The sequence below is a fragment of the Gardnerella sp. KA00127 genome (assembly GCF_049244125.1).
In the GTDB taxonomy this organism is placed as follows: domain Bacteria; phylum Actinomycetota; class Actinomycetes; order Actinomycetales; family Bifidobacteriaceae; genus Bifidobacterium; species Bifidobacterium swidsinskii.
In genome coordinates this window covers 519,043-576,713 of record NZ_CP058377.1, presented here as the reverse complement: position 1 = coordinate 576,713, position 57,671 = coordinate 519,043, and the positions used below count along the sequence as shown (strand labels likewise).

Annotated in this window: 42 protein-coding genes, 2 tRNA genes and 1 pseudogene (2 of these 45 only partly in view); 22 read left to right on the top strand and 23 right to left on the bottom strand. The window is 40.5% G+C overall.

The annotated features are described in order from the left end of the window. Positions 1-578 carry the end of a threonine synthase gene (gene thrC / locus HXT48_RS02105; RefSeq protein ID WP_421793132.1) on the top strand. It extends 949 nt beyond the left edge of the window, so the window shows 578 of its 1,527 coding nt (coding positions 950-1,527); its start codon lies off the left edge, out of view; the stop codon is at positions 576-578. Positions 579-637: 59 nt separating this feature from the next. Here the strand turns inward: thrC and HXT48_RS02100 are convergent, their stop codons facing one another. The 6 genes from HXT48_RS02100 to HXT48_RS02075 all read right to left on the bottom strand — a co-directional run bounded on the left by HXT48_RS02100 (position 638) and on the right by HXT48_RS02075 (position 7,168). Then, complete coding sequence (locus HXT48_RS02100) at positions 638-1,306, bottom strand: regulatory protein RecX (protein WP_064621599.1); 669 nt, start codon at positions 1,304-1,306, stop codon at positions 638-640. 31 nt (positions 1,307-1,337) lie between these two features. Further along, positions 1,338-2,477 (bottom strand): recombinase RecA, encoded by a 1,140-nt coding sequence (gene recA, locus HXT48_RS02095; protein ID WP_064621600.1) that lies wholly within the window; start codon positions 2,475-2,477, stop codon positions 1,338-1,340. A 205-nt stretch (positions 2,478-2,682) separates the two neighbouring features. Further along, entirely contained in the window at positions 2,683-3,372 is a 690-nt protein-coding gene (locus HXT48_RS02090) for a CinA family protein (protein WP_421793131.1), read from the bottom strand. A 111-nt stretch (positions 3,373-3,483) separates the two neighbouring features. Beyond that, the gene (pgsA, locus tag HXT48_RS02085) at positions 3,484-4,164 is read right to left on the bottom strand and encodes a CDP-diacylglycerol--glycerol-3-phosphate 3-phosphatidyltransferase (protein ID WP_004108344.1); all 681 of its coding nucleotides are present in this window, start codon (positions 4,162-4,164) and stop codon (positions 3,484-3,486) included. A gap of 81 nt (positions 4,165-4,245) precedes the next feature. Beyond that, positions 4,246-6,945, bottom strand: coding sequence for an FtsK/SpoIIIE family DNA translocase (locus HXT48_RS02080; protein WP_012914352.1), 2,700 nt, complete (start codon positions 6,943-6,945; stop codon positions 4,246-4,248). Between the two features lie 147 nt (positions 6,946-7,092). Beyond that, positions 7,093-7,168: transfer RNA gene (locus tag HXT48_RS02075), tRNA-His, on the bottom strand. Positions 7,169-7,308: 140 nt separating this feature from the next. Here HXT48_RS02075 and purT point away from each other — a divergent pair. The 6 genes from purT to purD all read left to right on the top strand — a co-directional run bounded on the left by purT (position 7,309) and on the right by purD (position 17,485). Next, the gene (gene purT / locus HXT48_RS02070) at positions 7,309-8,592 is read left to right on the top strand and encodes a formate-dependent phosphoribosylglycinamide formyltransferase (protein WP_004108351.1); all 1,284 of its coding nucleotides are present in this window, start codon (positions 7,309-7,311) and stop codon (positions 8,590-8,592) included. Positions 8,593-8,767: 175 nt separating this feature from the next. Then, positions 8,768-9,550, top strand: coding sequence for a phosphoribosylaminoimidazolesuccinocarboxamide synthase (gene purC, locus HXT48_RS02065; RefSeq protein WP_004108354.1), 783 nt, complete (start codon positions 8,768-8,770; stop codon positions 9,548-9,550). Positions 9,551-9,692: 142 nt separating this feature from the next. Further along, a complete protein-coding gene (locus HXT48_RS02060) occupies positions 9,693-13,448 on the top strand; it encodes a phosphoribosylformylglycinamidine synthase (RefSeq protein ID WP_421793130.1) in 3,756 nt (1,251 codons plus the stop codon). A gap of 83 nt (positions 13,449-13,531) precedes the next feature. After that, on the top strand, positions 13,532-15,019 hold the full coding sequence (purF, locus tag HXT48_RS02055; protein ID WP_004108359.1) for an amidophosphoribosyltransferase: 1,488 nt from the start codon (positions 13,532-13,534) through the stop codon (positions 15,017-15,019). Between the two features lie 80 nt (positions 15,020-15,099). Next, a complete protein-coding gene (purM, locus tag HXT48_RS02050) occupies positions 15,100-16,134 on the top strand; it encodes a phosphoribosylformylglycinamidine cyclo-ligase (protein ID WP_004108361.1) in 1,035 nt (344 codons plus the stop codon). A 79-nt stretch (positions 16,135-16,213) separates the two neighbouring features. Next, entirely contained in the window at positions 16,214-17,485 is a 1,272-nt protein-coding gene (purD, locus tag HXT48_RS02045) for a phosphoribosylamine--glycine ligase (RefSeq protein WP_004108363.1), read from the top strand. A gap of 116 nt (positions 17,486-17,601) precedes the next feature. Here purD and HXT48_RS02040 read toward each other — a convergent pair whose 3' ends face one another. Beyond that, entirely contained in the window at positions 17,602-19,671 is a 2,070-nt protein-coding gene (locus HXT48_RS02040; RefSeq protein ID WP_004108366.1) for an LTA synthase family protein, read from the bottom strand. A gap of 310 nt (positions 19,672-19,981) precedes the next feature. On the opposite strand from HXT48_RS02040, the gene HXT48_RS02035 reads away from it, so the two are divergent. The 5 genes from HXT48_RS02035 to HXT48_RS02015 all read left to right on the top strand — a co-directional run bounded on the left by HXT48_RS02035 (position 19,982) and on the right by HXT48_RS02015 (position 26,185). Then, positions 19,982-21,361 (top strand): alpha/beta hydrolase, encoded by a 1,380-nt coding sequence (locus HXT48_RS02035; protein WP_012914357.1) that lies wholly within the window; start codon positions 19,982-19,984, stop codon positions 21,359-21,361. 1 nt (position 21,362) lies between these two features. Next, positions 21,363-24,026: a bifunctional lysylphosphatidylglycerol flippase/synthetase MprF gene (locus HXT48_RS02030; RefSeq protein WP_421793129.1), complete on the top strand. Its 2,664-nt coding sequence runs from the start codon at positions 21,363-21,365 to the stop codon at positions 24,024-24,026. 113 nt (positions 24,027-24,139) lie between these two features. Beyond that, positions 24,140-24,604: a 5-(carboxyamino)imidazole ribonucleotide mutase gene (purE, locus tag HXT48_RS02025; protein WP_004108375.1), complete on the top strand. Its 465-nt coding sequence runs from the start codon at positions 24,140-24,142 to the stop codon at positions 24,602-24,604. Next, positions 24,588-25,760, top strand: a complete 1,173-nt coding sequence (purK, locus tag HXT48_RS02020) for a 5-(carboxyamino)imidazole ribonucleotide synthase (RefSeq protein WP_004108378.1) — start codon at positions 24,588-24,590, stop codon at positions 25,758-25,760. The genes purE and purK overlap by 17 nt, the downstream gene beginning before the upstream one ends. Before the next feature lie 20 nt (positions 25,761-25,780). Further along, positions 25,781-26,185 carry a Fur family transcriptional regulator gene (locus HXT48_RS02015; protein WP_004106002.1) on the top strand — a complete coding sequence of 135 codons (405 nt, stop codon included), beginning with the start codon at positions 25,781-25,783 and terminating at the stop codon, positions 26,183-26,185. A gap of 287 nt (positions 26,186-26,472) precedes the next feature. On the opposite strand, the gene HXT48_RS02010 is transcribed toward HXT48_RS02015, so the two are convergent. Together HXT48_RS02010 and HXT48_RS02005 are read right to left on the bottom strand one after the other, a co-directional pair. Continuing rightward, positions 26,473-26,545 (bottom strand) — tRNA-Arg (locus HXT48_RS02010). 79 nt (positions 26,546-26,624) lie between these two features. Continuing rightward, on the bottom strand, positions 26,625-27,818 hold the full coding sequence (locus HXT48_RS02005; RefSeq protein ID WP_421793128.1) for an SLC13 family permease: 1,194 nt from the start codon (positions 27,816-27,818) through the stop codon (positions 26,625-26,627). A 255-nt stretch (positions 27,819-28,073) separates the two neighbouring features. Between HXT48_RS02005 and HXT48_RS02000 the strand changes: the two genes are divergently transcribed. After that, positions 28,074-29,825 (top strand): acetolactate synthase large subunit, encoded by a 1,752-nt coding sequence (locus HXT48_RS02000; protein ID WP_421793127.1) that lies wholly within the window; start codon positions 28,074-28,076, stop codon positions 29,823-29,825. Positions 29,826-29,958: 133 nt separating this feature from the next. Here HXT48_RS02000 and HXT48_RS01995 read toward each other — a convergent pair whose 3' ends face one another. Further along, complete coding sequence (locus HXT48_RS01995; RefSeq protein ID WP_012914360.1) at positions 29,959-30,924, bottom strand: nucleoside hydrolase; 966 nt, start codon at positions 30,922-30,924, stop codon at positions 29,959-29,961. Positions 30,925-31,182: 258 nt separating this feature from the next. Between HXT48_RS01995 and HXT48_RS01990 the strand changes: the two genes are divergently transcribed. From HXT48_RS01990 to HXT48_RS01975, 4 genes are read left to right on the top strand one after another with little or no spacing between them, the layout of a single operon-like run. Beyond that, positions 31,183-31,794 (top strand): ECF transporter S component, encoded by a 612-nt coding sequence (locus HXT48_RS01990; RefSeq protein ID WP_012914361.1) that lies wholly within the window; start codon positions 31,183-31,185, stop codon positions 31,792-31,794. Between the two features lie 54 nt (positions 31,795-31,848). Further along, positions 31,849-32,655 carry an energy-coupling factor transporter transmembrane component T gene (locus HXT48_RS01985; RefSeq protein WP_415685145.1) on the top strand — a complete coding sequence of 269 codons (807 nt, stop codon included), beginning with the start codon at positions 31,849-31,851 and terminating at the stop codon, positions 32,653-32,655. Next, positions 32,639-33,493, top strand: a complete 855-nt coding sequence (locus tag HXT48_RS01980) for an energy-coupling factor ABC transporter ATP-binding protein (protein WP_415685144.1) — start codon at positions 32,639-32,641, stop codon at positions 33,491-33,493. The genes HXT48_RS01985 and HXT48_RS01980 overlap by 17 nt, the downstream gene beginning before the upstream one ends. Beyond that, positions 33,477-34,322, top strand: a complete 846-nt coding sequence (locus HXT48_RS01975) for an energy-coupling factor ABC transporter ATP-binding protein (protein ID WP_415685143.1) — start codon at positions 33,477-33,479, stop codon at positions 34,320-34,322. Before HXT48_RS01980 ends, HXT48_RS01975 begins: the two co-directional genes overlap by 17 nt. 46 nt (positions 34,323-34,368) lie before the next feature. Here the strand turns inward: HXT48_RS01975 and HXT48_RS01970 are convergent, their stop codons facing one another. The 10 genes from HXT48_RS01970 to HXT48_RS01925 form a co-directional block, all read right to left on the bottom strand. Then, positions 34,369-37,503 carry an alpha-mannosidase gene (locus tag HXT48_RS01970; RefSeq protein ID WP_076002957.1) on the bottom strand — a complete coding sequence of 1,045 codons (3,135 nt, stop codon included), beginning with the start codon at positions 37,501-37,503 and terminating at the stop codon, positions 34,369-34,371. A gap of 90 nt (positions 37,504-37,593) precedes the next feature. Then, positions 37,594-39,750 carry a DNA primase gene (gene dnaG / locus HXT48_RS01965; protein WP_012914365.1) on the bottom strand — a complete coding sequence of 719 codons (2,157 nt, stop codon included), beginning with the start codon at positions 39,748-39,750 and terminating at the stop codon, positions 37,594-37,596. After that, positions 39,744-41,027, bottom strand: a complete 1,284-nt coding sequence (locus HXT48_RS01960) for a deoxyguanosinetriphosphate triphosphohydrolase (RefSeq protein ID WP_076002958.1) — start codon at positions 41,025-41,027, stop codon at positions 39,744-39,746. The genes dnaG and HXT48_RS01960 overlap by 7 nt, the downstream gene beginning before the upstream one ends. Positions 41,028-41,089: 62 nt before the next feature. Continuing rightward, positions 41,090-42,469 carry an alanine racemase gene (alr, locus tag HXT48_RS01955; protein WP_076002959.1) on the bottom strand — a complete coding sequence of 460 codons (1,380 nt, stop codon included), beginning with the start codon at positions 42,467-42,469 and terminating at the stop codon, positions 41,090-41,092. Positions 42,470-42,554: 85 nt separating this feature from the next. After that, positions 42,555-43,094 carry a histone acetyltransferase gene (locus HXT48_RS01950; protein WP_012914367.1) on the bottom strand — a complete coding sequence of 180 codons (540 nt, stop codon included), beginning with the start codon at positions 43,092-43,094 and terminating at the stop codon, positions 42,555-42,557. A 54-nt stretch (positions 43,095-43,148) separates the two neighbouring features. Further along, positions 43,149-43,643 (bottom strand): S-ribosylhomocysteine lyase, encoded by a 495-nt coding sequence (locus tag HXT48_RS01945; RefSeq protein ID WP_004106032.1) that lies wholly within the window; start codon positions 43,641-43,643, stop codon positions 43,149-43,151. A 116-nt stretch (positions 43,644-43,759) separates the two neighbouring features. Further along, the gene (locus HXT48_RS01940; RefSeq protein ID WP_012914368.1) at positions 43,760-45,442 is read right to left on the bottom strand and encodes an ABC transporter ATP-binding protein; all 1,683 of its coding nucleotides are present in this window, start codon (positions 45,440-45,442) and stop codon (positions 43,760-43,762) included. Continuing rightward, complete coding sequence (locus HXT48_RS01935) at positions 45,439-46,314, bottom strand: ABC transporter permease (RefSeq protein ID WP_415707501.1); 876 nt, start codon at positions 46,312-46,314, stop codon at positions 45,439-45,441. Before HXT48_RS01935 ends, HXT48_RS01940 begins: the two co-directional genes overlap by 4 nt. 51 nt (positions 46,315-46,365) lie before the next feature. Beyond that, on the bottom strand, positions 46,366-47,331 hold the full coding sequence (locus HXT48_RS01930) for an ABC transporter permease (RefSeq protein ID WP_012914370.1): 966 nt from the start codon (positions 47,329-47,331) through the stop codon (positions 46,366-46,368). Between the two features lie 219 nt (positions 47,332-47,550). Continuing rightward, entirely contained in the window at positions 47,551-49,242 is a 1,692-nt protein-coding gene (locus tag HXT48_RS01925) for an ABC transporter substrate-binding protein (protein WP_012914371.1), read from the bottom strand. A gap of 555 nt (positions 49,243-49,797) precedes the next feature. On the opposite strand from HXT48_RS01925, the gene pdxS reads away from it, so the two are divergent. The 5 genes and pseudogenes from pdxS (at position 49,798) to HXT48_RS01900 (ending at position 52,215) form a co-directional block, all read left to right on the top strand. Then, a complete protein-coding gene (gene pdxS, locus HXT48_RS01920; RefSeq protein WP_049762361.1) occupies positions 49,798-50,631 on the top strand; it encodes a pyridoxal 5'-phosphate synthase lyase subunit PdxS in 834 nt (277 codons plus the stop codon). 2 nt (positions 50,632-50,633) lie between these two features. Next, a complete protein-coding gene (gene pdxT, locus HXT48_RS01915) occupies positions 50,634-51,227 on the top strand; it encodes a pyridoxal 5'-phosphate synthase glutaminase subunit PdxT (RefSeq protein ID WP_004108408.1) in 594 nt (197 codons plus the stop codon). A 385-nt stretch (positions 51,228-51,612) separates the two neighbouring features. After that, on the top strand, positions 51,613-51,939 hold the full coding sequence (locus tag HXT48_RS01910) for a type II toxin-antitoxin system RelB/DinJ family antitoxin (protein ID WP_012914373.1): 327 nt from the start codon (positions 51,613-51,615) through the stop codon (positions 51,937-51,939). Between the two features lie 94 nt (positions 51,940-52,033). After that, positions 52,034-52,149, top strand: a pseudogene (locus tag HXT48_RS01905) (type II toxin-antitoxin system mRNA interferase toxin, RelE/StbE family); the annotation flags it as partial. Next, the gene (locus HXT48_RS01900; RefSeq protein ID WP_421793191.1) at positions 52,138-52,215 is read left to right on the top strand and encodes a hypothetical protein; all 78 of its coding nucleotides are present in this window, start codon (positions 52,138-52,140) and stop codon (positions 52,213-52,215) included. The pseudogene HXT48_RS01905 and the gene HXT48_RS01900, both read left to right, overlap by 12 nt. Before the next feature lie 139 nt (positions 52,216-52,354). Here HXT48_RS01900 and HXT48_RS01895 read toward each other — a convergent pair whose 3' ends face one another. The 3 genes from HXT48_RS01895 to HXT48_RS01885 form a co-directional block, all read right to left on the bottom strand. Continuing rightward, on the bottom strand, positions 52,355-56,068 hold the full coding sequence (locus HXT48_RS01895; protein WP_421793126.1) for a BspA family leucine-rich repeat surface protein: 3,714 nt from the start codon (positions 56,066-56,068) through the stop codon (positions 52,355-52,357). A 191-nt stretch (positions 56,069-56,259) separates the two neighbouring features. Continuing rightward, positions 56,260-57,027 (bottom strand): type III pantothenate kinase, encoded by a 768-nt coding sequence (locus HXT48_RS01890; RefSeq protein ID WP_012914375.1) that lies wholly within the window; start codon positions 57,025-57,027, stop codon positions 56,260-56,262. A gap of 182 nt (positions 57,028-57,209) precedes the next feature. Continuing rightward, positions 57,210-57,671 carry the end of an ABC transporter substrate-binding protein gene (locus HXT48_RS01885; RefSeq protein ID WP_421793125.1) on the bottom strand. 981 nt of this gene lie beyond the right edge of the window, so only the last 462 of its 1,443 coding nucleotides appear in the window; its start codon lies beyond the right edge, outside the window; the stop codon is at positions 57,210-57,212.

Genomic DNA, 57,671 nt, shown 5'->3' with positions numbered 1-57,671 from the left:
ATAACCGTCAGCGCTCATTCCATCACACTGTTGCTCCTTCTATGGATATTTTGGTTTCTTCTAATTTGGAACGAATGCTTTATTACATGTGCGATAAAGACACGCGTTTAATACAAATGCTTATGAACGATTTACAGCAGTGGGGCGCTTTTGAGATTCCAGAAAATGTGCTTGCAAAGATTCGCTCACTGTTTGGCTGCGGTTGGGCAAATGAAGATCAAATTCGCGAAGCTATTTATGACTGCTGGAACAAGTACAAGTATGTGATCGACCCACATACTGCTTGCGGATTCTTCGTTATGCAAAATATTCCACATGACGAAAGCACACCTAGAGTATTGCTAAGCACTGCAAGCCCATACAAATTCCCTCGCGTTGTTGCTGAAGCTTTGAATATTGAGCATGTGCAAGATATGAATGATTTCAAATGCATGGACGCTCTTAGTAAAGCTACAGGAACTAAAGCTCCAAGCATGCTTAGAAATCTTGAAAATAAAACTCCACGCTTTAATGATGTTATTAATGTTGAAGATATGCCTGAGTATGTTTTAGCTCAAGCGCATAATTTCGCAAAATAATCATAAAGTTTTAAGCGAAAGAGGCTGGTTTACTTGTATAATCCAGCCTCTTTTACTATTCATTCGTTATTACTTTCGAATAAAGCTGCATACACTTCGTTAATAACGTTTAAATCATGACCTTTTCTTGCAGCTGCTGCGAAAAATCTTCGTCTTCGAACTAAAGGCTCAAGATTTCTCGTGCGCGAAGCCGTTTTGCGACCGAGTTCCCACGCTGCTTCAGTGAATACTCCAGAGTTTTGAGCAGAAGCTACATTTTGTGAAATAGCAGCAGGATCAACATTTTTACGCTGCAATTCCATTCGAGTAGCTCTAGCACCAAGAAGCCTCACTGCGCAAGAGCGAATCACCATTTGAGCGTATTGATTGTCATCAAGAAGATGCAATTCAAGCAAGCGATGAATAACCGCGTCAACAGCAACTTCCGTGTAACCTTTTTCTTTAAGCCTTTTGCGCATGTTCATCACAGAGCGAGGAGCATAATCTAAAAGCCTTAAAGCAGCTTCCCTGCAATCATCTTCACTACTATTGCAAAGTTCGTCGCTTAAATCACTTACTTTAGCGTTTTTTACATACGGCATGTTTTTTGTATTATTTTTTGCGCTTAAAAGTACTGACTTATGCGATATTTTTTTGCGAGTATGTGTCACTACACTATTACTTTCGTCATTTTCTTCAGCACGCTCTACTGGATGATCGCGAAGAAAATTCTCTACACTAATAGGCATATTGCATTCGCTTTACACTGTAATCTTATTATTACTTCGATTCGGATGACTTTTGTGCAGAATTTTTAGCTACAGAATCATCATCGAATTGATCTAGTTCAGAATCTTCAGCGAATTGATCTTCAGGATGCATTAAACCTAACGAAGCTTTGACTTTTTCGCTAATTTCTTCAGTAATAGCTGGATTATCTTTCAAGAATTTACGGACGTTTTCACGACCTTGTCCAAGCTGCTCACCTTCATAAGTAAACCAAGAACCAGATTTCTTAATAACTTCAGCTTGCAGTCCCATATCGATAACAGAACCTTCAGTCGAGATACCTTCTCCGTAAAGAACATCAAACTCAGCAGTTTTGAAAGGCGGAGCCATTTTATTCTTGACAATCTTAACTTTAGTTCGGTTGCCAACAGCTTCTTCGCCCTCTTTAATAGTAGAAACTCTGCGAATATCCATACGCACAGACGCATAGAACTTCAAAGCTTTACCACCAGTGGTAGTTTCAGGATTACCAAAGAATACGCCAATTTTTTCACGAAGCTGATTAATAAAAATAGCAGTAGTGCCAGCTTGTGACAGAGCACCAGTCATCTTACGCAACGCCTGACTCATTAAGCGAGCTTGTAAGCCCACATGACTATCTCCCATATCGCCATCGATTTCAGCTTTAGGAACTAATGCCGCTACAGAATCAACAACAATAACATCTAACGCACCAGAACGAATAAGCATATCAGCAATTTCCAATGCCTGCTCACCATTATCTGGCTGAGAAACAATAAGAGCATCCGTGTCTACTCCAAGCTTTCGCGCATAGACAGGATCCAACGCATGCTCAGCATCAATAAATGCCGCTACCCCACCATTTTTTTGAGCATTTGCAACAATATGCAAAGCAAGAGTTGTTTTACCAGAAGACTCAGGACCGTAGACTTCAACTATTCGCCCTCTAGGAACACCGCCAATCCCCAAAGCAGTGTCCAACGCTAATGAACCAGTAGGAATAACTTCTACATCTTGCATAGGTCTATCACCTAAGCGCATTGCAGAACCTTTTCCATATTGTCGTTCAACATTGGCTAAAGCAGTTTCTAACGCTGCTTGGCGACGTGGATCTGTTTTATCCGCATCAATAAGGCGATTAATACTGCCTTTACTTTTTGTTTGCGCCATGTATGCTACTCCTTTCGCATGCCGTTATGTATCGAACGACCTTAGTTCCATACTAGATTCAAGTACAAGCATTTTTGTGCAATGTGGATAAAACATTTAATCCAAGCACTTAAACACTTAACTCAGCTTAAATCATCTCGACAAACATAAGTATACTACATATGCGAACATTTGTTCGATAGCGCGTGTCTTGATTACACCCCAACTACTTACAATCTTCGACATAAGCAATCAAGTCATTAGCTATTCTCAATAACTGAAATACAGTAGATTCGCGAACTTCTTGACGACTGCCAGATAATCTCAATTCAAAAACAAAAGCAGCACTTGATGGCGCAATTTTAGTTACGCTTTGACTTTCGATTTGAGCAAAATCATAATCATAGACGTTACTCACACAGCTATTTTCAAGTTCTTTACGAGCTACATCTTTAACAGAATCCATAACATCACTAACTTGAGGCAAAAATATTCCAACATAAACTAAACCTGCTGGTTTACTACCATCAGGACCAGGACCTGCAACACCAGTTGTAGACAAGCCAATAATAGGAAAATTTGCACAACACTCACAATCTTCCTCATACGCCCATCCACTGCCACGATATATTTGAGCAGCTCCAATCGCCATTTGAAAAGCAACATCCTGGTAAACCGCGCCTTCAGATTGTAAAAGATTAGAATTTACGCCAAGAATTTTGGATTTAGCATGAATATCATAAGTGACAGCAGATCCACAAAAAACTCGTGACGCACCAGGAACAGAAACAAAAGCATCAGCCAAAAGCCCGCCAGTTAATGACTCTGCTGAAGCAATATGCATTCCTTTAATAAAACTTTTTTCCAATAGATTCGCAGCTAAAGAAACTGTATTAAAACCTGAAGAATTATTCATAATACGCTCGATATGATTGTAGCTTACGATTTTCCAAAACATAAACCCTTTAGGGATAATCTATGAAAAACCGTAAGCTACAAACAAGAAGTTTAACTCGTTATATTTTATTTACTTCACAGGAGACAAAGGCACTGCATTTTTTGCATCATCAACTTGAGATTCGCTATTTGAAGAACCCTCAAAGAAAGCACTATAGACATACAAAACTGCAGAATAGAAAGCAAAGCCCAAAGAAATACCAAGCAAGCCAAAAGCAACTGCATAGTAAGAAACCATCCAAGAAGGCAATGGATTAGCATGAAGAGTTGCAACAAGAGGTGCAATAATCATTGCAATACCAATCGACTGCGTAAGAGTCTTATATTTTCCTGCAGAGGATGCAGCAATTACCCTTCCACGAACATGAACAACATAAATTCGCACAAGAGTAATGGCAATTTCGCGAATCATGAACAAGATGGTTATCCACCAATAAATTTCGCCGAAAACAGAAGCAATAATAAGCGCAGCTAAAATAAGAATTTTATCCGCAATTGGATCAAGCAACTTACCTAATTCTGTAACCTTATGATATTTACGAGCCATCCACCCGTCAAGCTTATCCGTAGAAGCAGCTACAACAAACAGCACAAACGCAGCCCAACGCAACGAAACTGAATCAAAACCCCATATACCTGCTTTCAAATATAAAACAATAAAAACAAGCGAAAGCAAAATACGGATATAAGTCACAATATTCGGAGCATAATTCCAGCCAGCAAAAAATGATGACTTAGCTTTTTTCTTCATACACATAACCTTCATTCTACTGCAAAGTAAAAACTTCTAGCACATCACACAACTTGGTACTGCACATAACAATACAATATCTTATAACGAATCTGACTCACCACGAATAAAAGCCAAAACTTTTGGCAAATCTTCCGGCTGAACCAAAACTTCGCGAGCTTTAGAACCTTCAGAAGGTCCCACTACTCCTCGAGATTCAAGCAAATCCATCAATCGACCTGCCTTTGCAAAGCCAACGCGCAACTTGCGCTGAAGCATTGAAGTAGAGCCAAATTGCGAGCTAACAACAAGCTCAGCAGCCTGAAGCAACTCATCCATATCGTCGCCAATATCGCTAGTTTTAAGCTTGCTTTGAGCTTGAGCATCAGCTTTTTGAGCCATTTGCTCAATATCTTCACGATACTTTGGCTTGCGCTGCGTGCGAACATACTCAACAGCCTTACGAATTTCAGATTCACTCACCCACGAACCCTGCACACGCTGAGGCTTAGCAGCACCCATTGGAAGGAACAAAGCGTCGCCTTGACCAATCAAGGTTTCTGCGCCAACAGTATCGAGAATAACCCTTGAATCAGTAGCAGACGAAGTAGCAAAAGCCAAACGAGAAGGAATATTCGCCTTAATTAAACCTGTTACAACATCAACAGACGGACGCTGAGTAGCGAGAACCAAATGCACACCTGCAGCTCGAGCAAGCTGAGTAATACGCTGAATAGAACTTTCCACATCGTTCTTAGCAACCATCATCAAATCAGCCATCTCATCTACCACCACAAGTAAATACGGGTATGGAGCAACTTTTCGCTCAGATCCAGCCGGAGCATGAACCTTTCCTTCACGAACAGCCTTGTTGAAATCTTTAACATGACGGAAACCAAAGAATTGCAAGTCGTCGTAGCGAGCATCCATCTCTTTAACAACCCACTCAAGAGCCTGCGCAGCCTTCTTAGGATCCGTAATAATCGGAGTAAGCAAATGCGGAATGCCAGCATAAGCAGAAAGCTCCACGCGCTTAGGATCGACCATAATCATGCGAACTTGTTCAGGAGTTGCCCTCATAATAATCGAAGTAAGCATTGAGTTAATGAAACTCGACTTACCAGAACCAGTAGCACCAGCAACAAGCAAATGCGGCATTTTATCGAGAGCTGCAGTTACGAAATGACCTTCAACATCTTTTCCAACGCCTGTAAGCATAGGATTAGGGTCATTCATAGCTTTTTGCGAGCGCAGAACATCTCCCAAATGCACAATTTCGCGGTCGACGTTTGGAATTTCAATACCAATAGCAGACTTTCCTGGGATTGGCGACAAAATACGCACATCCGTGCTAGCTACAGCGTATGCAATATTTTTTTGCAAATTCGTAACTTTTTCAACTTTTACACCAGGACCAAGCTCAACCTCGTACTGCGTAACAGATGGCCCTCTAAGGAATCCAATAACGTGAGCGTCGACGTCAAATTGCTCAAAAGTAGAAGTTAGCGCACGAATAACGTTATCGTTTGCTTGAGTTCTCGCAACATGAGGCTTGCCATAAGCCAAAAGATTCAAATCAGGGAGCTTGTAAGGTTCAGAGGAAGAATCAAAAGAAGGCTCATTATTATTGCCAGCACCATTTTCACTGTCGGTAGCATTTTCATTATCTGAATCTTCCTGATCCCTGCGATATTGATTCATACGTTCAGCTGGAATACTTGACCATGGATCGCTTGCAGATAAAGAGGAATCACTCATAGGAGCTTTTGGCAATATTTCTTCAGAAACAGGCTTTGATGAAGATGAAACACTTCTAGGTGTAAGTTGACTCGAATTATTATCAGCATTTTCAAATTGAGAATTATTTACAGCATTATTATCTGAAGAGCTGCTCACAGTTCTTGCTTTACGAGGTTCAACTCTTTCAAGATTATCTGCACTATTACCGTGAGAAGCAGCATGCGAAAATGCATCATCGCCAGCGTATTCGTCAAGCAATTCCCCATTATTATTACTGTTTTTACGCTTAAAGAATGATTTAAACAGTTTCAGCACAGAAGACATTTGAGAAGATCTGCTATTATTTTTCGGCAACTCTTCATTGTGAGTTGGCACATCATCTGCAAATTCCAAAGAATTGGTTTTGCTGTCAGAATTATCTTCTGCAGAGTTTCCTAAATCTTCAGAAGACTTTTTATTATTATACTTAGCAAGAATAGCAGCCACGACTTGAGCTATATCAGTTACATGAAGGCGAGTAATCATTAATATCGAAAAAATAGCAGCCACTACAAAAATAATAATTGCAAAAATACGAGAAAGACCCCACGATAGCGGAGACCCGAGCACAAAACCTAATAACCCACCTGACTTCTGTACAGTGTCTAAATTAAACGCTTTTCCGCGAGGTGCAGAAGAAATATCAAGAATTGAGCAAACAGACAACAATAGAATAATAAATCCGCTAATAACACGAGGATTACCAGAGCCAGCTCCACTGTTACGCATCAACCTAAAAGCAACAACGCTTAACCACACAGGCAGAACAACGCTCATAATTCCAAGCAAACTAGAGGACACAAAATGGAGACCTACTCCAATAAATCCACTAACTCTAAACCATTCTGATGCGCAGAACAAAATCGCAAGAACAAGCATAACGAAGCACAAACCGTCCCTGCGATATGCCTCATCGTATTCTCCAACACCAAAAAGCGAGCGCACTAACTTTCCTAAAGTTCTAGGCACAAACAGGAGAATTGTCTCCCACAATGGTTCACTAGGTGAAGCCTTACCAGCCATAAATACTCCTTCTGTGCATTACTTCATTGCGCACGCACAATTTAAGTCGGGAAACACCCTAACCATATCAGTTTACCCTATGTACTGTTTGGCTTGAAGGGTTACAAAACTAACAAAAAACGGCTGGTCAATTACCAGCCGTTCAAGTGGGGTGGCTAACGCGGCTTGAACGCGCGACCTTCTGAACCACAATCAGATGCTCTACCGACTGAGCTATAGCCACCATGCGCGTGAAAACATACATAATCACACAACAAAGGGATACTATACACGATTTTCTAGATTTCCGCCAGAGCAACACACTTCGGCGCGTCGTAGTAGCAACATCAATTATTCGACAATGGCAAATGCAACAATGGGTGTATGAGTTTTTCTGAGCAAAATCAACGCATTTTTGGCGTAACTGCAAATAGCAACAACACGACAGCACTTCTTCTTGGCTCAGGCGAGCTTGGCAAGGAAATTGCGATTGAGCTTATGCGATTAGGCGTGCGAGTATGCGCTGCCGATAGCTACAAAAACGCTCCTGCAATGCAAATAGCTCACGAATACCACGTGCTAGATATGTCGAATCCGCAAGAATTGCAAGAACTTATTTCAAATGTGAATCCTGACATTATTATTCCAGAAGTTGAAGCTATTGCTACTGAAGTTTTGAAAGATGCTGCTAAAAAGAATATTCAAGTCGTTCCTAGCTCAGATATTGCCGCGATTGCAATGGATCGCGAGCGCTTGCGTAGAATTGCGCACGAAGATTTAGGACTGCCTACTACACCGTATTGTTTCGCTTCATCTTATGAAGAGTTAGAGTATGGAGCTAAAAAAGTTGGATATCCTTGTGTAGTTAAGCCTGTTATGAGCTCTTCTGGTCACGGTCAGTCAATAGTTCGTAGTTCTGAAAATTTGCTTGCAGCTTGGAATGAAGCTCAGCATGGCAGGCGTGCAGCAGCTGGTCATGAGAATGAGTGTTCACGCGTTATTGTTGAAGCTTTAGCTCCGCTTGATTATGAGCTTACAGTACTTACAATAAGCTCTTGCGCAGGAATTACTACTTGTGAGCCGATCGCTCAGCGTCAGCAAGACGGAGACTATAGAGAATCTTGGCAGCCTGCAAATATTCCTGAATCGATCCGCACTAATGCGAAAGATATTGCAAAGCGCGCTGTAGAAGGTTTGACTGATATTGCGCAAGAAGCTGGCGAAGCAGGTTGGGGCGTTTATGGAGTCGAATTATTCGTGCTTACTGATGGCTCTTTGCTTTTTAATGAATTGTCACCTCGCCCACACGATACTGGCATGGTAACTATGATTTCGCAGCATTACAGTGAATTTGCATTGCATGCATTGGCTATTTTGGGAGTTCCAGTTACAGCTAACTATACTGAGCTTTCTTTGAAAAATAATGAAGTTGCAGCAAGTCACGCCATTGTTATTAAGGCGGAAGGATCTGTTGGTTTTACGAATATTGCTCAAGCTTTGCAATCTGGCGAAAATTATCGATGCAACTTGCGTATTTTTGCTAAGCCTTCTGTACATGGTCACAGACGCATGGCAGTTTCTTTAGCTACTGGATTAACGCAAGAAGAAGCTAGAGAAAATGCGACACGCGTCGCCATTTCGCTAAAAACTACACAAACAAATGCTTAGATACATTGAAAATTAAGGCATAGGAGTTAAAAAAGATAATAATTTACAGTATGCACGAAGGGAAATTTTGTAGGTAACAATTGTTACGCTAATCGTGCTGGCAAAGGTCAGGTAAACCTACAAATATTGTTGGTTTGCGCCTACAACTGTGAATGCACATAAGAGAGGGCATATCATGGAAAAACTTGAGAAGTTGTACGAAGGCAAAGCCAAAAAACTGTATGCTACCGATGACACCAACGTGCTATGGGTTGAATACATGAACCAGGCAACAGCTGGTAACGGTCTGAAGAAAGCTCAGATTGCAGGTAAAGGCAGTTTAAATAACCGAATTACTTCGTTACTATTCCATTTACTTGAGGCGCGCGGTGTAAAAAGCCACTTCCTCGGACGAATTTCCGATACTGAACAACTTGTAAAGCGTATGCGCATGTTCCCACTGGAAATTATTATGCGAAATACTGCTGCAGGTTCTTTTGCAAAACGTTATAACGTTAAAGAAGGAACACCTTTAAAGAAGCCATTGTTGGAGTTCTGCGTAAAGTCCGACGAGCTTGGTGATCCATTTATTAATCCTGAAGGCGTTGTAGCTCTTGGATTAGCAACAGATGAAGAAATGGCAGAAGTCACTCGTCAAGCTCATGCTGTTAACAATGCTTTGTTGGATATTTTCTCAAAGATTGATGTTCAGCTTGTCGACTTCAAGATTGAAGAAGGCGTAGACGCTGAAGGAAATATTCTTCTCGCTGATGAAATAACTCCTGATACTTGCAGACTTTGGGATAAGCGCAATGCTGGTACGAACGGAGTAAGTCATTTGGACAAGGACTTGTTCAGGCGCGATTTAGGCGACATCATTCCTGCTTATGAAGAAATTCACGACAGGCTTGCATCTTTAGCTCAAAGCGAAGGTTTGGATGTTTCTGTGCGCAAACCTGACGATTGCGTAGAACGATAATGATTGTTGTGGCTCGTACCTTTAGGGGTGCGAGCCACATGCATTCTTAATGTGATTTTGAATAATTTAATATTTATAATTTAAAACCAATACAACAATAAACACTGCATTCATACCGCACATTCAACAAGGTAGGTTTCTCGTGGTATTTCGCGTATATGTGGAAAAACGCACTGGTTTTGACGTTCAAGCGCAACAGCTTTTACATGAGCTTAGGGAGATTCTTGGCATAAGCGCGATTACTTCCGCAAGAATTATTAACCGTTATGACGTTGAAGGTATCAGCAAAGATTTATTCGACAATGCTGTGCAAACAGTATTAAGCGAACCTCCAGTTGATAATACTTACGATTACTTGCCTATTGAAACCGACGAGCACGTATTTGCTGTAGAATTTTTGCCTGGTCAATTCGATCAGCGTGCGCAATCTGCTAGCGAATGCATTCAACTTATTAGTCAAGGCGAACGCCCAACAGTGCGCACTGCTAGAGTAATCGCTTTAAAAGGTAATCTTGACGAAAAAGCACTAAACGATATTAAACACTACGTTATTAATCCTGTTGAAGCGCGAGAAGCTTCACTTGATGAGGTAAAAAGTTTACAGCGAGAAGCAGTTGTACCATCTGATGTAGAAGTAATTAGCTCATTTAACGATTTAAACGAAGCTGGATTACAAGACTTTATTAATACTCGCGGTTTGGCAATGGATTTGGCTGACGCAAAGTTCTGCCAGAAGTATTTCCGTGAAGAACATAGAAATCCTACTATTACAGAAATTCGCGTTATTGATACGTACTGGTCCGACCACTGCCGTCACACGACTTTTGGCACCGAGCTTACAGATATTTCTATTGACGATAACACTGTTCAAGAAGCATTTAGCCGTTATCTTGATTTGCGAAAAGAACTAAATCGCGAAAATAAGCCTGTTTGCCTTATGGATATGGCAACTATTGGCGCAAAATACTTAAAGCATACCGGCGAGCTTAAAAATTTGGACGAGTCAGAAGAAATCAACGCTTGCACAGTAAAAGTTAAAGTGGACGTAAACGGTCACGACGAAGATTGGCTATTCCTGTTTAAAAACGAAACACATAATCATCCTACAGAGATTGAGCCTTTCGGTGGAGCTGCAACTTGCATTGGTGGCTGCATCCGTGATCCTCTTTCTGGACGCTCCTATGTGTATCAAGCAATGCGCGTAACTGGTGCTGCAGATCCACGCACGCCTATTAGCGAGACTTTAAACGGTAAGCTTCCGCAGCGAAAAATTGTAACTTCTGCTGCCGCAGGATACTCTTCTTACGGAAATCAGATTGGTTTAGCTACTGGCGAAGTACACGAGTTATACCACCCTGGTTATGTTGCAAAACGTATGGAGGTTGGTGCAGTTGTTGCCGCTACCCCAGCCGACCATGTGCGCAGAGAAACTCCAGCTCCTGGCGATGTGATTATTCTTCTTGGCGGACGCACTGGTAGAGATGGCATTGGCGGCGCAACTGGCGCTTCTAAAGCTCAAGATGTTGAAAGTATTGAAGAGTGCGGAGCTGAAGTTCAAAAAGGTAATGCTCCTATTGAGCGAAAACTGCAACGACTTTTCCGACGCAAGGATGCTTGTCAACTTATTAAGCGTTGCAACGATTTCGGCGCTGGCGGCATTTCTGTCGCAACTGGCGAAATTGCCGACGGCTTAACTATTAATCTCGACAAAGTTTCTAAAAAGTACGAAGGTCTCGACGGCACTGAGCTTGCTATTTCTGAATCTCAAGAGCGCATGGCTGTCGACGTTGCATCAAGTGATGCTGAAGAATTTTTGAAGTATGCTCGTGAAGAAAATCTTGAAGCAGAAATAATAGCGACTGTTACTGAAGAAGCACGAATGCGAATGACTTGGCGTGGAAAAACCATTGTTGACTTAAGCCGCGCATTCTTGGCTTCTAATGGCGCTGCAAAACAGCAGATATTGCATATTGAAAGTGGAGAATCTTACGAAACTCCATGGCAGAATCAGTCAGATTTGCCGTTAGAAAAGCGCATGCATAACTTAGTTTCGGATATTAATATTGCTTCAAATAAAGGCTTATCTGAACGATTTGATTCTACTATTGGCGCTGCTACTGTGCTTATGCCTTTTGGCGGTCGTCGCCAGCTTACTCCTGCTCAAGCCATGGTTGCTAAATTCCCAGTATTTGGCGAAACAAACACAGCTTCCGCAATGGCTTGGGGATTTAATCCGTATTTGATGGAAAAGAATCAGTTTACTGGAGCTTATGTTGCGGTTGTTGAATCATTGGCAAAGCTAGCAGCTAGCGGTTTCACTCGCGAACGTGCTTACTTGAGTTTACAAGAATATTTTGGCAAGCCTCACGATATTCCAGAGCGTTGGGGAAAGCCAGCTGCAGCAGTTCTTGGTGCTTTAAGTGCACAGCTTGATTTTGGCGTTGGTGCTATTGGCGGCAAGGATTCCATGAGCGGCAGTTTTGAGAATCTGGATGTGCCACCAACTTTGATTTCGTTTGCTGTTTCTACTGGAGATGCACGTTTAACTGTTTCACCTGAATTTAAGGGTGTAAATCATAAAGTTATACGTATTGCTCCAAAATATAAATCCGACGGAATTACTCCAGAAAAAGAAAGCTTCCTGAAAGCATTAGAGATTGTAGAAAATATTACGAAAAACAAGCAAGCTCTTGCTATATCTACTCCTGGCTACGGTGCTAGTGCAGAAAGCTTATTCAAAATGACGCTTGGAAATCATATTGGTCTTAAATTATTCAACAATTTAAGCGACGATGATTTATTTAAGCTAGCATATGGAAGCTTCTATGTTGAGCTTAAAGAAGACGCTGAAGTTCCGTCGTTAGCTAATACAAGCTTGGTTGACGTTGAGCTTGTTGGCGAAACAACTGAAAATTACGCGATTACTTCATCAAATGGCGAAGAAATTGATTTAAGTGATTTACAAAAAGTTTGGGAAAGCGCACTTTCCTCAATCTTCCCATATAAAAAGCCTGGCGAGATTGTAGAAACTATTAATAGCGAAACTAATGTTTCTACTACAGACCGCATGCACACAGGAAAACTAAAGCCGCTTTCGCATCCTCGCGTTATTATCCCAGTTTTCCCTGGAAATAATTGCGAATACGATACTCAAGCTGCTTTTGAAAAAGCTGGAGCAGACGCTCATACGCTTATTATTAATAATTTAAGCGCAAAAGATATTGCACGATCAGCTGAGAGATTGGTTGAAGAGATTAAAAAGAGTCAAATTGTAATGATTCCAGGAGGCTTCTCCGGAGGCGATGAGCCGGACGGTTCTGCGAAATTCATTACAGCATTCTTTAGGAATCCAGCAGTAACAGACGCAGTTCGTGACTTGCTTAATAATCGTGACGGTTTAATGCTTGGAATTTGCAACGGCTTCCAAGCGCTTATTAAGCTTGGTCTTGTGCCTTTTGGTGACATTATCCCAATAAATTCCGAATGCCCAACTCTTACCTACAACACTATTGGCAGACACCAAAGTAGGATTGTTCGCACTAGAGTTGCTTCAAATCTTTCACCATGGTTAGCAAATACGCAAGTTGGAGACATGCATACTGTTGCAATTTCTCATGGAGAAGGTCGCTTTATTGCAACGCCAGAAGTTATGGAAAAGCTTATTAACAACGGCCAAGTAGCTACGCAATACGTTGATAGCAATGGCGTTCCAAGCATGAGTTTGAATGTGAATCCAAACGGATCGATTATGTCCGTTGAAGGAATTACCAGCCCAGATGGTCGAGTTTTTGGAAAAATGGGACATTGCGAGCGCGCAGGTCGTGACTTGTATGTCAATATTCCTGATTTCCACGAGCAACCATTGTTTGAAGCTGGTGTTGAATATTTCACTGCATGAGCTTTAGTTTACAGTTGCAAAACTTGTATCAAAATAACTACAAAATTCGACGATTACAATCATCGATTATTAGGGGGGTATGAATGTCTGCAGAACTTGAAGATATTCACGAAGAATGCGGCGTATTTGGTGTGTGGGGTCATCAAGATGCAGCTAGGCTGACATATTTTGGACTTCATGCGCTACAGCATCGAGGACAAGAAGGTGCCGGCATTGTATCTAACGACAATGGCAAACTGCATGGGTATCGCGGATTGGGATTGCTAACTCAAGTATTTAGCAATGAACAAGTTATGGATCGTCTTACTGGAAACAGGGCTATCGGTCACGTGCGATATGCTACTGCAGGTTCTGGAAGCGTTGATAACATTCAGCCTTTCCTATTCCGTTTCCACGATGGAGACGTAGCTCTTGCTCATAACGGAAATTTGACAAATTGCACTAGCCTACGTAATTCCTTGGAAGATAAAGGCTCAATATTCCACTCAAATTCTGATACTGAAATATTGATGCATTTAATTCGCCACTCCAGTAAAGCAACTTTTATGGATCGCCTAAAAGAAGCTTTACAAACTGTTCATGGCGGTTTTGCTTACTTATTGCTTACTCAAGATGCACTAATCGGAGCAACTGATCCAAATGGTTTCCGCCCTCTTTCGCTTGGTCGTATGAAGAACGGCGCGTACGTGCTTGCTTCTGAAACTTGTGCGCTTGATATTGTGCGAGCAGAGTTTATTCGCGATATTGAGCCTGGCGAAATCATTGTTATTAATGACGATGGCTACACTATTGAGCAATATACAAAGCACGTGCAGCATGCAGTATGCTCAATGGAATTTATTTATTTCGCTCGCCCAGATTCTAATATTTACGGTATTAATGTTCATTCTGTACGAAAGCGCATGGGTGCACGTTTGGCTAAAGAATCTCCTGTTGAAGCAGATATGGTTATTGGAGTTCCTAATTCTTCACTTTCTGCTGCTGCAGGATACGCTGAAACAAGCGGAATTCCAAACGAAATGGGATTGATTAAAAACCAGTATGTTGCACGCACTTTTATTCAACCGACGCAAGAATTACGCGAGCAAGGCGTTCGTATGAAACTTTCTGCTGTTCGTGGTGTAGTTGCAGGAAAACGCGTTATCGTTATTGACGATTCGATTGTTCGCGGAACTACTTCTAAGCGCATTGTGCAATTGCTTCGAGAAGCTGGCGCTAAAGAAGTGCATATGCGTATTTCTTCCCCTCCGCTTAAATATCCTTGCTTCTACGGTATCGATATTCAAACTACGAAGGAACTTATTGCAGCAAAGCATTCAGTTGAAGAAATTCGCGAGTATATCGATGCTGATTCCTTAGCATTTTTGTCTTTAGATGGATTAGTCGAGTCGATTGGATTAAAAAAGCCTGCTCCTTATGGCGGTTTGTGCGTTGCTTACTTTAATGGTGACTACCCTACTGCACTAGACGATTACGGCGAAGAATTCTTGGCTTCACTTACTCCTGAAGAACGCGAACATTTGCAAGAAGTAAGGAAACATAGTAAATATTCGCACGAAGATCTTATATAACTTAATAATTTAATTGTTTATTGCAATTTATAAATAAAACTTAAGAAAATACTTATAACAGTGTTACGAAAGGAACCGATATGCCACATGCATATGAAGAAGCTGGCGTAAGCGTAGAAGCAGGATACGAAGTAGTACGTCGTATTAAATCTCATGTAAATCGCACAAAGCGCCCAGGCGTTGTAGGTGGCATTGGCGGATTTGGCGGCTTATTTGATTTGGCGTCTCTTGGTTACAAAGAGCCAGTGCTGATTTCTGGCACGGATGGCGTTGGAACCAAGCTTGTGATTGCAAAAATGATGAATAAGCATAACACTATTGGCATTGATTGCGTTGCAATGTGCGTAAACGATATTGCAGCTCAAGGTGCCGAGCCACTTTTCTTCCTCGACTATATTGCATGCGGAAAAAACAATCCTGAAATACTTGAGCAAGTAGTTTCAGGCGTTGCAGACGGTTGCGTGCAATCAGAAGCAGGTTTAATTGGCGGCGAAACTGCTGAAATGCCTGGAATGTATGACGAAGACGAGTACGATCTTGCAGGTTTTGCAGTAGGCGTTGCAGAACGTTCTAATATTGTTGATGGATCCACTATTACTGCCGGCGACGTGCTTATCGGACTTCCTTCTTCAGGAGTTCATTCAAACGGATTCTCTCTTGTTCGCAAAGCTTTGTTTGAAGAAGCAGGTTTTAGCGTTGACACCAAGCTAGATGAGCTTAATGGCAAAACACTTGGCGAAGTTCTTCTTGAACCCACTCGAATCTACGTAAAAGCTTTAAAGCCACTTTTTGCTGAACATCTTATTAAGGGAGTTGCTCATATTACAGGCGGCGGATTTATTGAAAATGTTCCGCGCATGTACGCAGATGATTTAGCTGCAAAAATTGATACCACTAGCTGGAGCGTTCCACCTATTTTTGGCGTTATTGAACAAGCAGGCAAAGTTGCTCACGCTGAAATGTTCAACGTTTTTAATATGGGCATTGGCATGGTTTTGGCAGTTGATGAAAGCCGAGCAAACGAGGCAATGCGAGTACTAAACAAGCATGACGAAACCGCTTATATTATTGGCAAAATGGCTAAGCGAGAAAACGTTGCAGTTGAGTTGTTGTAAACTGCAAAACTGCAAAACCGCAAAATATGAAGCTGCAAAACAGTAGACAGCAAAATCTTAAAGCAATAAAGGATTAAAAATGAAAGTTTTAGTAGTTGGTTCTGGCGCTCGCGAACACGCTATTGCACACGCGCTACTTAAAGGAGAAAGCGTTGAAGAAGTAACTGTTGCTCCTGGAAATCCTGGTATTACAGCAGATGGCATTCAAACTGCAAACATAAATCAATCAGATCATGACGCTCTTATTAAGTTCGTTAAAGACAATAACTACGATTTTGCGTTCATCGGTCCTGAAGTTCCCCTTATGAATGGCATTGTTGACGATTTTGAAGCGCATGGAATTGCCGCTTTTGGTCCAAACAAAGCCGCAGCTCAAATTGAAGGCTCTAAAGATTTCGCAAAAAAGCTTATGGCTCGTCACAACGTTCCAACCGCCTCCTACAAAACATTTGACGCTTTGGAGACGGCACGCGCATACGTTCTTGAGCATGGTGCTCCAATTGTTATTAAAGCGGACGGTTTGGCTGCTGGAAAAGGCGTTACTGTTGCTATGGATGAGCAAACAGCAGTTGATGCTTTGGAAGATATTTTCGTCGATCATCGTTTTGGTCAAGCTGGAGCAAAAGTTGTTATTGAAGAATTTTTGCAAGGCCAAGAGTTTTCACTTATGAGTTTCGTAAGCGGAACTGATTTTTGGGTTATGCCTATTTCTCAAGATCACAAGCGTGCTTACGACGGCGACAAAGGACCAAATACTGGAGGCATGGGAGCTTATAGCCCTGTGCCGCAAATTAGCAACGAAACAGTTCAGCGTGCTATCGACGAAATTGTGCGTCCAACTGTCGAAGGACTAGCTAAAGAGGGTACGCCTTTTACCGGCGTGCTTTATGCTGGCTTAATTGATACAGCAACAGGTCCTAAAGTTATTGAGTTTAATGCTCGCTTTGGAGACCCAGAAACAGAAGTTGTGCTTCCTCGCCTTACTTCAGATTTTGGTGCAGCTATATGGAATATTTTGCGACATAAAAGCCCAACTTTTACTTGGAAAAATAGCGGTGTTACGCTCGGCGTAATTATTGCAAGCGAAGGCTACCCTGGCACTTTAGTTACTGGAACTCAACTTCCTCAAATTCCTGTTGACGAAAACCAAGGTCAGCACGTGTATTATGCAGGAGTAAAAAGCGATGAAAAAAGCGGAAAACTTCTTACTTCTTCAGGTAGAGTAGCTCTTGTACAAGTGCATGGAGACGACGTAAAAGACGCTCAAAACAACGTCTACAGCATATTAGATAAACTTAATCTTCCACACATGTTCTTTAGGCATGATATTGCAGAAAAAGCTTTAAAATAGTTTGTTAATTAAATATAGTTTTCATTAACAAATTGCAAATCAATAAGCCCCTCGCTATTTGAAAAATAATATTTATCAAATACAAACGAGGGGCATTTTAATGATCAAACTAGCTTTTAGCGCGGTAATTTCATAAAATCAGTATTACGCAAATAATGCTTTCCAGCAGTAATATCGTATTGTATTAAGCGATAGTCGTGAAGAAGTTGACGTGACTTCTTATCCATCTTAGACAAAATCATCGGATTACCATCGTTATCCAAATAAATTGATTGTCCTTCAGGAATTCTATCCCAGCCTTGAATAGTATTTACAACAGGAGGCTCCATAGCACTCACATGCTCATGTAAACGAGTTAAGAAAGCAAGATACGGGGAAACTTTAGCGTTCATATGTAAAGCAGCCTGAGAAATAAAGAAGTTAGGCGAAGAATACTTATTAGTACGATCTACATCTTTACTTGTATTAGAATGCTCTACATTTTTGTTTGAAGATTTTTTCTCACTACGCTCTTTACGCTCCAAAGCAACTTTATTTGACCAAATAAAATAATCAGTCAAATGCAAAGACAATGAATTCTTTTCATCTGAACTTGCAGTGCCGTAAATTCCTGGCAAATGGTCACCATAAAACATAACAGTAATAGGCTTATTTAGTTTATCTAAACTCTTCAAAAACGCTTGTGTTGTCTCATCAGTGTGCTGCACACCCTTAGCATACGTTTCAATAGAAGTTTTTTCATCATCACCAAGATCAGCGGCACCATCTTTAGAAGACGCTTCGAATTCATTATTCGCATACCAATCCCTATAAGGCATATGGTTTTGCATAGTAACAATTTGTACGAACCTAGGTTGCTTATGCTCTTTAATCTTTTCTAACGCACTCTTATATGCTGATGCGTCAGAAACATACGGTGATTTATCTATAACATCACGGTGAGCAATAACATCAGGTCCTTGCAATGCGTAGAACTTACTAAATCCAAACTTTTTGTAATTAGTAGCGCGCAAATACATGCTCGGCTCATACGGGTGGAAAGCTATAGATTTAATAGAATTACGAGAATCATCCCAATATTGATTAATAGTTGGAGACCATTGAGCATTAGGAACCAACTGCTGATACGGGCTAGTCATTGAAGGATCAAAATTAGCCATGCTCAAACCAGTTAAAGACATGTACTCTAGATTTGCAGTACCGCCACCATAACCAGAAGAAAGCATCAAACCACTATCCGTATGCTTCTTTAAATTGCTAATAAATGGTATTGGATTCTTGTTCAACTTCAAACCAGGAACACGAGTAGGATCAGAGAACGATTCAGACAAGATAAGAATAAAAGTATTATCGTTCATATTTGTTGTACGAGAACGATTTATACGTTTAGCTTCATCGTTATAACGCTTGTATACAGCCTTCATAGTTTCTTCACTGTAATCAGCCGGTTTATCCATAATTTTAGGATTTACATTACGCAAAAATGCCACAATAGCACCATTGCGTTGAGCGTCATAAACAGAATCCCACATAGCAGGACTGTCACCAAGCATTTTAGAAAAAACATTAGCCGAAGAGTCAACTGTGCCAACGCCGCCAATATACCAGCTTAAATTCCCTATTAAAATCAACGCAATTGCAACACGAATACCAGCAGAATAACGCCAATCTTTAAATCGCACAATCTTTCCATGATTTGTATCAAATATGTGTAAGCAAACAGTTGTAACTAAAAGCAAAATAAAAACGCCTAAAGCAACACCAATGACCATAGGAGCATTATCTGGCAAAAATGAAGCGACATTACCAGTGTTACTTTTTAAAAAGTTTAAGTCCGCAGGAAGAATAGTTTCATAACGAACATTTACTTTCATATATTCAATAACAGCAATAAGCAATGAAACACTTAGAATTATTGCACTTGATATCCAAAATCGGTTACTAATCAAAAGAATTAAACCGTATATCATCGCAACAACGAGCGCACTAAGAACAATAACGAAATTAAGTTCTTTCCAGGTTTTAGTTATTAATCCCCAACGTCCACCAGACATTGCAGAAGTCATCTCAACTCTTCCAGCGCGCTGCACACCCATTTGCACAATAATTACCGACATGCCGTCAATAACAAAGAAAAGAAATGCATACAGCCAATACGGAACTTTCAAGCGCAAAAATGACTTCATACTATCCTCAATAAATCACACACGTGCTAATTATTACTAATAATGTGCAAGTTTACTTATTGCTATCGTCATAAATTTTTAACAATGCATTGAAACAAGAAAAAATAGCAATTTTAATACTTAGGACTGATTACAATATATGTTTCGATATTTATTATTTAAATAGAATAAATAATAAAAAATAAAACAAATATTGAGGAAAATTTCAGATACTAGCATTACATTACTAGGTTGGGCAATTACTGTGCGTATATGTCGCTTAGATTAGTAACTGGTACGCAAATTAGACTAGAAAGTATAGGAGTCAAACATGCTGCAATTGGCAAAAGTGAGTCTTTTGCAAGGATGGCTACCAGTAAGCCTTTTTAGCGTAAATGGTATTTCTTTAGTCTTGTTGCTTTTTATGAAAACAAAACGCGGCAAGAAAATGTTCCACTTACTAATACAACTTGCAATAGGTGTCATAACATTTTTTGTCGGTGGAATAATTGCTTGGCTTATTTCTGACGTGTTTCTTGTATTCGAAGTAAGTCTTGGATGGCTCGTTATTTTTTCTATTGCATGCGGCTTCGGACTTATAGGTTTTGCAGCAACAGCATTTGTTTTCTTACACAAATGGAGAAAACTAGTTGCAGTAATAGCTATTATCTTGACGTTAGCAAGCACAGCTCTTCATGTAGACATGATTTATGGGGAATACACGACAATAGGTTCAATATTTGGAATGGGCGGTTTTCCAAAACTAGAAGTTAATAAGCAAAAATCCGCATCCTCTAGTATTAAACAATGGAGAGAGTTAGCAGCACAACAAAAACTGCCAAAACTGCCTAAAAAAGGTATTGTTCGTTCAGTTTATATCCCTAACACTGCTTCACATTTCAATGCCAGAATAGCAAACGTATACTTGCCACCTGCTGCACTTGTTAAAAAACCACCAAAACTGCCAGTTATGGTCATGTTTGCAGGACAACCTGGTAGCCCTAATCACTTTTTTGCAGCAAGCGATATTGCAAATACTTTAGACAATTACGCGAAAAATCACTACGGTCTTGCACCTATTGTTGTAGCCCCTGACCAAAATGGTGAATCTTCGCATAATTCTCTGTGTGCGGATACACATGTGTTCGGCAAAGCAGAAACATATTTAATTAATGATGTTCCTAAATGGATACGCAAACATTTGCCAGTAAGCAAAGATCCTAAAATGTGGCTTATGGGCGGCTTCTCACAAGGAGGCACTTGCTCAACGCAACTAGTTCCATCTCACCCTGATATATTTGGAAACATTTTTTCTGCCGGAGGGGAACTAGAACCAACATATAAGAATCGCCAAGAAACAATTAATCATTATTTCAATGGAAACACATCAGAATATGAGCGACATATACCTAGCGTGATAATGCGTAAAAATGCTCCTTTGAAACAAAATTATTACGCTATTGCGGGCTCATGGGATACTAAATCTCAAGCGAATCAGGCAACCATCGCACTAAGCGCACATCGCGCTGGAATGAATGTTATAACCATGCTTTCTCAAGGCAATGGTCATGATTGGCACACAGTAAAAGCTGGATTAAAAATAGCAATTGATCAATTCTGCAAAAAAACAGGTATTTCAAGCACTGCACCAAAACTTAATACCTACCAAAATGTACAAATTCTTATCAACCAGCAAGTGAATCGAGACTAATATGATGCTGTCTTTCTTTCATAAACGTTGTAAGAAAAATGATTCTGATTCTAAACATTCAGCAATTCGGCATACAAAAATATTGATGCACGATTTCATAACCTGGATGCAACATAAAGTTTTTGCATTAACGCTTACATGCATTTTTATTGTTATAAATTGCATACACTGGCTCGTATTAGCACTTATGCATTTTTATACTTATGGCACAAGCGCTACTCTTGCACAATTGTTTATGCGACATCATCATTCAAAAGGTCCAAGCCTATTCTTCGGGCACGGAAACGTCACAGAGCTGCTGATAAAAGTGTGCCATTCGCTTATTTTCGTAAATAATATGCCATCTCTTATGGTTAATTGTTTACTTGTTGCCGTACTTATTGGCGTTGCAGAAACTCGTATAAGTAGACTTAATATTATTTATATTGCAATATTTAGCACACTTGTTGGCATAATTGTAGGATTAACAATCATAGGTAATCTTTCAATCATTATTCGAAACATGCATTGGATTACCAAGATTCCTATTCGACTATCTCCATTCACACTGTTTATTGGCGCTTTTATGGCTTCTGCATCTTACGAATCTATTTTGTGGCGCAGAAGAACTTTAGTAATTGGATACGCTACTACTTCAGCAATGCTTCTTTATAGTGGAAATCCAGGCGATTATTGCACTATTATTGCAGCCCTTACAGGACACATCATCGGCAATATTATGAGCAAAACAAAAGGCGTTAGACGAAGTGTAAACTGGTGGGAAGGTACAGATTACGAAATTCGTAGGCTTTTTGCAGTAGCTCAGAGCATTATTGCATTAGGTCCAGTGTTGGCATTATCTTCACGCTCTCACGCAGGAATTCTTACTACTCTTGGTTTGTTTATGTCACCGCAACTAGGCTCTAAGACATGGCTTACGCGATGCATGACAAATTACAGCACAAATAATTGTTTTCTTCATTCAGGTCTACATCACGCTGCAATTGGCGAATTATGGATTCGCATTCTATTACCAAGCATCACACTGATGATTATTGCGTGGGGAATGTTACGAGGGCGTAGACTAGCTGCATTAACTTCTATATTTATAAACGCACTGACTGTGCTATATGCAGGAATGTATTTCACTGTTTTGCCTTTAATTGCCACAAAACAAAATATTTTGGAACATCAACATAATGCTGTTGCTGTTGCTTTTATGCTTACCGCTCTCCCACCATTATTGCTTACTATTTTGTTGATAATTAATTTAAAGCATTTTTCTGTTCATACGAGCAAACTACAGGCACGTTTGGGACTAATAGCAATTTTTATAGCATTGTATATAACTGGTGCTGGATATGTTGCTTTTGGTCTTATGATACCTGAAGAATTTACTCCATCTGCTGATATTTACCACTTATTGCGAGATCTACCAGGGCGCTGGATGCCTATGGGATTTGGAAACAGATCTAACGCAATGCTTCGCACTGAAACACCCCTATCTTCTTTACTAGCACAAAGCGTGGGCGTGATATTCTGGACAATATTGTTTATTGTCTGCTTTACGTGGTTCCGCAGCAGCATCTCTACAAGCGAAAACGATAGAAAAAAAGCAAGCTCATTAGTAGAACTTGGTGGAAACACAATGAGCTTTATGACGACTTGGGCGAATAACCATTATTGGTTCTCTCAAAGCGGGCAATCTGCAATTGCCTATAGACTAAATTACGGTATTGCGCTCACTCTTACAGAACCTTTTGGAGATGAAAAAGAGTATTCACAAGATATTCGAGGATTTATTAAATTCTGCGAACAAAATTCGTGGTCTCCAACATTCTATGCTGTGCACGATAAAACGCGTCAAGAACTAGAAAAACTTGGATTTACTTCTATTAAAGTCGGAACAGACATGCTAGTAGACCCTAATACTTGGCAGACGCGAGGGAAAAAATGGCAAGATATTCGTACAGCTATAAACAAAGCAAAACGAGATGGAATTGCCGACGTACTTACAACTTATAACGAAGCCTCTTGGGACGTACGGCAACAAATTGTAGAAATTTCAGAAGAATGGGCAGAGTTAAAAGCTCTTCCAGAAATGAAATTTACTCTCGGAGGACTTGACGAACTTCAAGATAGCCGCGTCAAAATTTTATACGCTATTAATGAAGACGGCAGGGTACTTGGAGTAACAAGCTGGATGCCAACGTATAGAAATAATCGAATTATTGGTTGGACACTTGATTTTATGCGTCACCGCACAGATAGTCCTAATGGGATTATGGAATTATTAATTGCTAGAATGGCAGAACGTTTAAGAGATGAAGGATTAGAAAACCCAGACTGTTCTGTAGAATTTATGAGCCTTTCTGCAGCACCTCTAGCTGGCATAAACGAAGACATATTGAACGAAAATGGTCAAAAATCTTCTAACGTTATTAATCATGCGCTAGAAATGATGTCTGACATTTTGGAACCAGCTTATGGGTTCAAATCGCTATATTTCTTCAAGAAAAAATTCCAGCCATCCGCAAGTTCCGTATATGTTTGCTATATGGATTCTGCAAAATTAGCTCAGATTTCACTAGCTGTAACTCACGCCTATTTACCGGAAGCTAATCCTAAACAAATACTAGAAATGGTAAAATCGTTGCGACCAAAAAGCAATGAAGCGAACAAATAATTTGTTAAGTTTTAGATAAACTTCGGCGAGTTCTCCCTAGTGTTGCGTAAAGTAACAAGTGCACGTCAGGGAGGTTCATCGTGTCAGAAGTAAAGCCAACCGTCGCTGTCGTAATGGGATCCTCAAGTGATTGGGAAACCATGCGTCATGCTTGTGAAATTCTAGATAAATTCCAAGTTCCGTATATGAAACGAGTTATTTCCGCACATCGTACACCGGAATTAATGGCAGATTTTGCGCATAATGCTCGCTCAAACGGTTTCCACATTATTATTGCTGGAGCCGGCGGAGCCGCCCACTTGCCTGGCATGATTGCGGCACAAACCACGCTTCCTGTTATTGGAGTGCCAGTACGCTCGCATGCGCTATCAGGCTGGGATTCATTGCTTTCAATAGTACAAATGCCAGGAGGTATTCCTGTTGCAACTACTGCAGTTGGAAACTCTGGTGCGACAAATGCTGGATTGCTTGCTGTAAGTATTCTAAGTACAACTGATAATCGTCTTGCTAAAGAACTAGCAGAATATCGCAATGAACTAAAAGAAAAAGTCGAGGAATCAAATGCCAACCTTATCTGAAGTAACTAATGGTGCTGTTGAACGTTTAATGCCAGGATCCACTATTGGAATTATTGGCGGCGGCCAGTTAGGGCGCATGATGGCTATTGCAGCTCGCCATATGGGTTTTCGTATTGGTGTTCTTGACCCTACGCTTGACTGCCCTGTGTTCCAAGTAGCAGATTTGCAGGTTGAAGCTAATTACGACGATCCTGAAGGCTTACGTGAGCTTGCTGAACGTTGCGATGTATTAACTTACGAATTTGAAAATGTTAACGCAGACGCACTTGATAAAGTTCGTCATTTAACCGCAATCCCACAAGGAACTGACCTGTTACGCGTAACTCAAGATCGCGTCAGTGAAAAAACGTTCATTAATAGTCATAAAATCGAAACAGCTCCGTGGCGTGAAGTAAATAATTTGGACGACTTAGATGCTGCTATTGACGAAATAGGCTTGCCAGCAATTCTTAAAACTCGTCGCGGCGGCTACGACGGTCATGGTCAAGATGTTTTGCGCACAGAAGAAGACGTTGCTAACATTCACCATCGCTCGGATCGCGGAGGAAAATTCCCTCCTTCAATTCTCGAGGGTTTCGTCGATTTTGCTTTTGAAGCATCAATCCTGGTTTCTGGAAATGGTAAGGATTTCGTAACTTATCCTCTAGTAAAAAACGTGCATCACAATAGTATTTTGCACATGACTTTAGCTCCTGCAGTAGTTGATCCTGAAGTTGAAAAAACAGCTCACGAATTAGCTTTGCGCTTAGCTAAAGGATTCGAACTAGCAGGAACATTAGGAATCGAGCTTTTCATCACTAAAGATAATCGCGTAGTAGTAAACGAACTTGCTCCTCGCCCTCACAATTCCGGGCATTATACGATTGAAGCTTGCGATATGGATCAATTTGAAGCACATATTCGCGGTATTGTTGGTTGGCCTTTAAAGAAGCCTAAGCTACTTTCCCCTGCTGTTATGGTAAATGTTCTTGGGCAACATGTGGCTCCTACACGTTCGCTGATTTTGGAACATCCAGAATGGCATATACACGATTATGGAAAAGCTGAAGTTCGTAAGAATCGCAAAATGGGTCATATTACTGTGCTATGCGATAATCCTGTTGACGCTGCTGCCGCATTAGATGCAACAGGCTGCTGGGACGACGAGCTAGACTAAAAACGACGAAAGGATGCGAAATGTCTAGTGAGCCTATGCGTAGACATACAAAACAAAAAGAAATAGTACTCTCCTACTTACGCGAGTCTCGTAATTTTGTTTCTGCACAAGATTTGCACCGAATACTCGCCAAAGACGGGGAGATTATTGGCTTAGCAACGGTGTATCGTCAACTTAATTCTTTAACTCAAAGCGGCGAAGTAGATACCGTGCGCTTTAATGGACAGCAATTATTCCGTATTTGCGATGAAAATACTCATCACCATCATTTAGTGTGCGAACGTTGCGGAAAAACCGTCGACATTGAGCCACCTGACGACGAAGGATGGATTCATAAAGTAGCTGAATCTCACGGGTACACTGTGGTGGATCATACGCTAGAAGTATTTGGCTTATGCGAAAGCTGCCGCGAAGAAGATAAGTAACCTGTACGCGTCTTAAAGACGCGTACAGACCTCGCTTGCGTTGAAAACACACCGTGCTTTGCACCCCGAGCAAGCTCAGCACTTTACTAAGCCCGAAATTCCAATAATTTCGGGCTTAGTAAGACACAAAACAAAAACCAAAAACAAACCCAACAAGAACACCCTGCACGCGTCTTCTTGACGCGCGCAGACCTCGCTTGCGTTGAAAGCACACCGTGCTTTCAACCCTAAACAAGCTCGGCACTTTTAAAAAGCCCGAAATTCCAATAATTTCGGGCTTATAAAAGTGCCCCCGACGCGACTCGAACGCGCAACCAACGGATTAGAAGGCCGTTGCTCTATCCTTTGAGCTACAGAGGCAAACAAATGGTTATTATACCAAAAAACTGTTATCAACGCGCCATAAAATTATAAATATCAAACGTTTATATAAAAATTGTTATTCAATAATCCACGCAAGTGACATCAACACTGCAAGAAAGAACACATTGACAATAGTATACGTGAGCAAATAACGCCCACGGTAATGCGAATACTGGTGCGTAATTCCCTTATAAGAAATAAGCGAAGCCATAGAAGCAATCAAAGTACCCATTCCACCAAGATTCGTGCCAATAATAAGAAGCTTCCACTGATCACAGAATCCAGAAAGCAGAATTGTCGTTGGTACATTACTAATAAATTGGCTTGAAGCAATAGAAACTTCCATCGGATGCGCACCAACCCACATTTGCGCAAGATCGCTAAATCCAGAAACTCGGCGCATATTGCCAATAAAAACAAAGAACATAATAAACGTGAGTGGCAAAGCCCAATCTAAAACACGGAATACGTGGCGGTCGCAAACAAGAAAAGCTGCAACCATAATAAGCACCATAATCCAGTCAGGAATCCATCCACTAACACCACACAAGCAAACGACAAACAGCAAACTATAAACAGTAACACGCCAGCGAGTAAAATTCATGCCATAGCCCATAACACGAATTTCATCAGGCTGCGGATGACCATGCGAAGGAGCCAACACGCTTTGTTCAATATCGTCACCATGCAAACCTGCAAACTGGTCAACTGTGCGCGATTTAAAGAATACGAATGCAAATACGATCATCAACAGTGCTGCTGTAATCGTATAAGGAGCCATAATCTTCAAAAAATCTTGCGTAGACATATGAGTCAACGCCTTTAAATACAGATTGTGAGCATTGCCAATAGGAGTGAGCATACTTCCAACATTGGCACCAATGGTCATAAGCGTAATTACAAGAATTGACTGCTTTTCAGCATTCGCCATTACGAGCACAGATAGCGCAAAAGGCACAAAAGTAACCAAAGCAACGTCGTTCGTGATCCACATTGCTGAAAAGAATGTTAACGACATAAGCACGAGCACCAAGCCGCGCTCAGTGCGCACATGCCTTAGCAAACGCGCACCAATAGATCGAAACACACCAATGCGCTGGAATCCGCACACAACCATCATAAGACACACTAATTGCGAAATAGTGTTGACATGAATATAACTCAAATATTGCGGATCTGGAGGTACAAAAAAACAAGAAATAACCGCTAAAATTGCGGCAACAATAAGAATGGTTTCACACTTGACCAGATTCAACAGCCAGCGCTTCATCATTCCTCCGTAACGCAATAGACACAATGGTTCTATTGTACTAGAAACCCAGTCCTACAATCGGGTTAAATTCCCGACAAAATCGTTGCAATAACAATAAATTAGCAACTATTAATAGCGTGATTTAGCCTAAAGTAGCTAACACAAAATTCCGCCCTTTTTTATGACACGCGCATCGCAAAAATTGCGTTTAAAGACAAGATTGCGTATATCATATTAAAACAAAGAATTTGTTGTCTACACAAGAAGCGAATTATGGCAGAAATACACAAAACAGAAGATCAGAAGCTTGAACAAAAACTTGCTCGTCAAAAGCATCTTCGTGAAAACCACAAGCGCAATACTGCAGATTTAGTTGTTGAATGCTTGGTAAACGAAGGCGTTGAAGTAGTATTCGGTATTCCAGGTGAGGAAAATATTCCGCTTCTTGAAGCAATTGAGCGTGATGGGCGCATTCGTTTTGTGCTTACTCGCCACGAGCAGGGTGCTGGTTTTATGGCAGCAACATACGCTCATATTACTGGAAAACCGGGCGTATGCTTGGCAACTCTAGGTCCTGGCGCATTGAATTTAACGCTTCCTGTAGCTCAAGCAAACGCAAGCACCACACCGCTTGTAGCGATTTGCGCACAAGGTAACGTTTCTAGGCTTTATAAGGAATCTCACCAAATTATTGATTTGGTTGCGCTCTTCCAACCGATTACGCAATGGTCTTCTATGATGCTTGCTCCAGAATCTGCGCCGGAAATGGTTCGAAAAGCTTTCTCTATTGCCGGTCGCAACCGTCCGGGAGCCACGTGCCTTGTTATTCCGGAAGATATTAGCGAAATGCCAGCACCTGACGACGCAAAGCCTCTTCCACTGCCGCATCCTTTGCATATTATGCCAGCGCCGGACACTATTGAAGAAGCTGCGAAAATTATTAGTCAAGCAAAGCAACCTATTATTTTGGCTGGAAACGGCGTTGCGCGCTCTCACGCTGAGGATCAGCTTCTTGCGTTTGCTGAGCAGCTTAATGTTCCAGTTGCAACTACTTTTGAAGGTAAGGGAGTTTTCCCGGATAATCATCCGAATGCGCTTGGAGTCGTTGGCTTCATGCATCGCGATTACGAGAACTTCGCGTTTGACACTGCTGATTTGATTATTGCTGTCGGCTTCTCAATTCAGCAGTTCGACCCGAAGAAAATCAACCCAAATATTGATAAAACTATTATTCACATCAATACTTTTGTGGAAGATACCGATGCGCACTACCCTACTGCGCTGAATATTATGGCGAATATTGGCCAAACGCTTAAAACTCTTACAGAAGTATTAAAGACACGCAACATTACTTTCGACGTAAGCCACCCACGTATTCGACAACTGCTTACGGAAGAATTACATTCTTGCGAAAACGACGAAAGCATGCCAATGAAACCGCAGCGCGTAGTTTACGATATTCGCCGCGCTGTTCCTGAAGGCACGAAGGTACTTGTAGATACAGGTGCTTTGAAAATGTGGATGGCACGCTTGTACCCAACTATGCACCCGAATACTTGCATAATCGACAACAGTCTTTCAACTATGGCTTGGACGCTTCCGGGAGCTGTTGGAGCTTCGTTTATTCGCGATAATTCCGGCAAAATTAACACGAAACCGGTTTTGGCTGTGATGGGCGACGGAAGCTTTATGATGAACGTGCAGGAAATCGAAACTGCAGTGCGCGTTGGCAGCCGAATGGTAGTTCTTGTTTGGGAAGATAACGCTTATGGCTTAATTAAGTGGAAGATGGAACTTCATGCAGGCGAGCACGAATACGTTGATTTCCATAATCCGGATGTGCCAAAACTAGCTGAAAGCTTTGGCGCGCGCGGTCATGCTGTTAAAAAGCCGGAGGATTTGTACAACATGCTGCGTGAAGCACTGAATCAGAAAAACAGTGTCGATGTGATTTCCTGCCCAGTCGATTACAGCGAGAATATGAAGCTTATTGAAAAGCTCGGCGATATTGACTTTAGTAACTAAAGTATATTTATACTGAAAATATACGCATTAAATATAAATACGACCGAGAAAGTTTGTGAACAACCATAAACAAACTCGGTCGTATCTAAATGTTATTTCAATATAGAAAGCATGTTGGTAAAAACAAATTTTGCTAATCTACAACATGCAAAGTACGATAAATGTAATTTTTATATTTTTCGGGATTAAGCCTACTACATATTTCAACATTCGGAGTTTTACCAGAGAAGAAATTAGCATCAACAAGAACTGAGCCATAACTTGGTCCAGGAGTTGCATCAACTTGGCAATAATATTTTGTGCACTCGCTTATACATTCAGGATATAACGCAGCGGCAACGGCAGATGGATCAGCCATATCTAGATAAGCATCCCCAAAACGGCTAACATTCATTTCCATTAATTCCCTATTACAATCAATAACAAACTTACCAAGTTCTCCACTTTTGCGAATATTAGCAATTTCTTGTGGATTCAGCATACATTCTCCCAAGCATGCGTCCCATCCAACAAACATAATATTTTTAAGACCAGAATCAACTAATATCTTTGCAGCTTCTGCATCTTGCCAAATATTAAATTCTGCTACAGGAGAAACATTTCCACGGCCTAAACCAGCAGATCCCATAACGACTATGCGACCAACTTTTTTCATCGCTTCATAATCAACCTTAATAGCTAGAGCAATGTTAGTTAATGGTCCTAATGCAATAATGTCTATTTCACCATCTTCACTGTTTCTCAAAGTTTCAATCATTTTCAAAACAGCATTACCATTACTTTCTTTCAAACGATGAGGAACTAGACCAATATCACCCATTCCATCTCTACCATGAGTTTCATGAGCATAAGCCAAATCGCGTAACAGCATGCTTCTGCTTCCTTTATATACAGGTGGCTCATATGAACCAGCATGCTCGATAGTAGTAAGCGTATTAATAGTCGCTTGTTCCATGCACACGTTTCCTGATACAGTGCAAAACATCAATATCTCATATCTAGGATCATTTAAAGCCATGGCAATTGCCATAGCATCATCCGAACCACAATCTGTATCTATTATTATTTTCTTTTTAGAATAAATTCCTTTATTTTCCATAAACTCTCAACATCCTATCAATTAATAGAAACTGTAGTTTCAGATGTAACTAACTTTAGCGTGCAGCTGAAGCAACATATACTGCAAGCATTATAAAACCAAATGTTATTTATATACGCAAGCGAGTATACGCCGTATATATGTCATATACTCGCGAAGATTTATCAAAAACACTAAATATTAATTTACAAACTTATAAAGGTATCTTATAATCCATGAAAAGATTATATTTGTAGTAATAAAATAGGAGGTAGTTGCATGAAACAGATAATTAAATCATTCAAGGAAGAATTTACTACTGCTGCAGTTGTCACAATACCATTATGTGTTGCTATTAATTATATTTCTGGCACTATAGCTGGCGTACTAAAACTACCTATTTTCCTTGATACTATAGGCACTTTATTTGCATGCATGGTTTTTGGACCACTTGTAGGAATAATAACTGGAATGCTATCTTCAATAGTTTCATCAATCACTATGCCAACCATGCTTCCATTTATAGTGGTCAATATTGCTCTGGCCTTATGCGCTGGCATTCTAGCAAAACATAAAATGTTTTCAAATTATATGAAAATTTTTATTTCTTCAATAATCATGGCAATAGTATCCATTATTATTGCGGCACCGATAGTAGTAATAGTATTTAGCGGGTTTACTGGCGGAGGATCATCTATGATAGCGGGTTTAATAACTGCATCTGGAGTGAATATTTGGATTTCTGTATTCTCTGCTGAAGGATTCTTTACTTGGGCTGATAGAATATTAACAATCATTATATGTTTAAGCGTTATAAAATGCTTGCCCAATAAATTACTGCTTCTTTTCCCATTAGGTTCACTTTACTTAAAAAATTCAGATTCTGAATAGTAAAAATTAAATCGAGTCTACTATATACAGACAAAGATAAAAGTAATTATGCACATGCATTATATAGATACTATTAATCAAGTAAAAAATACAAATACGTTTGTAACGCTATATCCTACAACAAAATTTATATTGACCATATATTTGATAATAGTAGACATTATATTAAATACTTTTTCATTCACATTATACAATTTACGACTTTTATTGTTCCCCTATTTTCTTGCTCTACTTATTCTGATGATTCTATGCGGAATAAAAAAGAATGGATATAAACTTGTAGCAAGTATAGCCATGTTCTCATTATTTGTTGCAATATTTCAAGTTGCTTTCTATAGACAAGGAAATGCGATATTAAATCTTAATTTTTTGCAAATTACAGATACAGCATTGTCTAATTCTATAACGCTTGGAATGAATACCTTAAACATATCAACTATAGTCATATGGTTTTTCCAAATAACTGATATAGAAGATATTACAATATCTTTAAGCAAACTTGGGATGAGCAATAAAATATGTTTCATAATACTTTCTACTTTCCAAACTATTGATTATTTACAAATGCAAATTAAAGCAATCATGATCTCGCAAAAAAGTCGTGGAATAAACTTTAATGGAAATTTAATACGTAGAATTGGCACATTTACTTCGATTTTGCTTCCAGCATTTATTACTTCACTAATAAACATAGAGCAGCGCATAATGATGCTTGATTCGAGAAATTTTTTTAGTTCAGAAAAAAAGACATATATTAAACAGGTTAATCATAATGGTCACGAAAAATTAGTACTAGCAATAGGAACAATTACACTAGTTTTTCTTATTCTAGGAAGAGTAATTTATGGTTATCTCATATAATATTTGCGATTTTTCATACACTTATCCACTTACTTCAAAACCAGCTTTAAGTAACATAACAATACAGATAGAATCAGGGAAAATATATGGAGTAATTGGAGCTAACGCTTCAGGTAAATCAAGTCTATGCTTATCTCTTAAGGGTTATATTCCTCATTTCTATAAGGGAGAATATTCTGGAAAAATACTATTAAACAACACGATTGATTTAGTAAAATCTGATGAAAGTGGCAGCATAGGCTTTGTATTTAGCGATCCTTTTTCACAGTTAAGTCATATTAAAAAAACCGTATTTGAAGAAATTGCATTCAGCTTAGAAAATCGCAACACCCCTACTCAACAAATAGAGAGTCGAGTTACACAAGTTATGCAATTACTTAACATAGAACAGCTTGCGCTTCAAAACCCACTAAGCCTATCTGGCGGGCAAATTCAACGCGTTGCAATCGCTTGCGTTATAGTGAATAATCCAGAAATACTAATTCTTGACGAACCTACTCTACAACTTGATCCAAAAGAAACTAAGAATATTTATAATTTTCTACAAAAATACAAAGATGAAGGACATACTGTAATAATTAGTGAACAAGATACAAATTTGTTAGCAGAATATGCAGATAATATTATTGTTCTTCAAAATGGTTTTATAACCCATTATGGGAATAAATATGATGTTTTTTATGATGAAACCTTCCCTTCTGACTGTATTAATATTCCAGAAGTCGTCAAAATTGTAAAAAAGTTACGTAATTTTGATATTCAAATAACGCCTAACATAACAGATATAAGCAAATTAATAGTTTTATTGAAGGAGAAATGCAATGAGCACCGCAATTAAATTGGACGATGTAAGTTTTCAATATCCTTCAAATGAAAAAATAAAAAATAAGAACAATAATAAACAAGAAAAATCATGCAAAATTCTAAAACACGTAAATGTAGAATTCGAAAGTGGTGAAGTATGCGCAATAATAGGTAGCAATGGAGCAGGGAAAAGCACTTTAGCCAGAATAATAGACAATTTATTACAGCCAACTTCTGGTGACATAACTATCGAAGGAAAACAATATAAAACATTAAAGCAACACGATATTACATCATTCGTTGGTTATATTTTTCAGAATCCAAATGATCAAATTTTTAACAGCACTGTGCATAAAGAGATTACATATGGGATAAAGAATATAAACAATGATCTTTACCGTCGCATTGTGAATCTTACTGGTTTAAACGATAAAGAAAATACAAACCCATTTAATTTGTCATTCTCTGAAAGAAAATTTATTAACATTGCATCTGCACTGCTAAGAGAACCACATATTATTATTATGGATGAAGTGACTGGCGGGTTGGATAAGCTACAAAAAATGCGACTTGTAAAAATACTTAATTATTTACATACGATAAATGTAACAGTATTATTTATTACCCATGACATGGAATTTGCATACAAAAATTGTCAAAATGCTCTCATACTTGATAATGGAAATGTGCTATACAAAGGGAGCATCGAATCTGCATTCCAGAATGTAGAAATAGTAAGACGCGCGCATATTGACCAACCAATCATAGTGAAGATAATGAATGCGCTCGAAATTAACTATATAAATAAAGATAATCCTATATGTGCTTTAGCTAAATATATTGCAAATCGCAATAATCATTAATGTATGTGCAATCCCAAGCATCAAAATATAAACAAAAATATCAACATTAAGATGCAACGTGAATGCGCAATGAGCATAGCTGAAAAGGACGTAATTCTATATTTAACACGTCATTATTCTTGTGCAAAGCTACAGGCATACCGTGCAACACGGGCATTTCCATAAGATCTACTTCTTCAATCGAAGCAGCACGCAAGATTTTATTGAGTTTTATTTGCCCACTTGCGCAGCCACCACATGGCTCGTAAATACGCAAAATTATATCTCCAGAACAATCGTCAGCTAGCTTAACCCAATCTAATGCAATTAGACCTGAGTTTCTATGAATCGTAAACAGCGAATCTACATCTGGAAGCTTATCAATAATTGGCGAATTCAAAAAATCAGCTGTACTTAGCACTGAATCCATATTTGCATCAGCAATAAATGACCAAGTAAATTCGTGCTTACCTTGATCCGTATTTGGATCTGGGTAAAGAGGCGCAGAAAGCAAAGATAATCTGAGCATAGTTCCACAAGATGAAACATAATCGCCAATAGGAGCAGCATCAGCGCCATAAGTAGACGAATTCGCAACTGCAACAGCATAAGAGGAATCTTCTATGCGAACAAACCTATGCGTGCATGATTCAAATTTTGCGTCATCACTACGAGTATTTTTTACTATTGGACGTTCAACTAAACCATATTGACACTCATATTGCGCATTATTTGAACATATAGATGTTGGCATATCTACTTTCAAAAATTGCTCTTTAGCTTTCCAATCAACTTGCGCATGGAAATCAAGTCGTTTAACACATGGCTCTAAAATTATATTTGTTTTAATCTTTATATCTTTTTTACATGCCAAGATTTCAACAGACACACCACCCGATAAAAGTTCTTTAACATCAGCAATTGAAGAATCATCAATCTTACGATTCCTCATAAATGCATCTCTATCAACATCCCACGCATCCCATTGATACGGCTCATCTTTTAGTATCTCGTATTGCGCCATGCGATAACCAGATGGAATTAGCTCGCGATTAAATTTAATATCTTTAACAGAAGATACTGTGCCATCGCGTTCAATAGTCACACTTAAAACACTATTATTAAGAATTATTCCACCATCATTTTTGTGTTTTACAGTTGTTTTATTATTTTTACCGCTTTCATTGCATTGATATAAATTCCAAGCGACCTCATTTTTACCTGTATAAGTCAATAACTTTACATTTTCACGCATATTAATCGCACTAATAGTACCAGTCGCGCTGTTAGCTTTTACAATCACATGAGCAATATCTGAGATAATCTTACGTAAACAAGAAATATCTCTAGCATATTCTTCTCTAGCTTGCCTATGAACCCATGCAATAGCAGAGCCTGGAAGAATATCGTGGAACTGGTTCAATAATAAAGTCTTCCAAATTCTAGTAAGTTCATTGCTATTAAAACGGTATTCTGGCGCATAAACTCGAGCTAAAACAACAAGATATTCAGCCACACGCAACAATGATTCCTCCATACGGCAATAGCGCTTCATATCTTGCTGAGAAGTAAGAGTTTTCCTGTGCAACTCTAGATAAAGCTCACCCTTAAACACTGGTGTATCACCATTTGAATCGTCAACAATATCTTTTCGTATTTTTTCAAACAACTCATCAGGAGTGCCGAAATCAACTCTAGGAGACCCCTCTAAATTGCGATCACGCCTAATACGAGCAGTCATTTCGCGAGTAGGTCCGCCACCGCCATCGCCAAAACCGTATAACAATATTGCGTGATCAGATAAATCTTTATCCAAAAAATTGCGTTGAGAATAGACTAACTCATGCATGCTCACAGATGAAGCATAAGTATTAGATGGAGGAAAATGAGCCAAAATCCTAGAACCATCTATTCCTTCCCAAAGGAATGAATGATGCGGGAATTTAGTGATATCGTTCCAAGAAATCTTTTGAGTTAAGAACCAATCAAAACCAGCGCGGCGAGCAAGTTGAGGCAATGCTCCAGTATAACCAAAACTGTCTGGAAGCCAGATACCATGTGGCTCAACACCAAGATGCTTCTTAAAATAGTGCTTACCAAAAGTCATTTGGCGAATTAAAGATTCACCGCATAGCATCATTACATCAGACTCAACCCACATACCTCCAACGGGTATAAAACGCCCTTCCTTAATCCTCTTTTTCATACGCTCAAACAAATCGGGATGCTCGTTTTCTAGCCACTCGTATTGTTGAGCAGAACTCATAGCATAAGTAAAATCAGGATCCTCATCCATAAGAGCTAAAACGTTAGATACAGTGCGCGCAACCTTTCTATGAGTCTCTCGCACAGGCCATTGCCAAGCAGAATCAATATGAGCATGCCCAACAGCCGTATGCTTTATAGAGCTTGCTGCAGCAGAGCGACTTAATACATTAAACAACTCTTTACGAGCATTTTGAACAGTAGAAAAATCATGCTCATCATATGCGTTTAAGGAGAGCTGTAAAGCTTTAGCTAATTTCCAATAACGCGGATTATCATCATTTAATTCGCACATCAAAGAACTTACAGTCTCAAGATCCATATAATAATCAAAAATATTACGATTAAAAACAGTAACGTCAACATACTTCAACATATATTGGCATTCGGTTTTTCCAGTAGCACGCTCTCCTAAATCAGTAGGAGAAAATGGAGTAGATCCTTCAACAAATGGATTGTCTGCAGCTTCTAAATATAAAGTAAAATTACCATTTTCATCAATACTAATAGAACGATTATTATGTTCATCAATCAATGGAACCCAATGATTACAAGGGTTTACAGCTTTGATAACTCTTCCATCGAGATTATATACTAATCCTTCAGCTTGAAAACCAGGAAAAAGATTGCTAATCCAACCTAAATCAACATTTAGCTCAACTTTGCGCCCTTTTACCTTTGAAAAATCAATCGACCCTGTAACTTCAAACCATGTTGTACCCCAAGTTGTTCCCCAAACACCTGGAACATTAAATGAGCTAAACACAATATCGTTTCTTTTTAGCTTAGAAAAGAATTCGTTAGAAGAAATAGGTTCTCCAGCAATCTCATATGCTCGAATTTTACAGTGCGATAAAACAGTATTTATATATGGATATAGGCGTTGTTGCATAACTCTTGTACAGCGATTCAACTGCTGCTCAGGTAATAAAAACATTGTTTCTACACTTCTTTCTTACATAGCTACACATTTATATATAAATCGCGTATCTCGGTATATAAAAACAAAACGAGTAATTGATACATCTTATAGAATTTGCGATTGCAAGTTTTTGCGAGCAGCTTCCATTGAAGTAATTTTTCCTAGAAGCTCAAGCTTTTCCTGACCATCCTTGAGTTTCGCCATACGCACTCTAGCAGCACCGATTTTACGCATATAGCCGATATCAAGAAGGCGAATAAGCAGCTCGTTTGCATACTTACTTTCTGCACTCGTAGCTTTTCGCAAAAAATCTGAAGGAGATCCGTTTGTAACTTGCTGATTCTGTCGATTGCCGGTATCTTCTAACGAGTCTGAAGCTGCAGGAAGCGGCAACGGCATTACAGAAAGTTCTGTAATAACGGACTCAAGCAAAGGACCTGCAGCTTTTGTCATCATGTGCAGCCACAATCCTTGCGAAACATTGCCAACCGGCAATCCGCCTGCAGCTACAAATGCTTGAAACAGCGTACGAAATACTGGCGTAATAAAATTATTCAAAGTCAATTGCGCAAATAATTTTTCATCAAAAGCAAGCGGAACTTGCAAAAGTAACGCCATAAATTGTTGTTCGCACATAAATACAGCATCATCCACACGATAATAATGCTGATTTTTAGCAGAACTTTTAATAATTCCCATGCGAGAAGCTTTAAAACCTGCATTACGATCGTCATGAATTTGCTGACCAAAAGGCGGAATAACGTTATACTTTTGCGCATAAGCATCGTCGTCACGCACTTTCAAACGTCTACGCGCAGACTCAACCTCATTGCGCATAACAGCTAAATCAACGCCAATTGAGCGCACTGCTTTGCGCATATACAAGTCAAGCAGCGAACGGTCTCGAATTTGCGCAATAAGAGGAGCGACAGCCTTTATAGCACCCATTTGACCAGTAGTGTACGAAGTTTCAAAACGATTAATTACTGTGTCAATAACGAAATCGTATAGCGGACTTGCATGTGCAACAAGCGAACGCACAGCTTCATCACCGCGCTGAATACGCAAATCGCAAGGATCGAGATTATTGTCTGCTACAGCAACAAAAGTTTGAGTCAAAAATGCAGAATCCAAACCAAAAGCGTGTAGTGCAGCCTTTTGACCTGCAGCATCGCCGTCGAAAGTAAAAACGATGCGCGAACTTACAGACTGTCCATCCACCTTCAGTGGGCCAACAAGCTGAATTGCACCCAAAGAATCGTCTGCAATAAGGCGGCGCACAATTTTTGCATGCTCAACACCAAACGCAGTTCCACAAGTTGCAACTGCAGTATCAATACCAGCTAAATGGCATGCCATAACGTCCGTGTAACCTTCGACAATTACAACTTGACGCTTTTTTACAATATTTGCTTTAGCTAAGTCAATTCCGTACAAAACTTGCGTTTTTCGATACAGTACAGTGTCAGGAGTGTTAATATATTTCGCGCTAATAGAATCGTCGTCATAAAGCTTTCTTGCACCAAAGCCAAGAGTTCGACCAGTCGAGTCACGAATAGGCCAAGTTAAGCGACCGCGGAAATAGTCATATATTCCGCGCTGACCGAGTCTAGCGAGACCAGCATCAAGAAGCTCTTGACGCGTAAAACCTTTATTTGCCAAATATCTAACTAAATTATCCCAGCCTTTAGGCGCGTAACCACAAGAAAAACGCGCACTTTGTTGCGGAGTAAAGTTTCGCCCTGCAAGTAATTCGCGCGCAGGAGCTGCCTCTTTAGTGCCGAGATTTGAAACGAAAAACTTTTGCGCTTCTTCATTTGCTTCTAAAAGCCTGGCTCGCTTAGAACCGCGCGCTTGAGAATCATTATTTTGCTCCTGCTTATAATGCATCTCAATGTGATAACGATCTGCTAAAAACTCGACCGCTTCACGAAAATCAATATTCTCTTTTTGCTCAACGTACTTAAATACATCACCACCAGCGCCGCAACCGAAACAGTGCCATACTCCCAAGCTTGGTCGCACACTAAAACTTGGCGTTTTTTCATCGTGGAATGGGCAAAGACCTACAAAAGTGCCAGTTCCGGAAGGCTTAAGCGTCACTGTTGCAGACACAATGTCATACAAATCTGCCGCAGCGCGCACGCGCTCAATGTCTTCTTTCACAATCATTCCAACCATGCTATCTAGCTTATCGCAAATCTGCGGCGAGTGGTAAATTTCTTCGCCAGTGCTGGAAACTCCTAGTGGATTCGTTAGCACAAAGCCGCGTGAAGAGTTGTAGCAGAACCGTCTGTAAGACTTGCTACTTGGTCGATTGCAACACGAAGACGCTCATCATCGTTAGTGCACTCGTTCCAATCTCCCACGAATACTTCCTCCATTGCATCGTGCGAGCGCGGCGACTTGCTCATAAATACTTCTACTAAATCTGTCAAAATTTTCTGTTCGCGCTTATAAACTTCACGCTCTCGAGGGGCGATTATAAAGTGCACAGCTAAGCTTTTCAGCATCACAATTTCGTAGGAAGTATTTTCCGGAATCACAAGGTTTGCTCGGTAGCGGACAAGCGGACCGTTGCCATAACGCTCACGCGTAGCGTGCTCAACAGAGCTTGCAAAACGACCAATAAGAGCACTAGTAATATTTTTCAACTGCGCTAGCGCTCGACGAGAACCGTCGAAAGAATTAGGAAACATGTGAAGCGAGCGCAAACGTTTCAAAGCATCCAAAAGTTTATCTACATCCCAACGCTCACCATACCATGCGTGGGTTTCTTCAATAACTTCATCTACAACTTTTGAATCTGCAACTAAAGCCGGATTAAAAGCGCCGGTTACAATCGCATCCTCAATATCATGCACACTGTAAGCAATGTCGTCTGAAAGATCCATTATTTGACATTCCATTGGTTTTGCTTCGCATGGAGCACCAATTTTCAGCCATTCAAACACATCTCGATCATCCGGATACACGCAGAATTTCAAATCACGCTCGCCTTTATCGTGCGCTTTTGCTTCTTCTAATCCCCACGGATACTTCACTGCAGCATCTAATGCTGCGCGCGTAAGATTTACTCCTGCACTACTGCCGTTTTCACGAAAAACTTTCGGTTCCAAGCGCGTAAGTAAGCGAAGAGTTTGTGCGTTTCCTTCAAATCCACCAATATTTTTCGCTAATTCTGCGAGTGCGCGTTCCCCGTTATGACCAAATGGTGGGTGCCCTAAGTCGTGCGATAAGCAAGCGCAATCAACAACATCTGGATCACATCCAAGCATTGCTGCAATTTGCCTACCAATTTGCGCAACTTCCAAAGTATGCGTCAATCGAGTGCGAGCAAAATCATCCGAACCTGCAACTAAAACCTGGCTTTTTGCACCCAATCGACGAAGCGCAGACGAGTGTATGATTCGCGCGCGATCTCGTTCAAAAGGCGTTCTCACACGAGTGTGATGAGGCTCACTCGCCCAGCGCTCAGTATCATGCAAATCGTATTCGCCAACGATCTCATTATCCGATGCAATTACTTCGTTGCACATACAGCACCTCTTTTATTTGCAATTAAGGCTATTATTAACCTTCTAAAACAAGCAGTAACAAGCTATATAAGACTTTTTGCGTCCAGTTTTGCAATATCGCTAGAAGATAGCACTTCGTAAGCGTTGCGGTAAAGCCGCGGCACGCGAGGCCCAATTCCAGTCATGATTTCGTAGCTGATTGTTCCTGCAGCTTCTGCCCAATCGTCTGCAGTAGGCTCAGCAAATTTCACGCCTCTTCCAGGTCCAAAAAGCGTTACAGTATCGCCTTCTCGAACGCCTAACTCTGAAGCATCTCCTTTTAAATCAACTATGAACTGATCCATACAAACTCGCCCAGAAACGTTCAAAATTCGCGCACCTTTATTGGTTTCTACTCTAACCGGTCCGCCCGGCTTATCAATATGACGAGCACCTTGCATATCAAATCCAGAGGCAGAACGCAAAATTCCGTCAGCGTAACCAAGCGGCACAATAGCAGTACTCGTATTATTTGGAGTTAAATACGTACGCCCGTAAGAAATTCCATGCCCTTCTTCTACAGCTTTTACAGTGCCAAGTTGCGCTTGAAGCGTCATAGCTGGTTGCAATCCATAAGTTTGCGAATCCCCCATTGCAGGATCCGGCTCGTATCCGTACAAACCAATTCCTGGACGAACAAGCTCAAAACGAATTTCTGGACGATTAAGCGTTGCAGCAGTATTCGCTAAATGGCGGATTTTAGGTGCTAAACCAGCTTCACTCATGCGATTTGTAAACTCGTGGAATTGTTGGATTTGCCGGTCGGTTGCATCTACAAATTCTGGAACGTCCGGCGAATCTGCCACAGCTAAGTGACTCCATTGACCAATAACCTCAATTACACCTTCGCTCGCATACTGCTTTAACTTTGCTAAAGCGGCACTAAAACCTTCTGGCGTAAAACCGTTTCGCCCAAAACCAGTATCAACTTTTACGTGCACGCGAGCAGGCTTTGCTAAATTACGTGCAGCAAAAGCTACAGCATCAAGAGAGTCAACAGAGCCTACTGAAATATCAATATCTGCTGTAATCAGATCTGCAAATCTCGTAGTTGGAGCACTAGTAAGCCAAGTGAGAATATGGCAACGGCTGGAATCAATACCTGCTGCGCGCAAACGTAACGCTTCGTATGGTTGAGCTGTGCCAAGCCAAGTAGCGCCTCCAGCTAATGCTGCTAGTGCACTAGGAATAAGCCCGTGACCGTATCCGTCTGCTTTTACGACTCCCATAACTTCCGGCGCATTCTGACCAGGCTGCAAATCTTGCGAAACGCGCGTAACCAAAGTGCGCATATTGTCTCGAAGTGCCTTCAAATCGACGATTACCTGCCCAGGGTATGCACTTAACGCGCGAGCATAGTTTGCTTCTAACATTGCCGCATTACTTGCACTATTACTTGCCGCATTACTTAAATCTGTACTCATAACTCACCTAACTGATTTAGTATGCTTTTAATGCTACATGCTCTTTTGTATACTCTCCATAAGCTTTTAAGAACACATGCGCATTTCATATGACATGATTAAGTGTTTGCACCCATTGGTATGCAATACGTACTGCACTGTGTGCGCGATCTGGAATAACGACCAACCCACAACGACTAAAACCCGCACGCGTAATTACTTTTTGCATAATCACGTTATCTGGATGCGTGTCAATGCGTACATTATTATAGTTTTGCTGCACCCAATGCAAGCACGCTGTTGCCATTTTTGGTTTTATTCCCGAAGATGCTAAGCGGTGAATTGTTACATAGGGGGAAATATCATCAAGCCACGCACCGTCAATACTGGCATACACTTCATCAACACCTTCGCATAATGCGAATTGCGCTAGAATACGCTCGTTACATGATTCTGGGTCCTCGTCAACAATCAAATAGAAACGTTTTAAACGAATATCCTCAATAACACTTGAAACAAGTGGAAAACTATTCCCCCACTGATGAGGATTGCCTGTAACACGCATAAATTTGCGAGCATTTTCATAAATATGCTCAATATTTCGCAAGTCACCAAGAGTTGCTTTTCTCAATGTTATATCTTCCATGTCAACCTCTAAAAAGAAAGCAAATAAAACTACGCAAAATTAGCTAATTATTACTTACACAAGTTTGCGCTCAAAAGGATCCGAACTAATTCCCTTCGCTAGAATATCTTTACACCATTGACTAGCACCAAATAAACTGTGGTCTCTATAGTTGCCACAAGATTCAATAGTTGTTGCAGGAACATCATCCCAGGTGGCCTTAAACGCAATAAACTCAAGAGATTCCTTTAAAGCGCGCGCCACATCTTCTGTGCTGTGTTCGCCCCAAGTTAGCAGATGAAAACCAGTTCTGCAACCAAAAGGTGAGCAATCAATATAGCCATCAATACGCTCGCGAAGTAACACTGCAATCATATGCTCAATTGTGTGCAAAGCTGCAGTAGGAATCGCTTCCTCATTAGGCTGCGTTAAACGAATATCATAGTTGGAAATAACATCCCCATTAGGACCTTTTTGCGTATTGATATAGCGCACATAAGGTGCTTTTACTTTAGTATGATCTAGTTCAAAACTTTCTGGTCTAGGTCTAGACGCATCCTGCTTATTCATAAGTATTCCCTTCGCTTAACTACACAATAAACAACGTACTCTTTATGTACTAAGTACTTCTATAGTAGACGGTAGTTGCCTAATTAGTTGAAAGATTTATTAGTTGAAAGATTTATTTACATGATTGCTGCGTTTACAAGAGCACGAGTGTAGTCATTTTGTGGATTATTGAGCACATCATTTACACTGCCACATTCCACAACTTTTCCTTCATTAAGAACAATAACTCGCGTTGCTAAATGCCGGATCATACCCAAATCATGACTTACAAATATGCATGACATGCTTTTACGCTCGGAGCGAATGGACGCAAAAGCGTCTAAAATGCGAGTTCTTTCAGCAACGTCAATTGCACTCATAGGCTCGTCAGCAAGCAAAACTCGAGGATTATTAATTAAGGCGCGAGCAATACAAACACATTGCGCTTGACCGCCAGAAAGCTCGTGAGGGTGACGTTCCAAAAAATCTTCAGGTTTTAAGCCTACTAATTTCAACATTTCGCAAACACGCTGCTCAATAGTTGCATCGTCTAATTTAAGCGATTTTCGCCATATTCTAAGAGGCTCAGCAACACTTTTTTGAACTGTCCAGTGTGGATCCAATGCAGCAAACGGATGCTGAAATACAAGCGACGATTCGCGTCTCATAAGCGTACAAGCATTTTTATTTACTTCTAATAAATTTGCATTATTTACGATTTCACCGCAATAAGTAACGTTACCTTCGCAAAGAGTTTCAAGCCCCAACATAGCGCGTATAAGAGTTGTTTTGCCGGAACCAGATCCGCCAATAATCGCCAAAGATTCGCCAATATTAAGATGTAAATCTACACCGCTTAACACTTCAGCACGAGTTTTTGCTCGACCTAAAGTAACGTGAATATTTTTTGCATTTATAAGCGAATTTTCTTCACTGTTGCCAATATGGGAATTAAATTTCTTAAAATCAGCGTTTTCAGAATCAACGTTTGCAGAACCAGTATTTGCAGAACCCACTTTTGCAGAATCTAAATTTTTAGAACCCAAATTTTGCGCTCTAAAAGTCAACTTTTTAGCAGCACTCACTAATTGTTTAGTAGAAGAAATACGCGGATTATCAAGCAAATTCTTAACATTTTCACTATCGACCACACGCCCAGAATCGAGCACATAGCAACGATTAGCAGCATGCGAAAGCACAGAAAAATCGTGCGTTACAAAAAGCATTGAAGCGCCCATATCATCTACAAGTGAAGCAAGCATTCGCACAACTTCACTTTGTGTAACCGAGTCAAGCGCAGTAGTAGGCTCATCAGCCAAAATCAAACGCGGAGAGGTGATCAAAGCTGTAGCAATACCAACTCGCTGCTGTTGACCTCCAGAAAGCTCAAACGTGCGTTGAGATGCGAGATTTTTCGACAACCCTACTTTTTCAAGCATCATGCATACTCGATTGTGAATATCGTCATCATCTAGATTGTAATGTATTCGCAAAGGCAAAGAAATTTGTTTTTCAACGCTTAACATTGGATTAAGCGCTCTATTAGCTTGCTGAAATACTACACCAACGTATTTTCCACGAATAGAAGCTAAATTTTCATCTTTTGCTTTCACTGTTTGAAGATTGCCAAGCATACAAGAGCCTGAAATTTCAGCATTTGACGGCAATAATCCAGTTATAGCTCGAATTAGCATAGATTTGCCAGAGCCAGAAGAACCAACTAAGCCAACACGCTCACCGTCAGAAATCTCAATTGATACGTTGTCAAGAATTAGTTTTCCGCCAAGTTTTAGCGTGAGATTTTGAATATTTAAGCTCATTTTTCCCCTACTTTATTCGCACTTTTTGATGAAGGATCTAAAACTTTGCGCAATACGTCACCAAAAAGATTAAGAGCAACAACAACTACAGTCACAATCAAACCTGGCCAGACAACCGATAAAGGATTTACGTGAATTAACGAAACAGAAGTAGCCAACACGCGCCCCCAGCTGGGAACTCCAGCAGGAACTCCAATACCCAAGTATGTTAAGCCACTTTCAGCCAAAATAACAGTTCCTGCAGAAAGAGAAAGCTCAACAAATGCAACAGGAATAATATTTGGTAAAACATGATGAATAAGAACATATTTACGCGATGAACCTTGCAAAACAGCTGAAGTCACATAATCAGATTGCAACGCAAGCTGCGCACTCGGCCGTACAATACGTGCTAAATTCAAGCCATAGCCAGTTCCACAAGCAATAACAATCACAACAACACTAGCTCCAAACGGAACTGCAAGCATAAGCGCAATTAAAACAGTTGGAATAGAAATCAATGCGTCAACAGACATAATGCTTATTGTGCGAACCATTTGTGAACTAGAAATCATAAAGCTCAAAACAACAAACCCAACACAAGCAGCAACTAGAACAGTAGAAAAAACGAGAATCAGCTCAATTCTTGAACCTGCCATAAGCCAACTAAGCATATCCGAACCAGTGCCGTCCGTGCCAAGCCAATGCGAAAAAGACGGCTTCTGCCATACTTTAAAACCGTTAGTTTCTAAAAGTGAGTACGGAGTCCATAAAAGCGAAAGCAAAGCAACAAAAAACCATATTGCAAACGTTAAACACACAAATTTACCGAAAGTAGCATTCCATACGCGCTTACATAAAGTAGATTTTACTTTGATACTTTTTTTAGACATATTGCACATAAAAACTCACCTTATTCGCATGTTAGATTCAACAATAGGAAATTAATTCAAACTATCTTTAGATAACCTAGGATCAAGTAGTCGGTGCGTAATGTCAACTACAAAGCCGATTAGTAAGAACAATGCAGCAAGCATAAAAAGCTCACCTTGCACTGCAATTAGATCACGCAAACCAACATCTCGAACCATTCCCGTACCAATACCAGGTAAGGAAAACAGGTTTTCAATAACCATCACGCCCATGACCATATGAGCGAAAGTTAAACCAATAACAGATACAAGTTGAGGAAGAGCAAGTCGCAAACCAACACGCCACACAACTTGTTTGCGAGTCATTCCGCAAGCCATAGCTTGAGAAGCTACTTCACTTTTAACAATATTTTCAACAGTTGCAGCAGTGTAACGCATAAAACTAGAGCCAACAATAAGTCCTACTGTAAGAGCCGGAATAAGAAGAGACGCAAAAGCTTCAGGAAATTCGCTCCAGCCATCTGTAGGGAAACCTTGAGTTGGCAGCAAGCTGAACACGCCAATACCGCGTCCTAATAGCAAAATAAGTAGCATGCAACCCCATAATGCTGGAACAGAGCCTGCTGTAATAGCCAAAAAGCGCATAATTGCCTGTGGAAGTTTGCCTTCATGAGTAATTTGCAAACATCCAAGTGAAATACCAACTACTAAAGCAATAAACAGACCCAAAAGAATCAGCGGAAAAGTAATAGAAGCACGCATCGCAATAGTTGAACTTACAGAACGACCAGTCAACATAGACACACCAAAGTCACCGCAGAAAACACCACAAATCCAGTCAACATACTGCGTAAAAAGTGGTTTATTAATACCAAGTTCTGCTCTAAGCTCCTCTACTTTTCCGCGAGGAGCGTTTAAGCCGGCCATAACTTGCGCAACATCGCCTGGAAGTACACGTAACGATATGAAAATAACTACAGAAATGCCAAGTAAAGCAAGAAGAAACAGCAATACTCTGTAGCAAATCATACGAAACATAAAATGCCTACTTTCTATGTTCTTCTAGTCGAAACACACCACAAATACACAAATTCGGACACTAGTGCAGTTTGCGCGCTGCGCGAGTGTCTTATTTTGCCCATTTTGGGACACTCACGCAGATTACATACTGCGCGAGTGTCTCTGATTAGTGGTTTTCGGACACGCGCGCAGTTTCATTTCTACATTAGAAACTAGATGGCGACTAGCAAATAAAAATCAACTAAGTCGCAGGTTGTATAGCGGCAAAATCTCTTGATTCATATCAAAAGACATTCCTTCAAGATTCTTCACTTTCGCAGTTACAACGCGATAGTTAAACAGCCAATCAGCAGGAGCATCCTCGCTAATAATTCGCGCAGCTTGAGCAAGCAATTTATCTGACTCTTTAGGATCCGCACAAAGCATAGCTTTAGCATACAAATCCTGGACTTGCTTATTGTCATAACCGTAGTAATACGTAGGATCCGCCCACTGCCCAAAATCGTGACTCTCATTGTGATCAACCATCGACAAATCATACTGCTTATTCTTATAAACATCTTGAAGCCAAGTAGTAAACTCAACAATATTAACTTTCAAATTGATTCCAATAGGCTTCAATTGCGAGCGCAGCTGATCGCCAATTTGCGTGCCGTAAATATTCGGATAAGTAAGCGTCAAATCCATAGGATGCGATTCGTTAAATCCGACTTCCTTCATTAACTCCTTAGCGCGCTGCAAATCATGCGGATACAGCTTAGTTAAATCCTCATAACCAGGGTCAAGAGAAGGAATTGGACCACCAAGAGCTAAATCCGTGCCGCCACGAGATGCAATAATTTGCTTGTGATCAATCGCGTAACGAATAGCTTTGCGCACGCGCTTATCTTTAGTACGTTCGCCTTTCATATTCATAGCTAGAACAAATTTATCTGTGCCATTACCTGCACTGACAACGTAACGCTTGGAATCATCTTTAAAAGGCTTAGCAAGTTGACCAGAAATAGGAGCTAATGCTTGCACAGAACCGGAAGAAAGTGCGTCAACTGCTGCGTTATCGTCAACAAAATAGCGAACTACTATCTTATTAGTTTGCGCACGATGAATACCTTTATAACGCGGATTTGCTTTTAAAACAACACGATCATTTGGCACAAATTTGTCAATTAGATACGGTCCAGAACCGACTGCTTGAGTTTTTGCATCATACTTTGCGCTTTTATCAAAAACTAAACCTGAACGACTGCAAAGTGCCCACAAAAGCTTAGCATTTGGCTCTTTAAGAGTGATTTCAAACGTGTAATCATCTTTTGCTTTAGCAGACTCAACTTTTCCAACCATGTTAGAGCCGCGATATTTTTTAGCAATAAGCTCGTTAAACGACCATTCCACATCATGCGCAGTAAGTTTATCACCATTAGAAAATACAGCACCCTTACGAATGTGGAATGTGTAACGCAAACCATCTTTACTTACTTCCCAGCTTTGAGCTAACGAAGGAACTACCTGATTAGTAGCATCGCGAGCAACTAAGCCTTCATACACATTGCCAATAAGCAACTGGTCAAGCGATGAACCTGATTGATTACGGATATCAAGATTCGTAGGAGCTAGCTTTAGACCTATAGATATAGTTTTGTTCGAAATTTCCGATACTGAGTTTGATTTATTTGGTTTATTAGATGTAGTAAGAGTTGCAAAAATTGCACTAAACACTACTACCAAAACAATAGCTAAGCCAAATAGCCATATCTTGCCCATTTTGCGTTTCGAGCCTGAATAAGCATATTTTTCAGCTTCATTCAGTGAAGAGTCAGTGCTCGCAGCGAAAGAAGTGCTTTTGTTAGCTTCATCGTTAGTTTTACCGGAGAATTTTTCAGTCGCGCCGTTTTCTTCGTGCACGCTTTCCTCAGGTTTGCTGTTAGACATACCATAAACCTTTCTTAATGGCATATAAACATTATTTTATTTTGTTATTATTTATTCTTTATTTATTCTTTATTTATTCTTTATTTATTTTTGTCTTATAGCTCGCCGCTTTATTGGAAATGCACATTTGCAAACATAACTATTTGCATACCGCATAAACCCAAATACAAGTCGACTGCATTACTAATCGTAGTCGATTGACAAGCCAGTCTCACCTATGGCGCGTCCAAAAAATCAAATCATATTTTGTATATTTTTGTAATATTTTTATGCCAATACATATGAGATATATCCTACGAATGTGGTTAAATTCCAACAGAACGTAAACTTGCAAACGTACGCAATAATCGACATAAGATTAAAGCGTAGAAGCGCGCAAATTCACGAAATATTAAGATGCATACACGTATCTCATATGTTAAAGCTCATATGTTAAAGCTAAAGCGAGGAATGATGGCTGAGAACTTGAATACTACGGTAACTGTGAACGAATCCTCGGATCCGCAAAACAAAAGCGGCGAAGACCGTACAGCATTGAACCGTCAACTGGCACAAATGCTTAAAGGCGGCGTGATTATGGACGTCACCACCCCAGAGCAGGCACGAATTGCTGAAGATTCTGGCGCATGCGCAGTTATGGCTTTGGAGCGTATTCCTGCCGATATTCGTGCAGCAGGCGGCGTTTCTCGTATGAGCGACCCGGCTATGATTCACAGCATTCAAGAGGCTGTGTCTATTCCTGTTATGGCAAAATGCCGTATCGGTCACTTTGTTGAAGCACAAGTGCTTGAGGCTATCGAGATCGACTACATCGACGAAAGCGAAGTGCTTTCTCCAGCCGACGACGTGTATCACATCAATAAGCGCGATTTTGCTGTGCCTTTCGTTTGCGGCGCTAAGGATTTGGGTGAAGCTTTGCGCAGAATCAACGAAGGCGCTTCCATGATTCGCACTAAGGGCGAGCCTGGAACTGGTGACGTGATTCAAGCTGTGCGTCACATGCGTATGATGAATTCCGCAATTCGTAAGCTTACAAGCATGCGCGAGGATGAGCTTTTTGAAGAAGCCAAAAATTTGCGCGTGCCTTTCGAACTCGTAAAATACGTTGCACAAAACGGCAAGCTCCCTGTTGTTAACTTCGCAGCCGGCGGCGTTGCTACCCCAGCCGACGCTGCTTTAATGATGCAGCTTGGTGCCGAAGGCGTATTCGTTGGCTCCGGTATCTTTAAGTCTGGAGACCCGGCAAAGCGTGCTGCAGCAATCGTTAAAGCTGTAACTAATTACAAGGACGCCAAGATGATTGCTAAGCTTTCCGAAAACTTGGGCGAAGCTATGGTTGGCATTAACGAGCAGGAAATCAAGCTTTTAATGGCTGAGCGAGGCGAGTAATTTTGTCAAACTCACCTACCAATACTGATAACTCCGCTCATACTGTAGCAGTTTTAGCTGTTCAAGGTGCTTTTCTTGAACATCGCTTAATGCTTGAAAAATTAGGCGCACACGTTATTGAACTTCGTCAAGCGCGCGACTTGGAGCAGTCTTTTGACCGCTTAGTACTTCCGGGCGGCGAAAGCACTGTGCAAGCTAAGCTTCTTCGTGAGCAAAATATGCTCGAACCTTTGCGTGAGCGCATTGCAGGAGGAATGCCTGTTCTTGGCACTTGCGCAGGTTTGATTTTGCTTGCGAAAAACGTGGAAGGTGACGAAGTAAACGGTTTTGGCACTTTAGACGTAACAGTTAAGCGCAATGCTTACGGACGTCAGCTCGGAAGCTTCCATTGCGAGGCTGAGTTTGGTGAGCTAGGCAATGTGCCGATGACGTTTATTCGCGCACCTTACATTGCAGAAGTAGGCTCTAATGCCAAAGCTCTTGCAACTGTAGAAGGTCATGTTGTCGCCGCGCGCCAAGGAAAGCAAATCGGCACATCCTTCCACCCGGAGCTTGACAACGATACGCGAATCCACCAGCTTTTCTTGGATTTGTAAGCGGATTCGTAACTCCGGCAAATGTTCCATAAAACAGCCAACGCTCGCGCGAGCGTTGGCTGTTTTTCGTTACTCACGCAGAACGCAATCTGCAATAACAACACACTTTTTAACGCGGACGTCAAAAACTTTGAATTTTATGTAATTTGCATAGTAAACGTATACATGCGGTAAACGTAATGCAATCGTAATACAATGTAAAACGTTTATATAATATTGTAAAACGTGTAACACATTGTAGAATGCAATAAAAGTTGATAGCTGAATATCACAAAAAGCTAGAAAAACTAGAAAAACAAATCAAAATTAAACAAAATTAACGAGTCAAGAAAACTAACGCACTTATAGAAGCAAAAATTATAAGTATAAAATCAAGGAGCATATTATGACAATCAGCGCAACCGCAACCGCAACCCCAGCAGCAGCAAAAACCGCAGCGAAAACCGCAAGCATCAACGTGCGCGTCACCAAGGATGTTAAAGCGCAAGCAGAAGAATTATTCGCCAGCTTCGGCATAACTCTTAGCGAAGCAATCAACATGTTCTTACACAAATCACTTATGGTAGAAGGACTCCCCTTCGACTTAAAACAGCCAAAATACAATAAAGAAACAATCGCCGCGTTTAAGGAATACGACTACATGAAAGCACATCCAGAAGAGTACAAGCGCTACGACAATGTTACCGAAGCATTGGAGGACGCACTAAAATGAGCCTAAAAGTCGTATTATTAAATTCATTCAAAAGAGATCTTAAGCGAATCAAAAAACGAGGATACGATATAAGCTCTTAGATAGCGTCGTGCGAATGATTGCGCCGCAAGAGAAACTTGCTGAAAGATACTGTGACCACGCACTTACAGGCAACTATTTAGGATTCCGTAATGCCATGTAAAACCAAATTGGCTTCTTATATATCGCATAGATAACGATGATGTGGTACTTGTGCTTTCTCGCACGGGAACACACTCAGACGTATTCAACGAGTAGCGCTGCGAGTTGCTAAGCGTTGAAATCACAGTGTGCTTTCAACGCAAGCGAGGTCTGCCTTAGTCTCAATTGACGAAGGCAGGACAGATTTGTGTGGTAGTTCATTGGGAATTCGGTTGTGTTTTGCGTGCGCTGCGATTTAGCGCTGTTTGTTGTGCTTGCCGAAGGTGGAATCGTCACTTCGGAACCGAGCAAAGAAGCCGGTTGCCGCACTTACAGCAGATTTAATCATCGAGCCACTTACAACAGGATGCGCGAAGCAGTGCTTAGCACCAGAAGCAATATCGAGCGCGCCGCCACCAAAAGCCTTCGAAAACCCAGCTAAAGCAGAGCTTGGAAGCACAGACGCAACCCATCCATGACGACCAAATGCCCCAGCAACAGCGAACATTGAGAACAGTCCAATCGACAAGAACGTGAACATAACAGCCGACTGACCGCCAGTATGCGGCAAAGGCACTGGCTTAACAAAAGTCTCCAAATAGTACGTTGCAGTGAAGAACACTAAAGGCGACTTTGGATCGCTAACAGGCACAGCACCATCACCATCGCCAAGTTCTGTCCAAGTGCAACCACCTTCGCTTGACTTCTTAAACATGATTTTATAAGTATTACCCTGTTTTTCGTCAGGCTCAGGTTCAGGATTTTCATCTTCATCATCGCCATCTCTTACAGATCGCGATTTCCTTGCGGATCGCAGTTTCTTTACACGCGATTTCAACGTTGCACTACGCGAGCCAGTATCAGTATCACCACCTGATTCATCGCCACCTTCACCTTCACCAGGTTCATCTCCGCCAGGTTCATCTCCGCCAGGTTCATCTCCGCCAGGTTCATCTCCACCTGGTTCCTCAGTACTAGTACCTTTGCCCGATTGAGAATCTATAGCGTACCGCAACTTTGAAGCGAAACTATTTTTTACAATTCTGTACGCATAATCCTGCGATTTTTCATCCTGTTTCTTCTCTAAATTACTCGAATTATACAGTGCAGGAACATAGTAAGTATAAGTAGTGCCACCCGAATCTCTATTGCAATCACATGTCATATTGTCATTTTTTATATCTCCAGGCTCCATCAGCTTGGCTTTAACAGGAATGTAGTATGCAATCTTTTTAAGATCATCATCGTTTGAAATTGTATCTAAAATCGTAACATTATTAGTTACGACTATATTATTGCTGTGACCATTCTCATCGAGGGAGAATATGTAACCACTAGCAAAATTTGCGATAGGATCATCCTCAGGATTATTCTCAAAACCACTAGACTTCAAGTTATTCGCAATCAGCGTGCCTTTAAAACCACTGAACATACTATCAACAGAAAAGTAACGCTGCTTCCCTTCGTCATCCGCGTATACAGGTGTATCCGATTTTGTAAAAGCCTTATCGCTGAAATCTAATATAAGACTGTCGCCGCTTTCTGCTCCTGCATTGGAAAACATTGAACTAAGATTCGTAACTTTTGAAATATTCCACTTGCTTAAATCTGCAGCGCCGGTAAGTTTTTTGCAATATGCAAACATGCTAGACATGTCCTTAACATTGCTAACATTCCAGCCGCTCAAAGGATTAATACTCTCCAACGTTACACAACTATTGAACATGCTAGACATGTCCTTAACATTGCTAACATTCCACTTACTCAATCCACTTATATCAGTCAGCTTATCAAAATCAGAACCACTAACCTCATGGCTGAACATGCTGCTCATGTTCTTAACACTGCCAACATTCCAATTTTCTAGACCTTTAAGGTCACTCAAGCTATTACAACCGCTGAACATGCTACTCATGTCCGTGACACTGCCAACATCCCAACCACTTAATGCACTTATATCAGCCAATCCTTTTATACCAATAGGATTAGGATCATCTCCAGAACCGTAGATATCCGTAGCGCAACCGCTGAACATGCTGCTCATGTTCTTAACATTGCCGACATTCCAATTTTCTAGACCTTTAAGGTCACTCAAGCTATTACAACCGCTGAACATGCTACTCATGTCCGTGACACTGCTCTTATCATTCAACCACTTACTCAAAGACTCAAGACTAGTTAAACCATTACAACTGCTGAACATGCTGTTCATGTTCTTAACACTGCCAACATCCCAACCACTCAAAGGTTCAAGACCAGTAAGACTGCCGCAATTGTTAAACATGTCATGCATGTCAGTAACACTGCCAACATTCCAACCGCTCAAAGGTTGAAGATCAGAAAGAAAACTGCAGTTATCGAACATTCTATACGTGCTAGTTAATTTGCTTGTACTGCTCTTACCGCTTGTATTCCAATTAGATAATCCACTGATACTATCGAGGCTAGAGCATTCTGCAAACATGTCATCCATTTTTTTAACGTTACTAACATTCCAATTTTCTAGGCCCTCAGTATTTTTAATCTTGTCGCACAGCGCAAACATTGCCATCATATATTCAACGTTCTTTACAGTCCACTTTTTCAAAAATCCAAGCGAACTCATACTCTTGCAGTATTCGAACATACCGATCATTGCCACAACGCTTTTAGTATCCCAACCTTCCAAACCAGTAAAATCTGTTATGCTAGTGCAACCCTCAAACATTCTGTTCATGTTCATAACATTGCTAACATTCCACTTACGTAAAGGTTTAACCGAATCAATCGCCATCTCACCTGCATACCCGTCTACTGGATTCAAAGCATCATGTTGATCTTGATCCTTAATAACAGACGCGAACATTCCAGACATACTTCTAACATTGCTTACATCCCAATCTTCCAACCCTTTAAGAGATTTCAGACTAGTGCACCCCTCGAACATGCCCTCCATATTCGTAACATTGTCAACCTTCCAATTAGCCAAACCGCTAATATCTTCTAAACCAGTGCACCCCTCGAACATGCTTTGCATGTTCGTAACATTGCTCACATCCCAGCTACTCAAAAAACTAAAATCAGTTAATGAGGAATCCTTAAAAAGGTGGGACATGTCTGTAACATAACTTATATCAAACTTTTCGATGTTATCAATGTTACTAATATTTTTCCCTGAAAAAAGACCTACATAATTCTTCCCGTCCAATTTTGACAAACGCCCGTACGCATACACTTTGCCACCGTAAAAACCAAACGAGCTATCTGTAGGAGCAAGTTTTTTTATTTCATTTATAATTTTACCAAACTCATCACTGCGTTGATCAGCACTAACAGCACACTTGTTTTCTCCGGATGGAGGTTCGATTGAAAGAGTACTGATTGTTCCATCTGCATTAGTTGCCATGACACTAGCCACGCAAGCAGGAAGTGCTTTAACTGCATCTAGGCTTAATTTCTCAACACCACCCGCGCTGCGATCTTTGCCAGCTTTTCCATCTTTTTTGGCAGATTTGTTGTCAGCGTTGTTAGCGTCTTTGCCAGATTTTGCAGCATTCCCGGCAGCATCGCCAGCATCTTTGCCAGCATCTTTGCCAGCACTGCCGTTATCTACAGCCCCCCCCCCATTAGGATTTTCACCATTCCCCTTACTACCTTTATTGTCTACTACTTCATTATCTTTAACAGCTTCCCCTTTAGCTGCCCTGTTTCCTTCTTTTTTATCTACCCCTTTAGCCTTATCCCCTTTAACTTCTTTACCAGTACCTTTACCAGCTTCCCCTTGAACTCCCTTTTTAGATCCCCCTTCACCCGACTTATTTTGACCCCTATTATTCTCGGCAGCAGCAGCCATAGCAGCAACAAACAATGGATTCTTCGTTACGTTGGCATAAGCTATCGCAGGCAGCACAGTTACGCTTAAAATCATAGAGACTACGCATGAAACGGCACCAATTGTCGAAAGAATACGATGTTTCCTACTACTCATCATCAAACTTCCTCTCAAATGTGAACGAATCCACAGCCAGCGCATAAACAGTATGCAAAAAAATACATACCCAAGACGGTTCACCGGCGAACGCAATCTTTACACACAACCATCCACCATTATACGCCTAAACCCGAAAGAATAATATAACAAATTTATATAACAACCTATTGCACCAAAGTCGCACTACCGCACTACCGCAGGTTGCGCTTATAAATTTCAGCCATACCTTTGAAAATAAGATCCGGATCGTAATAGTCAATCGATTGCACGTCATTTTCAAAAAGCCTACCCAAGCCACCAGTAGCAACTACCTTAAATGGCTCGTCTATTTCAGTTTTAAACTGTGCAATTGTACGCTCAATTCCACCCAAGAAGCTGTAATATAATCCAGCTTGCATTGCGAGTTTAGTAGATTTTGCAAGAACAGACTGCGGTCTAGCTATTTCCACTTCTGGAAGCTGAGCCGTGTTATCCCAAAGTGCCGCAGCTGCAGTACGAATACCTGTGCAAATAAGTCCGCAAGTAATAGCACCACTTTTATCTATATAGTTGTAAGTTGTTGCCGTACCAAAATCAATAACTAGTACAGATCCTCCATACTCACTAAACGCACCAACGCAATCAGCTAAACAATCCGCGCCAAGAGTTCTTGGCTCATCAATACGAATATTCATACCGGTTTTAACACCAGGGCCTACAATCATAGGATCAATATGAAGAAATTTGATAATACTAGCGCGGAATGAATGCATAACTTTCGGCACAACAGAAGCAACGATAACATCTTCAACATCGTTTATTGTAAATCCGCTTAAATGCAAAAATTGCGCAATCATAATGCCATACTCGTCTGATGTATGATTAGACTTTGTTGTCATACGATAAGTGCCAACAATTCGGTTATTTTCCAAAAAACCCAGCACAATATTCGTATTACCAATGTCTACTGCTAATAACATGTGTGCCTACTTCCTATATTGGCATTTACGGATTAATTAAGTTAATCTGCAATCACGTGCGCACGTATTGTATGTGTATGTATACTATCCTATTGTATTTATACTACTTTTGTTAATAATCTTACTTTTACGCAAAATTAAGCTGCTTTTACGAAATCACTTAATTGTAATAAGTTACGAAATTATCTAACTACAAATCCTTGATTGTAACCATATTCTTGAAGATCTTTTTCCCACAATAAAAGACCATCTTTTAAAGAAATTCGCTTACCAGGATCATCTGGAAGCCACAATTTACTTCCATCATCTTGAGTAACACCAGCATCAATCATGGCTTGCACGTTTAATCTAGCTAAAGATTTAACACTCCAGTCATATGCTTGACCCATAGTTGCTCTAAAATCACTTCGCGAATACACTTCAAAAGGCAAATACCTGTATCCCGTATCCACGCGATTAGCGGCATCTGCAAATACACGATTAAACTTCTGGCCGCCAAAATAGGGTATATCAATACCTCGTGAATCACGAATAGTAGCTCTATCTAAAAATGACTTATCTCTAAGCGTAACAACATCTGCAGGAAACGCTCCACCATTGACACGAGTACGAATTCCATGCATATCATGGCATACAAAATTCAC

Bases quoted from the DNA above. Each gene is read 5' to 3' on its own strand.
- HXT48_RS02100 (WP_064621599.1), bottom strand. From the start codon at position 1,306: ATGCCTATTAGTGTAGAGAATTTTCTTCGCGATCATCCAGTAGAGCGT.
- recA (WP_064621600.1), bottom strand. From the start codon at position 2,477: ATGGCGCAAACAAAAAGTAAAGGCAGTATTAATCGCCTTATTGATGCG.
- HXT48_RS02090 (WP_421793131.1), bottom strand. From the start codon at position 3,372: ATGAATAATTCTTCAGGTTTTAATACAGTTTCTTTAGCTGCGAATCTA.
- pgsA (WP_004108344.1), bottom strand. From the start codon at position 4,164: ATGAAGAAAAAAGCTAAGTCATCATTTTTTGCTGGCTGGAATTATGCT.
- HXT48_RS02080 (WP_012914352.1), bottom strand. From the start codon at position 6,945: ATGGCTGGTAAGGCTTCACCTAGTGAACCATTGTGGGAGACAATTCTC.
- purT (WP_004108351.1), top strand. From the start codon at position 7,309: ATGAGTTTTTCTGAGCAAAATCAACGCATTTTTGGCGTAACTGCAAAT.
- purC (WP_004108354.1), top strand. From the start codon at position 8,768: ATGGAAAAACTTGAGAAGTTGTACGAAGGCAAAGCCAAAAAACTGTAT.
- purF (WP_004108359.1), top strand. From the start codon at position 13,532: ATGTCTGCAGAACTTGAAGATATTCACGAAGAATGCGGCGTATTTGGT.
- purM (WP_004108361.1), top strand. From the start codon at position 15,100: ATGCCACATGCATATGAAGAAGCTGGCGTAAGCGTAGAAGCAGGATAC.
- purD (WP_004108363.1), top strand. From the start codon at position 16,214: ATGAAAGTTTTAGTAGTTGGTTCTGGCGCTCGCGAACACGCTATTGCA.
- HXT48_RS02040 (WP_004108366.1), bottom strand. From the start codon at position 19,671: ATGAAGTCATTTTTGCGCTTGAAAGTTCCGTATTGGCTGTATGCATTT.
- HXT48_RS02035 (WP_012914357.1), top strand. From the start codon at position 19,982: ATGCTGCAATTGGCAAAAGTGAGTCTTTTGCAAGGATGGCTACCAGTA.
- HXT48_RS02030 (WP_421793129.1), top strand. From the start codon at position 21,363: ATGATGCTGTCTTTCTTTCATAAACGTTGTAAGAAAAATGATTCTGAT.
- purE (WP_004108375.1), top strand. From the start codon at position 24,140: ATGGGATCCTCAAGTGATTGGGAAACCATGCGTCATGCTTGTGAAATT.
- purK (WP_004108378.1), top strand. From the start codon at position 24,588: ATGCCAACCTTATCTGAAGTAACTAATGGTGCTGTTGAACGTTTAATG.
- HXT48_RS02015 (WP_004106002.1), top strand. From the start codon at position 25,781: ATGTCTAGTGAGCCTATGCGTAGACATACAAAACAAAAAGAAATAGTA.
- HXT48_RS02005 (WP_421793128.1), bottom strand. From the start codon at position 27,818: ATGAAGCGCTGGCTGTTGAATCTGGTCAAGTGTGAAACCATTCTTATT.
- HXT48_RS02000 (WP_421793127.1), top strand. From the start codon at position 28,074: ATGGCAGAAATACACAAAACAGAAGATCAGAAGCTTGAACAAAAACTT.
- HXT48_RS01995 (WP_012914360.1), bottom strand. From the start codon at position 30,924: ATGGAAAATAAAGGAATTTATTCTAAAAAGAAAATAATAATAGATACA.
- HXT48_RS01990 (WP_012914361.1), top strand. From the start codon at position 31,183: ATGAAACAGATAATTAAATCATTCAAGGAAGAATTTACTACTGCTGCA.
- HXT48_RS01985 (WP_415685145.1), top strand. From the start codon at position 31,849: ATGCATTATATAGATACTATTAATCAAGTAAAAAATACAAATACGTTT.
- HXT48_RS01980 (WP_415685144.1), top strand. From the start codon at position 32,639: ATGGTTATCTCATATAATATTTGCGATTTTTCATACACTTATCCACTT.
- HXT48_RS01975 (WP_415685143.1), top strand. From the start codon at position 33,477: ATGAGCACCGCAATTAAATTGGACGATGTAAGTTTTCAATATCCTTCA.
- HXT48_RS01970 (WP_076002957.1), bottom strand. From the start codon at position 37,503: ATGTTTTTATTACCTGAGCAGCAGTTGAATCGCTGTACAAGAGTTATG.
- HXT48_RS01960 (WP_076002958.1), bottom strand. From the start codon at position 41,027: ATGTGCAACGAAGTAATTGCATCGGATAATGAGATCGTTGGCGAATAC.
- alr (WP_076002959.1), bottom strand. From the start codon at position 42,469: ATGAGTACAGATTTAAGTAATGCGGCAAGTAATAGTGCAAGTAATGCG.
- HXT48_RS01950 (WP_012914367.1), bottom strand. From the start codon at position 43,094: ATGGAAGATATAACATTGAGAAAAGCAACTCTTGGTGACTTGCGAAAT.
- HXT48_RS01945 (WP_004106032.1), bottom strand. From the start codon at position 43,643: ATGAATAAGCAGGATGCGTCTAGACCTAGACCAGAAAGTTTTGAACTA.
- HXT48_RS01940 (WP_012914368.1), bottom strand. From the start codon at position 45,442: ATGAGCTTAAATATTCAAAATCTCACGCTAAAACTTGGCGGAAAACTA.
- HXT48_RS01935 (WP_415707501.1), bottom strand. From the start codon at position 46,314: ATGTCTAAAAAAAGTATCAAAGTAAAATCTACTTTATGTAAGCGCGTA.
- HXT48_RS01930 (WP_012914370.1), bottom strand. From the start codon at position 47,331: ATGTTTCGTATGATTTGCTACAGAGTATTGCTGTTTCTTCTTGCTTTA.
- HXT48_RS01925 (WP_012914371.1), bottom strand. From the start codon at position 49,242: ATGTCTAACAGCAAACCTGAGGAAAGCGTGCACGAAGAAAACGGCGCG.
- pdxS (WP_049762361.1), top strand. From the start codon at position 49,798: ATGCTTAAAGGCGGCGTGATTATGGACGTCACCACCCCAGAGCAGGCA.
- HXT48_RS01910 (WP_012914373.1), top strand. From the start codon at position 51,613: ATGACAATCAGCGCAACCGCAACCGCAACCCCAGCAGCAGCAAAAACC.
- HXT48_RS01895 (WP_421793126.1), bottom strand. From the start codon at position 56,068: ATGATGAGTAGTAGGAAACATCGTATTCTTTCGACAATTGGTGCCGTT.
- HXT48_RS01890 (WP_012914375.1), bottom strand. From the start codon at position 57,027: ATGTTATTAGCAGTAGACATTGGTAATACGAATATTGTGCTGGGTTTT.